Origin of the sequence: Stenotrophomonas maltophilia (assembly GCF_047497515.2) — a bacterium.
Lineage (GTDB): Bacteria > Pseudomonadota > Gammaproteobacteria > Xanthomonadales > Xanthomonadaceae > Stenotrophomonas.
Genome location: NZ_JAXAXL020000004.1, coordinates 62,830 through 119,406, shown reverse-complemented (window position 1 = coordinate 119,406; position 56,577 = coordinate 62,830). Strand labels below are relative to the sequence as shown.

Annotated in this window: 48 protein-coding genes and 1 riboswitch (1 of these 49 only partly in view); of the genes, 31 read left to right on the top strand and 17 right to left on the bottom strand. The window is 67.6% G+C overall.

What is annotated here, in order from left to right:
* From ACMZPQ_RS09060 to tsaB, 3 genes are all read left to right on the top strand, one after another.
* Positions 1–40 carry the end of a tetratricopeptide repeat protein gene (locus ACMZPQ_RS09060; protein ID WP_197583472.1) on the top strand. The gene continues 497 nt to the left of window position 1, outside the view, so the window shows 40 of its 537 coding nt (coding positions 498–537); its start codon lies off the left edge, out of view; the stop codon is at positions 38–40.
* 588 nt (positions 41–628) lie between these two features.
* Entirely contained in the window at positions 629–2,677 is a 2,049-nt protein-coding gene (gene yoaA / locus ACMZPQ_RS09055) for a DNA repair helicase YoaA (RefSeq protein ID WP_197583211.1), read from the top strand.
* 9 nt (positions 2,678–2,686) lie between these two features.
* Positions 2,687–3,400, top strand: a complete 714-nt coding sequence (gene tsaB / locus ACMZPQ_RS09050; protein WP_197583210.1) for a tRNA (adenosine(37)-N6)-threonylcarbamoyltransferase complex dimerization subunit type 1 TsaB — start codon at positions 2,687–2,689, stop codon at positions 3,398–3,400.
* Between the two features lie 648 nt (positions 3,401–4,048).
* Here tsaB and ACMZPQ_RS09045 read toward each other — a convergent pair.
* Positions 4,049–4,933, bottom strand: a complete 885-nt coding sequence (locus ACMZPQ_RS09045) for an energy transducer TonB family protein (protein WP_197583209.1) — start codon at positions 4,931–4,933, stop codon at positions 4,049–4,051.
* Entirely contained in the window at positions 4,933–5,880 is a 948-nt protein-coding gene (gene gshB / locus ACMZPQ_RS09040; RefSeq protein WP_197583208.1) for a glutathione synthase, read from the bottom strand. The genes ACMZPQ_RS09045 and gshB overlap by 1 nt, the downstream gene beginning before the upstream one ends.
* 240 nt (positions 5,881–6,120) lie before the next feature.
* Here gshB and pilG point away from each other — a divergent pair, with 240 nt between their 5' ends.
* From pilG to ACMZPQ_RS09005, 7 genes are all read left to right on the top strand, one after another.
* Positions 6,121–6,522, top strand: coding sequence for a twitching motility response regulator PilG (gene pilG / locus ACMZPQ_RS09035; protein WP_005418455.1), 402 nt, complete (start codon positions 6,121–6,123; stop codon positions 6,520–6,522).
* Between the two features lie 18 nt (positions 6,523–6,540).
* Positions 6,541–6,903, top strand: coding sequence for a response regulator (locus ACMZPQ_RS09030; protein WP_005410717.1), 363 nt, complete (start codon positions 6,541–6,543; stop codon positions 6,901–6,903).
* The gene (locus tag ACMZPQ_RS09025; RefSeq protein WP_197583207.1) at positions 6,903–7,433 is read left to right on the top strand and encodes a chemotaxis protein CheW; all 531 of its coding nucleotides are present in this window, start codon (positions 6,903–6,905) and stop codon (positions 7,431–7,433) included. The genes ACMZPQ_RS09030 and ACMZPQ_RS09025 overlap by 1 nt, the downstream gene beginning before the upstream one ends.
* Before the next feature lie 41 nt (positions 7,434–7,474).
* The gene (locus ACMZPQ_RS09020; protein WP_049431794.1) at positions 7,475–9,511 is read left to right on the top strand and encodes a methyl-accepting chemotaxis protein; all 2,037 of its coding nucleotides are present in this window, start codon (positions 7,475–7,477) and stop codon (positions 9,509–9,511) included.
* Between the two features lie 100 nt (positions 9,512–9,611).
* On the top strand, positions 9,612–16,289 hold the full coding sequence (locus ACMZPQ_RS09015; RefSeq protein WP_197583206.1) for an Hpt domain-containing protein: 6,678 nt from the start codon (positions 9,612–9,614) through the stop codon (positions 16,287–16,289).
* Positions 16,276–17,616 carry a chemotaxis protein CheB gene (locus tag ACMZPQ_RS09010; protein ID WP_197583205.1) on the top strand — a complete coding sequence of 447 codons (1,341 nt, stop codon included), beginning with the start codon at positions 16,276–16,278 and terminating at the stop codon, positions 17,614–17,616. Before ACMZPQ_RS09015 ends, ACMZPQ_RS09010 begins: the two co-directional genes overlap by 14 nt.
* Positions 17,613–18,077 carry a chemotaxis protein CheW gene (locus ACMZPQ_RS09005; RefSeq protein ID WP_197583204.1) on the top strand — a complete coding sequence of 155 codons (465 nt, stop codon included), beginning with the start codon at positions 17,613–17,615 and terminating at the stop codon, positions 18,075–18,077. Before ACMZPQ_RS09010 ends, ACMZPQ_RS09005 begins: the two co-directional genes overlap by 4 nt.
* 125 nt (positions 18,078–18,202) lie before the next feature.
* Here ACMZPQ_RS09005 and ACMZPQ_RS09000 read toward each other — a convergent pair whose 3' ends face one another.
* Positions 18,203–18,940 carry a 16S rRNA (uracil(1498)-N(3))-methyltransferase gene (locus ACMZPQ_RS09000; protein ID WP_197583507.1) on the bottom strand — a complete coding sequence of 246 codons (738 nt, stop codon included), beginning with the start codon at positions 18,938–18,940 and terminating at the stop codon, positions 18,203–18,205.
* On the bottom strand, positions 18,931–20,322 hold the full coding sequence (bioA, locus tag ACMZPQ_RS08995; RefSeq protein ID WP_312647608.1) for an adenosylmethionine--8-amino-7-oxononanoate transaminase: 1,392 nt from the start codon (positions 20,320–20,322) through the stop codon (positions 18,931–18,933). Before bioA ends, ACMZPQ_RS09000 begins: the two co-directional genes overlap by 10 nt.
* 77 nt (positions 20,323–20,399) lie before the next feature.
* Here bioA and nudE point away from each other — a divergent pair, with 77 nt between their 5' ends.
* The 9 genes from nudE (at position 20,400) to gcvH (ending at position 26,508) form a co-directional block, all read left to right on the top strand.
* A complete protein-coding gene (gene nudE, locus ACMZPQ_RS08990; RefSeq protein ID WP_197583509.1) occupies positions 20,400–20,963 on the top strand; it encodes an ADP compounds hydrolase NudE in 564 nt (187 codons plus the stop codon).
* Entirely contained in the window at positions 20,960–21,763 is an 804-nt protein-coding gene (cysQ, locus tag ACMZPQ_RS08985; RefSeq protein WP_197583511.1) for a 3'(2'),5'-bisphosphate nucleotidase CysQ, read from the top strand. Before nudE ends, cysQ begins: the two co-directional genes overlap by 4 nt.
* A gap of 13 nt (positions 21,764–21,776) precedes the next feature.
* Positions 21,777–22,616, top strand: a complete 840-nt coding sequence (gene mazG / locus ACMZPQ_RS08980; RefSeq protein ID WP_197583512.1) for a nucleoside triphosphate pyrophosphohydrolase — start codon at positions 21,777–21,779, stop codon at positions 22,614–22,616.
* On the top strand, positions 22,613–22,942 hold the full coding sequence (locus ACMZPQ_RS08975; protein WP_197583513.1) for a YnfA family protein: 330 nt from the start codon (positions 22,613–22,615) through the stop codon (positions 22,940–22,942). The genes mazG and ACMZPQ_RS08975 overlap by 4 nt, the downstream gene beginning before the upstream one ends.
* A gap of 108 nt (positions 22,943–23,050) precedes the next feature.
* Positions 23,051–23,353, top strand: a complete 303-nt coding sequence (locus ACMZPQ_RS08970) for an Mpo1-like protein (RefSeq protein ID WP_197583514.1) — start codon at positions 23,051–23,053, stop codon at positions 23,351–23,353.
* 67 nt (positions 23,354–23,420) lie between these two features.
* Positions 23,421–24,380, top strand: a complete 960-nt coding sequence (locus ACMZPQ_RS08965) for an SPFH domain-containing protein (RefSeq protein WP_197583515.1) — start codon at positions 23,421–23,423, stop codon at positions 24,378–24,380.
* A gap of 1 nt (position 24,381) precedes the next feature.
* Positions 24,382–24,825, top strand: a complete 444-nt coding sequence (locus ACMZPQ_RS08960; protein ID WP_197583518.1) for an NfeD family protein — start codon at positions 24,382–24,384, stop codon at positions 24,823–24,825.
* Positions 24,826–24,906: 81 nt separating this feature from the next.
* The gene (gene gcvT, locus ACMZPQ_RS08955; protein ID WP_197583519.1) at positions 24,907–26,019 is read left to right on the top strand and encodes a glycine cleavage system aminomethyltransferase GcvT; all 1,113 of its coding nucleotides are present in this window, start codon (positions 24,907–24,909) and stop codon (positions 26,017–26,019) included.
* 93 nt (positions 26,020–26,112) lie between these two features.
* Complete coding sequence (gene gcvH, locus ACMZPQ_RS08950; protein ID WP_197583520.1) at positions 26,113–26,508, top strand: glycine cleavage system protein GcvH; 396 nt, start codon at positions 26,113–26,115, stop codon at positions 26,506–26,508.
* Positions 26,509–26,614: 106 nt separating this feature from the next.
* On the opposite strand, the gene ACMZPQ_RS08945 is transcribed toward gcvH, so the two are convergent.
* Positions 26,615–27,172 carry a hypothetical protein gene (locus ACMZPQ_RS08945; protein WP_197583527.1) on the bottom strand — a complete coding sequence of 186 codons (558 nt, stop codon included), beginning with the start codon at positions 27,170–27,172 and terminating at the stop codon, positions 26,615–26,617.
* Between the two features lie 111 nt (positions 27,173–27,283).
* Here ACMZPQ_RS08945 and ACMZPQ_RS08940 point away from each other — a divergent pair, with 111 nt between their 5' ends.
* Positions 27,284–27,790: a hypothetical protein gene (locus ACMZPQ_RS08940; RefSeq protein WP_414486239.1), complete on the top strand. Its 507-nt coding sequence runs from the start codon at positions 27,284–27,286 to the stop codon at positions 27,788–27,790.
* Between the two features lie 269 nt (positions 27,791–28,059).
* Here ACMZPQ_RS08940 and ACMZPQ_RS08935 read toward each other — a convergent pair whose 3' ends face one another.
* Complete coding sequence (locus ACMZPQ_RS08935) at positions 28,060–29,460, bottom strand: serine hydrolase domain-containing protein (RefSeq protein ID WP_197583523.1); 1,401 nt, start codon at positions 29,458–29,460, stop codon at positions 28,060–28,062.
* Positions 29,461–29,746: 286 nt separating this feature from the next.
* Here ACMZPQ_RS08935 and ACMZPQ_RS08930 point away from each other — a divergent pair, with 286 nt between their 5' ends.
* Together ACMZPQ_RS08930 and ACMZPQ_RS08925 are read left to right on the top strand one after the other, a co-directional pair.
* On the top strand, positions 29,747–31,075 hold the full coding sequence (locus ACMZPQ_RS08930) for an NTP/NDP exchange transporter (protein ID WP_197583524.1): 1,329 nt from the start codon (positions 29,747–29,749) through the stop codon (positions 31,073–31,075).
* 31 nt (positions 31,076–31,106) lie between these two features.
* Positions 31,107–31,457, top strand: a complete 351-nt coding sequence (locus tag ACMZPQ_RS08925; protein ID WP_197583526.1) for a DUF1304 family protein — start codon at positions 31,107–31,109, stop codon at positions 31,455–31,457.
* Between the two features lie 375 nt (positions 31,458–31,832).
* On the opposite strand, the gene ACMZPQ_RS08920 is transcribed toward ACMZPQ_RS08925, so the two are convergent.
* The 3 genes from ACMZPQ_RS08920 to ACMZPQ_RS08910 form a co-directional block, all read right to left on the bottom strand.
* Entirely contained in the window at positions 31,833–32,300 is a 468-nt protein-coding gene (locus ACMZPQ_RS08920; RefSeq protein WP_197582670.1) for a DUF4442 domain-containing protein, read from the bottom strand.
* A 76-nt stretch (positions 32,301–32,376) separates the two neighbouring features.
* Entirely contained in the window at positions 32,377–34,854 is a 2,478-nt protein-coding gene (locus ACMZPQ_RS08915; protein ID WP_414486177.1) for an acyl-CoA dehydrogenase, read from the bottom strand.
* Positions 34,851–35,768, bottom strand: coding sequence for an alpha/beta fold hydrolase (locus ACMZPQ_RS08910; protein ID WP_197582669.1), 918 nt, complete (start codon positions 35,766–35,768; stop codon positions 34,851–34,853). Before ACMZPQ_RS08910 ends, ACMZPQ_RS08915 begins: the two co-directional genes overlap by 4 nt.
* A 140-nt stretch (positions 35,769–35,908) precedes the next feature.
* Here ACMZPQ_RS08910 and ACMZPQ_RS08905 point away from each other — a divergent pair, with 140 nt between their 5' ends.
* Together ACMZPQ_RS08905 and ACMZPQ_RS08900 are read left to right on the top strand one after the other, a co-directional pair.
* Positions 35,909–36,508, top strand: coding sequence for a TetR family transcriptional regulator (locus tag ACMZPQ_RS08905; RefSeq protein ID WP_197582668.1), 600 nt, complete (start codon positions 35,909–35,911; stop codon positions 36,506–36,508).
* A gap of 230 nt (positions 36,509–36,738) precedes the next feature.
* Positions 36,739–39,696: a TonB-dependent receptor domain-containing protein gene (locus tag ACMZPQ_RS08900; RefSeq protein ID WP_197582667.1), complete on the top strand. Its 2,958-nt coding sequence runs from the start codon at positions 36,739–36,741 to the stop codon at positions 39,694–39,696.
* Between the two features lie 217 nt (positions 39,697–39,913).
* Here the strand turns inward: ACMZPQ_RS08900 and ACMZPQ_RS08895 are convergent, their stop codons facing one another.
* Both ACMZPQ_RS08895 and hslO read right to left on the bottom strand, forming a co-directional pair.
* Positions 39,914–40,726 carry an XOO1806 family protein gene (locus ACMZPQ_RS08895; protein WP_295573480.1) on the bottom strand — a complete coding sequence of 271 codons (813 nt, stop codon included), beginning with the start codon at positions 40,724–40,726 and terminating at the stop codon, positions 39,914–39,916.
* A gap of 148 nt (positions 40,727–40,874) precedes the next feature.
* Complete coding sequence (gene hslO, locus ACMZPQ_RS08890) at positions 40,875–41,768, bottom strand: Hsp33 family molecular chaperone HslO (RefSeq protein WP_197582666.1); 894 nt, start codon at positions 41,766–41,768, stop codon at positions 40,875–40,877.
* A gap of 77 nt (positions 41,769–41,845) precedes the next feature.
* Between hslO and mtgA the strand changes: the two genes are divergently transcribed.
* Genes mtgA through ACMZPQ_RS08875 form a run of 3 tightly spaced genes read left to right on the top strand, consistent with a single transcriptional unit; the run spans position 41,846 to position 44,049 of the window.
* Complete coding sequence (gene mtgA / locus ACMZPQ_RS08885) at positions 41,846–42,595, top strand: monofunctional biosynthetic peptidoglycan transglycosylase (protein ID WP_197582665.1); 750 nt, start codon at positions 41,846–41,848, stop codon at positions 42,593–42,595.
* Between the two features lie 43 nt (positions 42,596–42,638).
* Positions 42,639–43,658 carry a glycosyltransferase gene (locus ACMZPQ_RS08880; RefSeq protein ID WP_197582664.1) on the top strand — a complete coding sequence of 340 codons (1,020 nt, stop codon included), beginning with the start codon at positions 42,639–42,641 and terminating at the stop codon, positions 43,656–43,658.
* Entirely contained in the window at positions 43,618–44,049 is a 432-nt protein-coding gene (locus tag ACMZPQ_RS08875) for a CBS domain-containing protein (protein ID WP_107231242.1), read from the top strand. Before ACMZPQ_RS08880 ends, ACMZPQ_RS08875 begins: the two co-directional genes overlap by 41 nt.
* A 481-nt stretch (positions 44,050–44,530) precedes the next feature.
* Here the strand turns inward: ACMZPQ_RS08875 and ACMZPQ_RS08870 are convergent, their stop codons facing one another.
* From ACMZPQ_RS08870 to ACMZPQ_RS08855, 4 genes are all read right to left on the bottom strand, one after another.
* Entirely contained in the window at positions 44,531–46,504 is a 1,974-nt protein-coding gene (locus ACMZPQ_RS08870; protein WP_197582663.1) for an AsmA family protein, read from the bottom strand.
* Positions 46,505–46,588: 84 nt separating this feature from the next.
* The gene (gene trhA / locus ACMZPQ_RS08865; RefSeq protein ID WP_197582662.1) at positions 46,589–47,227 is read right to left on the bottom strand and encodes a PAQR family membrane homeostasis protein TrhA; all 639 of its coding nucleotides are present in this window, start codon (positions 47,225–47,227) and stop codon (positions 46,589–46,591) included.
* 174 nt (positions 47,228–47,401) lie between these two features.
* Entirely contained in the window at positions 47,402–49,006 is a 1,605-nt protein-coding gene (locus ACMZPQ_RS08860; RefSeq protein WP_197582661.1) for a peptide chain release factor 3, read from the bottom strand.
* Positions 49,007–49,072: 66 nt separating this feature from the next.
* Positions 49,073–49,957, bottom strand: coding sequence for a M23 family metallopeptidase (locus ACMZPQ_RS08855; protein ID WP_197582660.1), 885 nt, complete (start codon positions 49,955–49,957; stop codon positions 49,073–49,075).
* Positions 49,958–50,106: 149 nt separating this feature from the next.
* Positions 50,107–50,225, top strand: a riboswitch (SAM riboswitch).
* Positions 50,226–50,301: 76 nt separating this feature from the next.
* Here ACMZPQ_RS08855 and metX point away from each other — a divergent pair.
* The 3 genes from metX to ACMZPQ_RS08840 are packed head-to-tail and all read left to right on the top strand — an operon-like array spanning position 50,302 to position 53,629.
* Positions 50,302–51,333 (top strand): homoserine O-succinyltransferase MetX, encoded by a 1,032-nt coding sequence (gene metX / locus ACMZPQ_RS08850; RefSeq protein ID WP_197582659.1) that lies wholly within the window; start codon positions 50,302–50,304, stop codon positions 51,331–51,333.
* Positions 51,330–52,565: an O-succinylhomoserine (thiol)-lyase gene (locus ACMZPQ_RS08845; RefSeq protein ID WP_197582658.1), complete on the top strand. Its 1,236-nt coding sequence runs from the start codon at positions 51,330–51,332 to the stop codon at positions 52,563–52,565. Before metX ends, ACMZPQ_RS08845 begins: the two co-directional genes overlap by 4 nt.
* Positions 52,562–53,629, top strand: a complete 1,068-nt coding sequence (locus tag ACMZPQ_RS08840; RefSeq protein WP_197582657.1) for a homoserine dehydrogenase family protein — start codon at positions 52,562–52,564, stop codon at positions 53,627–53,629. Before ACMZPQ_RS08845 ends, ACMZPQ_RS08840 begins: the two co-directional genes overlap by 4 nt.
* A 35-nt stretch (positions 53,630–53,664) precedes the next feature.
* Here ACMZPQ_RS08840 and ACMZPQ_RS08835 read toward each other — a convergent pair whose 3' ends face one another.
* A complete protein-coding gene (locus ACMZPQ_RS08835) occupies positions 53,665–54,660 on the bottom strand; it encodes an alpha/beta fold hydrolase (RefSeq protein ID WP_197582656.1) in 996 nt (331 codons plus the stop codon).
* Positions 54,661–54,820: 160 nt separating this feature from the next.
* Entirely contained in the window at positions 54,821–56,203 is a 1,383-nt protein-coding gene (locus ACMZPQ_RS08830) for an L-serine ammonia-lyase (protein WP_049456519.1), read from the bottom strand.
* 99 nt (positions 56,204–56,302) lie between these two features.
* Between ACMZPQ_RS08830 and ACMZPQ_RS08825 the strand changes: the two genes are divergently transcribed.
* Positions 56,303–56,533: a glutaredoxin family protein gene (locus ACMZPQ_RS08825; RefSeq protein ID WP_197582671.1), complete on the top strand. Its 231-nt coding sequence runs from the start codon at positions 56,303–56,305 to the stop codon at positions 56,531–56,533.
* Positions 56,534–56,577 lie beyond the last annotated feature (44 nt).

The following is a 56,577-nucleotide window of genomic DNA, read 5'->3' as shown; positions in this document are numbered from 1 at the left end:
GATCGAAGGTTGCACCGTGCCGGGGATCAAGCGGTACTGAGTTTCCTGCCAACGGCGCAGCCCCTCGTGGCTGGCTGCTTGGCCGTGTAAGGCAAAAGCCGCGCTTGGCCGGGCGGGGTGGGTTCGCGGGGGACGCCGTGAACCCGTCCTTGGGGGCTTGGCCGCGGCATCCATGCCGCGGACACCCCCGCGAACCCACCCCGCCCGACCTCTGACAGTTTCCGTGCGCTGCCAGCCACGGAAAACAAAATCAAAATCAAAATCAAAATCAAAATCAAAAGCGGGTCGCGCGCTGCGCGCGCTCGCTGTAATTTCTTTTCTTTTCCCTCCGCTTCCTCCATCGCTTCTGAACCACCAGTCGAGCAAGCTCGACGCTACGAAGCATGTCCCTCCGTCACCGGGAAACTGTCGAGGGTGGGGCGGGAGGGGCAGGCAGGACCGTTGGCGCCATGGATGGCGCCATCGAGCCCCCAGGGATGGGTTTACGGCGTGTCCTGCCTGCCCCTCCCGGTCCGCCCAGCGCGTAGAAACCCAGAGCCATGAACAAGCGACGTTGCCTTTGCTTTTGCTTGTGCCCTGGCTTGAAACGGGTGCCGGGCAGAGCCCGGCCGGGTATCCTTTCCCTCTGATGTCCGACCTTGTCCATGCCAGCCGCGAAGCCCTCAGCGACGGCGGCGCGCTCGCCTCGCACCTGGATGCCTTCGTCCCGCGTCCGGCCCAGCTGCGCCTGACCGAGGCCATCGCCGATGCGTTGCAGCAGCGCGATCTGCTGCTGGCCGAGGCCGGTACCGGCACCGGCAAGACCTTCGCCTACCTGGTGCCGGTGCTGCTGTCCGGGCTGCGTACCATCATCTCCACCGGTACCCGCGCGCTGCAGGACCAGCTCTACCACCGCGATCTGCCACGCGTGCGCCAGGCGCTCGGCGTCGGCCTGCGCAGCGCGCTGCTGAAGGGGCGTGCGAACTACCTTTGCCGCTACCGCCTGCAGCAGGCGCGCGGCGAACCGCGCTTTTCCAGCCCCGAACAGGCGGCGCAGTTCCAGCGCATCCTGGCCTGGTCCGGTCGCTCGCAGTTCGGCGACATTGCCGAGCTCGATGGCCTGGCCGACGATTCGCCGCTGCTGCCGATGGTGACCTCCACCGTCGACAACTGCCTCGGCACCGATTGCCCGTTCTGGGACGACTGCTTCGTGGTGCGTGCGCGGCAACGCGCGCAGGCCGCGGATGTGGTGGTGGTCAACCATCATCTGCTGCTGGCCGACCTGGCACTGAAGCAGGATGGCTTCGGCGAACTGCTGCCAGGGGCGCAGGCGTTCGTCATCGACGAGGCCCACCAGCTGCCGGAGCTGGCCGCGCAGTTCTTCGGCGAGGGCTTCGGCATGCGCCCGTGGCAGGAGCTGGGCCGTGACTGCCTGGCCGAAGCGCGTGGCGTGGGCGGTGCACAGTCGGCGCTGCAGGCGCCGGTCGACCAGTTGCAGCAGGCGCTGCTGGCGTTGCGATCGGCGATGGAGGGATTGCCATCGCGTGGCACGCAATGGCGCGCACTGGCAATGCCGCAGGTGCGCGACGGCTTCGATACCGTGATGGCCGGCCTGGTGACACTGGAACAGGCGCTGCAGCCACTTCGCGAAGCGGCGGCGGGCCTGGATGCCTGCCATGCGCGGGCGCGCGAAGCGGTCTCGCGGCTCGGCCGCTGGCTGGGCGATGACGAGCCCAGCCTGGATTTCGATACCGATCCTGCGGACGTGGCGGGTACGGCCGATGTGCTCTGGTACGAGCTGACGCCGCGTGGCTTCCGCTGCCAGCGCACGCCCATGGATGTGTCCGGGCCGCTGCGCGAGCATCGCGAGCGAAGTCGGGCAGCATGGATCTTCACCTCCGCTACGCTGACCGTAGGCGGTGGCTTCGATCACATCGCCACGCGACTGGGTCTGGACGATCCGCATACCCTGGTCCAGCCGAGTCCGTTCAATTGGCCGGAGCAGGCGTTGTGCTACCTGCCCGAGGGCTTGCCCGATCCCGCTGCACGCGGCTTCGGCACCGCGTTGATCCAGACCCTGCGGCCGGTGCTGCAGGCGTCGCAGGGCAGGGCATTCCTGCTGTTCGCGTCGCATCGCGCCCTGCGCGAGGCCGCCGAAGCGCTGCGCGACGGGCCGTGGCCGTTGTTCGTGCAGGGCGAGGCACCGCGCGCGACGTTGCTGCAGCGCTTCCGTGAATCGGGCAATGGCGTGCTGCTCGGCTCGGCGAGTTTCCGTGAAGGCGTCGACGTGGTGGGGGAGGCGCTGAGCGTGGTGATGATCGACAAGCTGCCCTTCGCCGCTCCGGACGACCCGGTGTACGAGGCGCGGCTGGAGGCGATCCGCAGCCAGGGCGGCAACCCGTTCCGCGACGAGCAGCTGCCACAGGCGGTGATTGCGTTGAAGCAGGGGGTTGGCCGGCTGATTCGCAGCGAGAGCGACCGCGGGGTGCTGGTGCTGTGCGACCCCCGCCTGCTCAACCGCGGTTATGGCCGGGTCTTCCTCGATTCGCTGCCGCCGTTCCGCCGCACCCGCAGCCTGGCCGATGTGCAGGCCTTCTTTACGCCACAATGGGCACCTGTGGCCGATGATGCCGTGCCGACCGCCGCCCCTGCGGCAGGCCCGGAGCCGGCGCCCGGCGCCACGTTCCCTTTGTTCTGACCTGATCCGATGAAACTGCTCGCCTTTGAAACCGCCACCGAAGCCTGTTCCGTTGCCCTGCATGTCGATGGGCAGGTGCTGGAACGCTTCGAGATCGCCCCGCGCCGGCATGCCGAGCTGAGCCTGCCGTGGGCGGAGGCGCTGCTGGCCGAAGCCGGTATCAGCCGTCGCCAGCTGGATGGCATCGCGCTCAGCCGCGGTCCGGGCGCCTTCACTGGCGTACGCCTGGCGATTGCCATCGCCCAGGGCATCGCACTGGCGCTGGACCGTCCGCTGCTGCCGGTGTCGACGCTGCAGGTGCTGGCGCTGCGTGCGCCGGCGGAAGAAACACAGATCCTGTCGGCAATCGATGCGCGAATGGGCGAACTGTACGTCGCGCGCTTCGAACGCGTGGATGGCCTGCCGGTCGCGCGCGATGCCGAGCGCGTGTGCGCACCGGCTGCGGTGGCGCTGCCGGAAGGGCTGTCGGCCTACGGCGTCGGTACCGGGTTCGGCGCGGCCGAGGGCGCGCTGGTGGCACAACTGGGGGCGGGTCTGCGCGGTTTCGATGCCACTGCACTGCCGCGTGCGTCGGATGTACTGGCACTGGCGGTGCCGGCGTTCGCACGCGGCGAGGCCATCGCACCGGAGAAGGTTGAACCGGCGTACCTGCGCGACAACGTGGCGTTGACCCTGGTCGAGCAGCAGGCCGCGCGCGAGGCGAAGGCGAAGGCCAACGGCTGAGCCCCTCGTGGCGGGCGCGAAGGCACATGCCGTGGTTTGGCCGGGCGGGTGGGCTGCGCAGGGGGCGCTGCAAGTACATCCATGTAAGCTCGGTCGCCGCATCCATGCGGCTCACGCCCCTGCGCAGCCCACCCGCCCGGCCACGGACAGTTTCCGTGTGCGTCCGCCACGGAAAATCAGAAAAAAATCAAAGTCAAAAGCGGGTCGCTTCGCTCGCATCCACGCGTGGCGTGGATGTGTGTCGACCAAGGTTGACACCTACCAATAGCAAAAATGCGCCGCGATCTGTAAGAGGTGGGGCGGTGTGGGCTTGCAGGACCGTTGGCGCCATGGGCCCGAGGCACGCCTCGGGCGGGTTGGGCAGGACGCCCAACCCCGGTCTTGCCGTGTGCGCAGGACAGCGCACACGAGCAAGGCGCCATCGAGCCCCCATGGGTGAGGGCGCTTTGCTTGCGAAGCACTGCTTCGCAAGCGCCCGAACGCACAGCCGCCAGCGGCTGGGCCGGACCCCGGAGGGGGGTTTACGGCGTGTCCTGCAAGCCCACACCGCCCCGCCAAACCCAAAGCCCAACCGCAGCTCTTGATCTTGCTGTTGCAGTTGCTTGGGCTTGCAGCGGGTCCCGGGCCGCAGGCCCGGGCAACAAAACCCTACCGGTCGTCGCGTAGTTCGCCACCGGGCAGGAACACCCACGTGCGGGTCACCTGCAGGATGTCGATCGCATCGTCGGTCTTCGGCAACGGCGGGAACGGTTGTGCCAGCTTCACTACCCGCAGCGCCGCCTCATCCAGCAACGGCGTCCCGCTTGAACGCAGGATCCGGCTGCTCTCCACGCTGCCATCGCGGCGCACGCCGACGCTGATCACCACCTGGCCGCCGAGACGACGCTGCCGCGCCTCGTCCGGATAATTCAGGTTGCCGACCTGCTCGGCGCGGTCGACCCAGGCACGCAGGTAGTTGGCGTAGGCATATTCACGCGTGCTGGCCGACACGAACTTGCGGTTCGGGCGCTTGGCGTACTGCGCCGAGCGCAGGTGCACTTCGGCCGCCAGCCGCGCCATCTCCACATCGCGCTGCTCGCGTGCGGTCAGCGGTGCGTCCGGCTCGGGGCGTTCCGGGGTGGGCCGGGCCTGCGCCTGTGCCACCGTGTCCTGGCCATTGCGGCTGCTGACCACGCGTGCCTGCGGCGGCGGCACCGGGGCGGCCGCTTGTTGCTGCTGCGGCACCGGGCTCAACCCGGCCTGGGCCTGCGGCACGATGCCGGCCTGGTTGTCGCGCGGGCGCTGTGCACGGTCATGCTCGCCGCCGCCTTCCTGGCTGGCCGCAGCCAGAAAGTCGGCCTGCTTCGGGGTCAGCGCGGTGCGGGTCTGGCTGAAGATCACCTCCAGCGTCGGCACCAGCGGTGCATCGCCCTTCACCGCAAAGCCCACGCCCAGCAGCAGCAGGGCATGGACCAGGACCGACAACGCGATGGTCGCCCCCAGCCGTTGCGCTTCACGCGGCGGCGGGGGCAGCACGGCGGGCGCGGCAGCCATCAGCGCAGTCCGGCCTCGAGCGCGTCGAACAGGGTGCCGGCGATGTTCAGGCCGTACTGTGCGTCCAGCTCACGCACGCAGGTCGGGCTGGTCACGTTGACCTCGGTCAGGTAATCGCCGATCACGTCCAGGCCGACGAACCGCATGCCGCGGCGCTTCATCTCCGGGCCTACCTGGGCGGCGATCCAGCGGTCGCGCTCGCTCAGCGGGCGGCCTTCGCCGCGGCCGCCGGCGGCCAGGTTGCCGCGGAATTCGTCACCCTGCGGGATGCGTGCCAGGCAGTAGTCGACCGGCTCGCCATCGACCAGCAGGATGCGCTTGTCGCCGGCCGTGATGTCGGGAATGAACTTCTGGGCCAGCGCCAGCTTGCGGCCGCCGTCGGTCAGCGTTTCCAGGATCACGTTCAGGTTCGGGTCGCCCTGGCCGCTGCGGAAGATCGAGCGGCCGCCCATGCCGTCCAGCGGCTTCAGCACGGCCTGGCCGTGTTCCAGCGCGAAGGCCTTCAGGGCCTTCGCGTCGCGGCTGACCAGGGTCGGCGGGCAGCACTGCGGGAACAGCAGGGCGGCCAGCTTCTCGTTGTAGTCGCGCAGGCCCTGCGGGTTGTTGACCACGCAAGCGCCAGCGGCAGCGGCCACGTCCAGCACCTGGGTGTCGTAGACGTACTCGGCGTCGACCGGCGGGTCCTTGCGCATCAGCACGATCTGGCCAGGACCGAACGCTGTGCGGCTGAACGCGCCCAGCTCATACCAGCCGGCCGGGTCGTCGCGCACCTGCAGCGGCGCGGTCTGGGCCACCGCCACGCCGCCTTCCAGGGCCAGTCCGCCCGGCCGCACGTAGTGCAGGGCGTGGCCGCGGCGCTGGGCCTCCAGCAGCATGGCGAAGGTGGTGTCCTTGGCGATCTTGATGTGGGCGATGGGGTCCATCACCACGATGACGTTCAACGGCATGGGCGCACCTGTCAGGCAAGGCGTTGATGGTAGCGGCAACGCCGCCCGCGCGCCTCCCCGTCGTACTGCAACGCAGCGTCCGCCCGGCGCCCGCGCACTCATTGCGAAACCCGTCACGTTCAGCAGGGCGCCGCGCCCTGCGCGGTGGGGCGGCCTTGAAGCGGGCGCGGAAAGTGCGATATAGATACGCTTTCGTAGCGGCCCCCGCCACAGATCGGGCCGTTCGCTTGGGGATAGGCAATGACTGAAAACACGACTGCGGGCGGGGAACTCGCAGGACTCCGGGTGATGGTCATCGATGATTCGAAGACCATCCGCAGGACTGCGGAAACACTGCTCAAGCGCGAAGGCTGCGAGGTGGTCACCGCCACCGACGGCTTTGAAGCGCTGGCGAAGATCGCAGACCAGCAACCGCAGATCATCTTCGTCGACATCATGATGCCGCGCCTGGACGGGTACCAGACCTGTGCGCTGATCAAGGGCAACCAGCTGTTCAAGGCGACCCCGGTCATCATGCTCTCGTCCAAGGATGGCCTGTTCGACAAGGCGCGGGGACGCATCGTCGGCTCGGAGCAGTACCTGACGAAGCCTTTCACGCGTGAAGAACTGCTGGGTGCCATCCGCACATACGTCAACGCCTGACCAGGGGGGAAAGGCACAATGGCTCGTATCGTTCTGATCGAGGATTCACCGACCGACCGCGCGGTGTTCACCCAGTGGCTGCGCCGTGCCGGCCACGAGGTGCTGGAAGCGGACAACGCCGAGGATGGACTGCAGCTGGTCCGCGACCAGGTGCCGCAGCTGGTGCTGATGGACGTGGTCCTGCCCGGCATGAGCGGCTTCCAGGCGACCCGGGCGATGGCCCGTGACGCGGCGATCAAGCACATCCCGGTGATCATCGTCAGCACCAAGGCGATGGAAACCGACAAGGCATGGGGCCTGCGCCAGGGCGCAGCCGATTACATCGTCAAGCCGCCGCGCGAGGATGAACTGATCGCGCGGATCAACGAACTGGTGGCCTGATGCGCTCGCCCTTCGACATTCTCGAAGCCTACGAACGGCGCAGCCTGGCCCATGCGGTGCAGCTGCCCGAGCGGCAGTTCGCCCAGGACCTCTGGCGTGGCGTGGGGTACCGCGTCGGCCAGCGCCGGTTGGTGTCCGATTTCCGCGAAGTGGTGGAAATCGTGCCGATGCCGCCGGTCACCCCGGTGCCGTGCGCGCAGCCGTGGCTGCTGGGCGTGGGCAACCTGCGCGGCAACCTGTTCCCGGTGGTCGACCTGAAGTACTTCATGGAAGGCGCGCGTACCGTGCAGCAGGAAGGCCAGCGCGTGCTGATCATGCGCCAGGCCGGCGGCGACGTCGCGCTGACCATCGATGAACTGTTCGGCCAGCGCAGCTTCGAACTGAGCCAGCAGATCGCGGCCGGCACGCTGGCCGAAGGGCGCTACGGCCATTTCGTCGACCGCGCCTTCCATGCCGACGGCCATGACTGGGGCGTGTTCTCGCTCTCGCTGCTGTCGCGCACCCCTGAATTCCGGCAAGCCGCGGCCTGAGGCCGGGCATCGCCCCCTGCATTGAAGATCGAGGTTGAACGATGAGTACTGCTTCGGACGCCACCAAATCCGGCAAGCTGCGGCTGGGCGGCAGCAACCTCTGGCTGTTCCTGCTGCTGGCATCGATGATCCTGTTCGGCGTCAACACCGGCGTCGCCACCTGGCAGGGCAGCCGCCTGGCGGACGCCGGCTCCAAGGCCGCCGACCTGCAGGTGCTGTCGCAGCAGCTGGCCAACCAGGGCCGTGACGCAGTCGGCGGCAACGCGCAGGCGTTCACCGCCTTCAAGGCAACCCGCAACGCGATCGAGCAGAACGTGTCGACCCTGCAGGGGCGCTACGGCAAGGAGCCGGGTGTGTCCGGCGCGATCACCACGCTGGGTGAAACCTGGGCGCCGCTGGGCAAGCAGGCCGGGCAGCTGGTCGCCAGTGAGCCGGCGGTGCTGGCGCTGGCCGGCAACGCCAACAACTTCACCGGCGCGGTGCCGGGCCTGCAGGCCCAGCTGAACGAGCTGGTGCGCGCGATGTCTGCCTCCGGCGCACCGTCGGCGCAGGTGTACAGCGCACTGCAGCAGGTGGTGGTGGCCGGTTCGATGGCCCGCCGCGTGACCGAAATGCGGGCCGGCGGCAGCGCCGCGGCCACCGCCGGTGACGCGCTGGCCCGCGACATCACCGTGTTCTCGCAGGTGCTCGACGGCCTGCGCAACGGCAACGAAGAACTGGGCATCACCGCCGTGCGCGGTGCCGCCGCCGTGGCCGCGCTGGAACAGTCCCAGCAGAAGTGGCAGGCGATGAAGCAGGACGCCGACGCGATCCTGGCCAGCTCGCGCCAGTTGTTCGCCGCGCAGTCGGCCGCCACCGCACTGGGCCAGGGCTCGGCGCACATGCTGGACGACAGCCGCAAGCTGTTCGAAGCGTTCTCCTCGTTCGGCTCGGTGTCCGATACCCGCCTGTTCCCGAACTTCTGGATCGGCGTGGTGTCCGGCGCGCTGTCGCTGATCGCGATCATCGGCTTCGTCTCCACCAACGTGCGCAGCCGCTCGCGCGAGCAGGAGCTGCGCTACCAGACCCAGGTGGAGTTCAACAGCCGCAACCAGCAGGCGATCATGCGGCTGCTGGACGAAATCTCCTCGCTCGGTGAGGGTGACCTGACCGTCAAGGCCTCGGTGACCGAGGACATGACCGGCGCCATCGCCGACGCAATCAATTACGCGGTCGACGAGCTGCGCCACCTGGTGACCACCATCAACGACACCTCGGCCAAGGTCGCGCTGTCCACCCAGGAAACGCAGGCCACCGCCATGCAGCTGGCAGAGGCCGCCGGCCACCAGGCCAACCAGATCACCTCGGCCTCGGACCGCATCGGCGAAATCGCGGCGAGCATCGAGCAGGTGTCGCGCAACTCGGCCGAGTCGGCCGACGTGGCACAGCGCTCGGTGGTGATCGCCGCCGAGGGTGCCGGCGTGGTGCGCGAGACCATCCAGGGCATGGACCAGATCCGCGACCAGATCCAGGAAACCTCCAAGCGCATCAAGCGCCTGGGCGAGTCGTCGCAGGAAATCGGCTCGATCGTGGAACTGATCAACGACATTTCCGAGCAGACCAACATCCTGGCGTTGAACGCCGCCGTGCAGGCGGCGTCGGCGGGTGAAGCGGGCCGCGGTTTCGCGGTCGTGGCCGACGAAGTGCAGCGCCTGGCAGAACGTACCTCGGGCGCGACCCGGCGCATCGAGAACCTGGTGCAGGCGATTCAGGCCGATACCAACGAAGCGGTCACCTCGATGGAACAGACCACCGCCGAAGTGGTGTCCGGTGCGCGCCTGGCCGAGGATGCGGGCACCGCGCTGACCGAGATCGAGCGCGTGTCCAATGCACTGAACACCCTCATCAAGAACATATCCATCGCCGCCCAGCAGCAGTCCGCGGCGGCTTCGGACATCACCCGCACCATGGGCGTGATCCGGCAGATCACCGGGCAGACCTCGCAGGGTGCCGGGCAGACGGCCGAGTCGATCGGCCACCTCGCGCAGCTGGCGGCGGACCTGCGTCGTTCGGTCGCCGACTTCAAGCTGCCGGCGTGACGCGGGCAGGGCGGCGAGCAAGGAATCCCTCGATGAAGCATTTCCATTCCCCACGCCAGAACTCGCGCGGCCTCCGCGCGGCGGCGAACGGAGCGCGTCCATGAGCAGTCTGCGCGATGCGATGAGCCACGCAGCACTGGGCTGGGTCAAGCCCGAGCTGGACGAGACCCTGCGCCAGGTGCGCAACGAGGTCGAGTACTACGCCGAAGATCCGACCGATGCCAGCCGCATGCGCATCTGCGCGGGCTACCTGCACCAGGTGCAGGGCACCTTGCGCATGGTCGAGCTGTACGCTCCGGCGATGGTGGCCGAGGAGCTGGAACAGCTGTCCAATGCCATCGGTGCCGGCCAGGTGGCCGACCGCGACGAGGCCTGCGCGACGCTGATGCGCGGCAGCGTGCTGTTGCCCGATTACCTGGAGCGCCTGCAGAACGGCCACCGCGACATTCCGATCGTGCTGATGCCGCTGCTCAACGAGATCCGTGCCGCGCGCGGCGAAGAGGGCGTGCATGACAGCGTGCTGCTGGCCTTCGCACCGGACAGCGTCACCGCCACCGAGGCCGAACTGGACCACGCCCGTGGCAGCCTGAGCGGGCGCAACCGCGAGCTGCTGGATACCGTCGGCAGCGCGGTGAAGGAAGAACTGCTGCGCATCAAGGATGCGCTGGACCTGCACCTGCGCACCGGTGGTGCGCCGGAACAGCTGCAGACCCAGGCCAACGAGCTCGGCGCGGTGGCCGATACGCTGGGCATGATGGGCCTGGGCGTGGCCCGCGGCGTGGTCGTGCAGCAGCGCGACGCGCTGCGTGGCGTGGTCGAGGGCCGCCAGCAGATCGACGAGAACCTGCTGCTGGATATTGCCGGTGCGCTGCTCTACGTCGATGCCTCGCTGGACGACCAGGTCGCCCATCTGGGCGCCGGCGGCAGTGGCGAGGACGACCCGAGCGCGGTCGAGAACCGGCGCACGGTGGAGGTGCTGGCACATGAAGCCATCGCCAACTTCGCCGCGGCGCGCGAACACTTCGTCGCCTTCATCGAAACCAGCTGGAACCATGCCGAGCTGCAGGACGTGCCGCGCCTGCTGGGCGACGTGGCCGGTGCACTGCGCATGCTTGATCTGGGCACCGCTGCCGATTACCTGCGCGGTGTACAGCAGTACATCGAAGCCGAGCTGATCGGGCGCCAGCGCGTGCCCAGCGGCCGCCAGCTGGACACCCTGGCCGATGCCATGGCCAGCCTGGAGTATTACCTGGAAGCCCTGCGCGACCGCCGTCCAGGCCGCGAGGACATCCTCGACATCACCCGCAGCAGCCTGGAGGCACTGCGCTACTGGCCGCTGCCGGACCGCAACGCGGTCGAGCCCGCGCCGTTCGCCCCCCAGCCGGTTGAACGCGAGGCGGTCGCACTGCAGGCCGATGCAATGCAGCCGGAGCGCATCGAAATACCGGTGCAGCCGGCCGCACCTGCGGCGGGCAGCGTGCCGGTGCCACTGCCGGACTTCACCTTCGATCCGCCACCGGCCGCACCCGCAGCAGAGGTTGTCGACAACAGCCTGATGTTCGGCGCGCTGGGCACCGCTGCGATCAGCGCGGCTGCCGCGCCGCTGTCGCTGCAGGACGACGCGGATGCGCCGCTGGTCTTTGCAGCGTCCAGTGCACCCGCACCGGAAGTCCCGCAATGGGATCTTGCGCCGTTCCATCCGGAGGGCGACCCGCTCGCGCCGACCGCCGATGCGCGCAGCCCGACCTTCGCCAGCTTCGACCCGGTCAGTTTTGAACAGGCCGATGCGGAGCAGGTCGCTGCAACGCAGTGGAACCTGTCGGAGGCACTGCCGTCGGCCCTGACCGATGCGACTGCGTTGGAAGTCGAAGACCAGGCCGACGCCGTGGTCTCCATCGACACCGGGGCGTCTGCCGCGCCGGCGTTCGATCCGGTGGCCGCCGAGCACGATGCGGTTGCCGAAGGCGACGACGTGGTGTTCCGTTTCGACGCCGATGCGCTGGACAACGCCGACGACGTGCTGTCGCTGCACGCCATGGAAACGCTGTCGCTGGACGACGATGCCGCGCCGCTGCCCTCGCGGGAGAGCGAGGGCGCTGGGTTCGTGCCATGGGCCGATGCGCCTTCCGGCCGTGTTGACGAGGTGACTGAAGGTACCGACGAGGCGACCGCGCCATCGATCGAAGCGGCGCCGGCCGAAGAGGCCGCGCCGGTCACCGCGAGCTCGGCGACGGCGGTGTCGGTGATCGACATCGACACCATCGCACCCATCGATTTCAGCGAAGCCGACGCACAGTTCTTCGCCGAGTTGAGTGCCGCCGCTGCGGACTTCAATCCGCAGGCGCAGGCCGCGCCAGCCGGCGCTGAATCGCCGGCCGCGGACGATGCTGGCGCCGGCTTCGAGGCGGGCTTCGACGACGACGCCGAGAACATCGACGAGGACATCCGCGAGGTGTTCCTGGAAGAGTTCGATGACGAACTGGGCAACCTCGGCACCCTGCTGCCGGCGTGGCGCATGCAGCCGGACAACATGGACCGGCTGCGGCCGATCCGGCGCATTTTCCATACCCTCAAGGGCAGTGGTCGCCTGGTCGGTGCGCGCACCCTGGGCGAATTCGCCTGGAAGATCGAGGGCATGCTCAATCGCGTGCTCGAAGGCAGCCGTCCGGCATCGCCGGCAGTGCTGGCGATGGTCGACAACGCGCACGCCGCGCTGCCGCAGCTGAACGCCGCGCTGCGCCATGGCCAGCGCATCAACGTCGACCTGCAGGCGATGCAGGCCATCGCCGACCGTGTCGGTGCGGGTGAGGAAACCTTCTACGTGCCGCTGCCGGTTGCCGCTGCACCGGCGGCTCCTGTAGCCGATGCCGAGGGTGAAGAAGAGGACGCGATCACCCGCATCCTCGAGGCCGAGGCCATGGCATCGGTGCAGGCCGAAACCGAAGCCGAAGCCGAAGCCGCACCGGTGGCCGAAGCGCCGGGCACACCCGCCAACATCGACAGCGTGCTGCGCGAGATCCTCGAAGCCGAAGTGGAGGTCCACCAGGCGACCCTGCTGGACTGGCTGCGTTCGGCGCAGCAGGCACCGCAGCCGGTCAGCGATGCGCTGCTGCGCGCAGTGCACACCATGAACGGCGCGTTCGCGATGACCGAAGTGCCGGAGATCACCGCGGTCACCGGCGGTGCCGAGTCCTACATCAAGCGCGCGCTGGCCGCCGAAGTGGTGCCGGGCGAGGAAGGCGTGGCCGCGCTGGACGCGACTGCGCAGGCGATCACCGCGACCATGCAGGCGCTGCAGGCCGAACAGCCGCGCGTCGTGCCGCAGGAGGCGCTGGTGCAGCGCCTGCAGGCACTGGCTGGCGAGCTGCCGGAAGCGCGCTGGCCGATGGTCGGCCTGGACGACCACGACGATGATCTGGCGTTCGATGCCGAGGCCGGCACCGATGCCGATGCCGATGCGCTGGCCGAGGTTGAAATCGAGGATGCGCCGCAGCTGCGTGCCGAACAGGAACCGTCGCCTGCGCCCGCGCTGGAAGCGATTGCAGACGTCCCCCCGCTGACCGACCGCGACGGCCCGATCGACGCTGACCTGCAGGTCGCCGAGCTGACCGGAAGCGACGATCTCTCGCGCTACTTCGACGCCGGATGGCCCTCGGTTCCGGGCGAAGGCGAGACCACTGCCGATGCCACCGGATCGATTGAATCGATCCAGATCGATGCGGTGGACGTCGCAACGTCCGCAACCGACGAACAGCAGGCATTGACCGTACTGTCGCCCGACGACGAAGCCGGCCTGACCGGTATCGACGACCTGTCGCCGTATCTGGATGCCAGCACGCTGCCGGTCGATGACCGTGATGCGGACGACAGCGTTGCCGCCGTCGAGCTCGACGCCAGCGACCTGAATGCGCAGCTGTCGACGCACATCGACGTTGCGGACGAAGACGTCCTCGAAGACGCTGCTGCATTGCCACTCGACAGCGAGCTGTCGAGCCTGCAGGATGAAATGGCTGCGCCGGGTTTTGCAGAACCGGTCACGCTGGCAGCCGCGCTCGAGGCCGGCCTGCACGTGATCGAGGAAGAGCAGACCCTGGCCGACGACGGGCAATGGCCCGTGCTCGGTCTGCAGGCCAGCGAACTCGCGCCGGGCGAGGCGGAAGCCTTTGCCGAGGATGCGGACGTCGGCGGGGAGGCGGCGGTCGGTGAAGGAGAGAGCGCCGACCAGCCGTCCCCGGCGACGGTGAATGCCCCCGCTGCGGCAGTCGCAGCGCAGGGCGGTATCGTGCCGGTGCGTTTGTTCGAACTGGAAGATGCGCCAGGCCAGAACCCCACGCCGGCCGATCCGATCGAAGACGAAAGCGAGCACCCGGACGTCGGGGAACTGCCGGCTGACGCCGCTATTGAAGCGGAGGCTGATGAAGGCGCCGACGCCCTCGATTTCAGCGTGTACGATCGTGAGCTGGTCGACATCTTCGTCGAGGAAGGCAAGGATCTGCTCGACCACTGCGATGGCCTGATCAGCGAGCTGCGCGATGCGCCGCAGGACCGCGAGGCGCTGGCTGGCCTGCAGCGTGATCTGCACACCCTGAAGGGCGGCGCACGCATGGCCGGCATCAATGCCATCGGCGACCTGGGCCACAGCATCGAATCGCTGCTGGAGGCGGTAGCCGCCGGCCGCACTGAGATCGAACGCCGCGACGTGCAGTTGCTGGAGCGCGGTTTCGATCGCCTGCACCAGCTGCTTACCCGTACCGGTGCCCACCGCGTGGTCGAGCCGGCACAGGACCTGGTCGATGCCTTCGAGGTCCGCACCACCACCGATATCGCAGCGGCCGCGCGTGCGGCCAGCCAGATCGAAGCCGCGCCGGAACCGATCGCCAGCCCGTCGCTCGGCATCGTTGATGCGCCGCTGTCGGCGCCGCTGCCGGCTGAGGGCACGGCTGAGGAAGACCCGCTGGCGCGTCCGCAGCAGGAACAGGTGCGCGTGCGCGCCGATCTGCTCGACCGCCTGGTCAACCATGCCGGTGAAGTGGCGATCTACCGTTCGCGCCTGGAACAGCAGCTCGGCGCCTTCCGTGGCGCGATGGGCGAACTGGAGCGCACCAATGCGCGACTGCGCGACCAGCTGCGCCGCCTCGATCTGGAAACCGAAGCGCAGATCGTCGCGCGCTACCAGCGCGAGCAGGACCAGGCCGACCAGAAGTTCGATCCGCTGGAACTGGACCGCTTCTCCACCCTGCAGCAGCTCAGCCGTGCGCTGAACGAATCGGCGGCCGACCTTGGTGGCCTGCAGGGCGTGCTGGACGATCTGTCGCGCCAGTACGACTCGCTGCTGCAACAGCAGTCGCGCGTCAGCTCGGAACTGCAGGATGGCCTGATGCGCGCGCGCATGGTGCCGTTCGATGGCCTGGTGCCGCGCCTGCGCCGCGTGGTCCGCCAGTCCGGCATGGATACCGGCAAGCAGGTGCACCTGACCCTGGAAGGTACCCATGGCGAACTGGATCGCAACGTGCTCGACCGCATGGTCGCGCCGCTGGAGCACATGCTGCGCAATTCCGTGGCCCACGGCCTGGAAGCGCCGGAACAGCGCCGCGCCGCGGGCAAGCCGGAGGAAGGCGAGATCGCCATCCGCCTGCACCGTGAAGGTTCGGAAATCGTGCTGGAAGTGGCCGACGATGGTGCCGGCCTGGACCGCGAGGCGATCCGCCGCCGTGCCATCGACCGTGGCCTGCTGGCCGCCGATGCACAACCGGGCGAGCAGGAGCTGGACAACCTGATCTTTGCCTCCGGGTTCTCCACGGCCGACCAGGTCAGCCAGCTGGCCGGCCGTGGCGTCGGCATGGACGTGGTGCGCAACGAAGTGCGCCAGCTGGGTGGCACGGTCGACATCCAGTCGGTGCGTGGCCAGGGCGTGCGCTTCACCCTGCGCCTGCCGCAGACGCTCGCGGTTACCCAGGCGGTGTTCGTGCAGATCGGCGAAACCACCTTTGCAGTACCGGTAGCGTCGGTGAGCGGTATCGGCCGCCTGTCGCGTGAACGTTTCGAAGCTGCCGACAGCAACTATCGCTACAGCGGCGAAGACTATCCGCTGTATGACCTCGGCAGCCTGGTCGGGCAGGCCCCGGCGCGTGCCGATGGCCAGGACCAGGTGCCGTTGCTGCTGGTACGCGCGGGCGATCTGCGGGCCGCGGTGGCGATCGACCAGGTGCTCGGCAACCGCGAAATCGTGGTCAAGCCGGTCGGCCTGCAGATCGCCTCGGTGCCTGGCATCTACGGTGCCACCATCACCGGCGATGGCCGGGTGGTGGTGATCCTGGACGTGGCCCCGCTGGTGCGCCGCTTCCTCGCCAACCCGACGCTGCCGGTGCTGGCCAATGTGCCGCGCCAGGAGCGCCAGGTGCCGCTGGTGATGGTGGTCGACGACTCGCTGACCATGCGCAAGGTGACCGGCCGCATCCTAGAGCGCCACAACTTCGAGGTCGGTGTTGCCCGTGACGGCGTGGAAGCGCTGGAGCGGCTGGAGGAGCGCGTGCCCGACCTGATGCTGCTCGATATCGAGATGCCGCGCATGGATGGCTACGAGTTGGCCACCGCGATGCGCGCCGATCCGCGCTACAGGGATGTGCCGATCGTGATGATCACCTCGCGCAGCGGCGACAAGCACCGCCAGCGCGCCTTCGAGATCGGTGTCCAGCGCTACCTGGGCAAGCCGTACCAGGAGCTGGACCTGATGCGTAACGTGTACGACCTGCTGGGGATCGCCCGTGTCCGTGAGTGAAACCCATGCGGCCCCGGCCGTTGCCCTGCTGGCCCGCCCCGGTGCGGCGCGCGAGCGCCTGCGCGAGGCGCTGTCGCACGCCGACGTGCAGCTGGTGCTGGAAGACGACCCCAACAGCCTGGAGCCGCAGCTGCTGCAGGACGCCCGCCCGCAGATCGTGGTGATCGCGCTGGAAGCGGCCATCGAAGATGCGCTGGAGCGCCTGGAAACCGTGTTGTCCGCGCCCGGCCTGACCCTGGTGTTCGACGAAGCCGAGCTGGCCGCGCGCCGCGATGGCTGGGAAGCGCAGCGCTGGGGCCGTCACCTGGCCGCCAAGCTGCACGGCCACCAGCAGGTACTGCCGCCCGGTGCGGAAGAGGAACCGAGCCTGCAGCTGGAACCGGGCCACCCGGCACCCGCGCCGGCACCCCAGGAAGAGGCATTGCAGCCCCACCTGGAGCAGGCGCTGAGCTGGGCCGACGACGTGCCGGCCGACGGCCTCTACGCGCCGCCTGCACAGCTGCAGGAGCCGATCGCATTGGAACAGGCGCTGGCGGCGCTGCAGCCGGTCGTGCCCGAACCGCTGGAGGCGCCGGCACTGCCATCGCCACCGGAGGTCGTGCCCGCAACGCCGAAGGCCCCCCCGGTGTCCTTCGACCACACCGCGTGGTCGCTGGTCGATGACGCCGCCGCAGAGCCCAAATCCGCGGCCGAGGTCGCCGCGGTCGAAGCGCCGCGGCCGTCGTTCGATACCGACCATCTGAGCCTGGTGGATCTGGATGCCGCGGCGCCCTCGGCTGCGCGCGCCGGATCGCTGCTGGTGCTGGCCGGCATCGGTGGTCCCGATGCCCTGCGTCGCCTGCTTGGCGCGCTGCCGTCAGCGCTGGGCGTGCCAGTGCTGGTGCACATGCGCCTGGATGGGGGCCGCTACGGCAACCTGGTCAAGCAGATGGCGCGCGTATCGCCGTTGCCGGTGCAGCTGGCTGAAGCGGGCCAGCGCGCAGTACCCGGTGAAGTGCATGTGCTTGCCGACGACATCGGCGTGCGCGTGGCCAGCGATGGCCTGCATTTCCTCAGTGACGCCGGCGGCATTTCGCTTGCCGCGCTGCCGGCCGAACACACCGCGCTGGTGCTGCTCAGTGGTGCCGACCTGGCCCATGTCGGTCCCGCGCTGGACCTCGCCGCGGCCGGTGCCTGGGTGGCAGGGCAGGTGGGTGAGGGCTGTTATGACCCGGCCGCGGCCACCGCGGTCGTCGCCGCCGGCATGGTGGCCGGTGAGCCGCAGGAACTGGCGCAGGCCATTGCCGCGCGCTGGGGCGAGCAGGATGACAACGGAGAGGCACCATGAGCTACGCCAGCAATGACGAAATCCGCGGCGTCCTGATCCAGGCCGGCAACGAGCGCGTGCTGCTGCCCAACGCCACCGTGGCCGAAATGATGTCACGCGTGCCGGTGCAGCCGGTCGCCGATGCGCCGCGCTGGCTGGTCGGCGAGATCGGCTGGCATGGCTGGCAGGTGCCACTGGTGTCGTTCGCGCGCCTGTCCGGGCTGGGCGAGGAAACCGTAGGCGGGCACAACAAGGTGGTGGTGCTGAAAGCACTGAGCGGCAATGCACAGCGCCCGTACTACGCACTGCTGACGCAGAATTTCCCGCAGCTGATCTCGGTGCCGCGCGACGGCCTGCTGGCCGACGCGTCCGAGGAAACCCTGCCGCAGACCGTGCACATGCGCGTCCTGCTGGGTGAGCAGAGCGCGCTGCTGCCGAACCTGGACGCGCTGGAAACAGCGCTGGATTCGCTGGCCGCCTGATCCACCAGACGGTAGTGCCGGCCGCTGGCCGGCAAACTCATGACCTCGTGGATGCCGGCCGCTGGCCGGCAACCGCATGATCCCGTGGATGCCGGCCAGCGGTCGGCACTACCGGGCATCGAGCCTTACCCGAGATCGCCCAACCGTGCCTGCAGCGCCGCGATCGCGGCCAGTCCGGCCGTTTCCGTGCGCAGGATGCGCGGGCCCAGCTGCAATCCCTGGAACCCGGCCGCTGCCAACCGGTCGCGGTCGCGCGGCGACCAACCGCCTTCCGGACCGATGGCAATCACGATGCCGCCGGTGGGCGCTGCATCCAGCGTCGACAGCCGATGCGCCCCCTGCGGGTCCAGTGTCAGCCGCAACGTATCGGCAGGCAGTGCCGCCGTAGCCTGCGCCAACGACAGGGGCGGACCGACCTGCGGAATGCGCGCACGCCCGGACTGGCCGCAGGCCGAAGTCACCACGTTGTTCCAGTGCGCCACGCGCTTCTCGGCGCGGGCCGCATCGAGTTTCACCTCGGTGCGCTCGGCGTTGACCGGAATGATCGCCGCCACGCCCAGTTCGGTTGCCTTCTGCAGAATCAGGTCCATCTTCTCGCCGCGGGCGATACCCTGCAGCAGGGTGATCGCCAGCAGCGACTCATTGCCGATGGCCTGCACCGCATCGATGCGTGCCTGCACCTCGCGTTTTCCAACCACGGTCAGGGTCGCGCTGTAGTCGTGGCCATCGCCGTTGAACAGCACGCAGGCATCGCCTTCGCGCAGGCGCATCACGCGCACCAGGTGGTTGGCGGTCTCTTCCGGCAGGGTCACGGTCTGGCCGCTGTGCAGCGCCAGGTCGATGGGACAGCGGGTCACGCGCATGCAATCGCCTCGTCAATCGCTGCCAGCGTGGTATGTGCCAGCAGCTCCAGTTGTTCGTCGTCCACGCAGTAGGGTGGCATCCAGTACAGCACGTCGCCCAGCGGGCGCAACACCACGCCACGCTTCAATGCAGCCTTGTAGGCGTGCAGCCCCAGCCGCAGGCCCGGGTCGAACGGCGTGCGCTTGTTGCCGTCACGCGACAGCTCGAACGCCACCACCATGCCGGCCTGGCGCACATCAGCCACGTGCGGGTGGTCGTTGAAGGGGGCGGCCAGCGTGCCCATCACCGAGGCGATGCCGCGGTTGCGGGCGATCACATCAGCGTCGCGGAAGATGTCCAGCGTTGCCAGCGCGGCCGCGCAGGCCAGCGGATTGCCGGTGTAGCTGTGCGAATGCAGGAATGCGCGCTCGCGCGAATCATCCAGGAAGGCGTCGTACAGCGCCTGCGTGGCCAGCACCGCGGCCAGCGGCAGGAAGCCGCCGGTCAGGCCCTTGGACAGGCACATCAGGTCCGGCATCACGCCGGCCTGCTCGCAGGCGAACAGCGTGCCGGTGCGGCCGAAACCGGTCGCGATCTCGTCGGCGATCATGAACGCGCCGTGCGCGTCGCACAGTTCGCGCACCCGCTGCAGGTAGACCGGATCGTGCATGCGCATGCCCCCGGCGCACTGCAGGCGCGGTTCCAGGATCACCGCGCAGATCTCCCCCGGATGCTGGTCGAACAGCGTGGCCAGCCCATCGGCGGCCTGGCGTGCACGGTCGGCGGCACTCTGCCCGGGTTCGGCCAGGTAAGCGTCGGGCGACGGCGCGAACAGGCCCTCGGCCAGCAGTGGCGCATAGACGCGGCGGTACAGCGGGATGTCCGCCATCGCCAGCGCGCCCAGGGTCTCGCCGTGGTAGCCGTTTTCCAGCGCGATGAAGCGCGTGCGCCGGGGCTCTCCGCGGTTCTGGAAATACTGGAACGCCATCTTCAGCGCCACTTCCACGCCGGCCGAACCGTTGTCGGCGTAGAACACCTTGGCCAGCGGTTCGCGTCCGGCCTGGCGGGGCGCCAGCGCCAGCAGGCGCTCGGCCAGGGCAATCGCCGGCTCGTGGCCGAAGCCGGCCAGCATCACCTGTTCCAGTTGCCCGGCCTGGGCCGCGATGGCGCCGCCGATGCGCGGTTCGGCATGGCCGAACAGGTTGGTCCACCAGCTGCTGACCGCGTCCAGGTAGCGGTTGCCATCGTGGTCGATCAGCCATGCGCCTTCGCCGCGGGCGATCGGCACCAGTGGCAGGGTGTGCGGATGCTCGCGCATCTGCGTGCACGGGTGCCACAGCACCTGCAGGTCGCGTTGCCGCCAGTGCTGGGCCAGCGGGGAGGGGGTTGGGTCTGCTAGCATTTCGGGCTCATGAACATGTTGCTGCCTGCACATTCTATCGGCCCCGGCGCAAACGCCGGCCGCCGCGGAGATTCCGCATGAACGATGACCGTGCCGGCCGTCGCTTGCCGATCATCCATCGGATCACCGATGAGGAAAACGGCCCCTTCCAGCGCCAGCACCTGGACCTGGAGTTTTCCAACGGCGAGCGCCGCCGCTTCGAGCGCCTGGTCAGCCGTGGCCACGGCGCCGTGGTGGTGGTGCCGATGCTGGATGAGGAGACCGTGCTGCTGGTACGTGAATACGCGGCCGGCATGCACCGTTACGAGCTGGGCCTGGTCAAGGGCCGCATCGATGCCGGCGAGACGCCGGCGCAGGCTGCCGACCGGGAGTTGAAGGAAGAAGCCGGTTACGGCGCACGCCGGGTCGACGTGCTGCGCGCGATGACCCTGGCCCCGACCTACATGAGCCACCAGTCGTGGTTGGTGGTGGCGCGCGATCTGTACCCGGAAAAACTGGCCGGCGACGAGCCGGAAGAACTGGAAGTGGTGCCGTGGAAGCTGGCCGACCTGGACCAGCTGATGCTGCGCGAAGATTTCTCCGAGGGGCGTTCGCTGGCGGCGTTGTTCATCGCCCGCCAGTGGCTGCAGGGAACGCGATGATCAAGCTGACCACGGACCTGCGTGAGACCGTCATCGCCATCGCCCAGGACGCCGGGCGGGCCATCATGCAGGTGTATGCCGATGGCTTCGAGGTGCAGATCAAGGGTGACAACAGCCCGCTCACCGCAGCCGACCTGGCCGCCAACCAGGTCATTGAACAGGGCCTGCAGCAACTGACGCCGGACCTGCCGATCCTGTCCGAGGAATCGGTGCAGGTGCCGTGGGAGCAACGTCGCCACTGGGGCGCTTACTGGCTGGTGGACCCGCTCGATGGTACCCGCGAGTTCATCAAGCGCAATGGCGAGTTCAGCGTCAACATCGCGCTGATCTACCAGGGGGCGCCCGCATTCGGTGTGGTACTGGCGCCGGTCACCGGCATCCTCTGGCATGCCATGCGCGGCGAACTGGCGTACCGCCGGCAGGGGCTGCACGACACCGTGCTGCGCACCCGCACGCCGGCCACCGCGCCGCTGCGAGTGGCGGCCAGCCGCTCGCACCGCTCGCCGGAAACCGAAGCCCTGCTCGCACGCATGGGCCGCATCGAGACCGTCGCGCAAGGCTCGTCGCTCAAATTCTGCCGGATCGCCGAAGGCGGCCTGGATGTCTATCCGCGACTCGGCCCGACCTCCGAATGGGATACCGCTGCCGGCCAGTGCGTGCTGCACGCCGCCGGTGGCGCAGTGCTGTCGGCGGCGACCGGCAAGCCGTTCCGCTACAACCGCCGCGAAACCTTGTTGAACGGCGATTTCATTGCCCTTGGTGACACCAGCCTGCCGTGGCGGGACTGGCTGTCCGACTGATCCTGGAGGCCGCATGAGCGCGCACGACACCCCCGCCAGCGGCAGCGCCGCCACCCACGAACTGGAGCGCCTGCTGGCGATCATGGCGCGCCTGCGCGACCCGCAGGGCGGCTGCCCCTGGGACCTGGAACAGAACTTCGCGACCATCGCCCCGTACACCATCGAGGAAGCCTACGAGGTCGCCGATGCGATCGACCGTGGCGACCTCGACGATCTCTGCGACGAACTGGGCGACCTGCTGCTGCAGGTGGTGTTCCATGCGCGCATGGCCGAGGAGCAGGGCGCCTTCGCCTTCGCCGAGGTGGCGCGCGCGATCAGCGACAAGATGCAGCGCCGCCACCCGCACGTGTTCGCCGACACCAGCGTCGACGATGCCGATGGGGTGATGCGCAACTGGGAAGCGATCAAGCGCGCCGAACGCGCCGCCAAGGGCGAGCAGGACACCTCCGCGCTGGCCGGCATCTCGCGTGGCCTGCCGGAATGGCAGCGCGCGGTGAAGCTGCAATCGCGCGCGGCCAAGGTCGGCTTCGACTGGCCAGGCCCACTGCCGGTGCTGGACAAGGCGGCCGAGGAACTGCAGGAGCTGCGCGAGGAATTCGAGCGCGGCGACGTCGCGGGCAACAAGGCACGCCTGCAGGAGGAACTGGGTGATCTGCTGTTTGTCTGCGCCAACCTGGCCCGGCACGCCGACATCGACCTGGGCGCCGCGCTGCGTGGGGCCAACCATAAGTTCGAGCGTCGCTTCCGCTCGATGGAAGCGCAGGCCGAAGCGCAGGGCAGCACGTTGGCGGCGATGGACCTGGATGCGCAGGAAGCCTTGTGGCAGCGCGCCAAGACGGCGGAAAAGGCGTGAAGACGCTGGCCCTGTTCCTGCTGACCGCGCTGGCCGAGATCGTGGGCTGCTATCTGCCCTGGCTGTGGCTGCGCAAGGGCGGCAGCATCTGGCTGCTGCTGCCGGCGGCGGCCAGCCTAGCCCTGTTCGCCTGGTTGCTGACCCTGCATCCAACTGCCAGTGGCCGCGTCTATGCGGCCTACGGCGGCGTCTACATCGGCACGGCGCTGTTCTGGCTGTGGCTGGTCGATGGCATCCGCCCCAGCCGCTGGGACCTGTTCGGCGCCGTGCTGTGCCTGGCCGGCATGGCGGTGATCATGTTCGGGCCGCGCGCCTCCGCACCGTAGCGTCGAGCCTGCTCGGCTCTACAAACGCAGCGCCACCGGACCATGCACTGCCGCTTTCCCTCCTGGGAAGGCGCATGATGGGGCTGACCATGGCCCCGGGGCACCTGCATGTCGCGATTTGCCAGCTTCCGCGAGTTCTATCCGTTCTACCTCAGTGAACACCGCCATCCGGTGTCGCGCCGGTTGCACTTCATCGGCAGCTGCATGGTCCTGCTGCTGGTCGCCAGCGCCCTCCTGCGCGGGCAGCCGATGCTGCTGCTGGCGGCGCTGCTGTGCGGCTACGCTTTCGCCTGGATCGGCCATTTCTTCTTCGAGAAGAACCGCCCGGCCACCTTCCGGCACCCCGTGTACTCGTTCATGGGTGACTGGGTGATGTTCGTCGACATCCTGCGCCGGCGGGTGCCTTGGTAGCGGCCGCTGTGCATGCCGCCTTCACGCGCTATGCTGGGGCCTGGACGTCATAGATAAGGAAAGCGCGATGTTCCCCACCATGTTCTTTACCGTGGTACTGGCCTTCGTGGCCGTGGTGATCCTGTTCAAGGCAGTACGGATGGTGCCGCAGGGATACGAATGGACCGTCGAGCGCTTCGGGCGCTACACGCACACCATGACCCCGGGCCTGCACTTCCTGATTCCGATCGTCTACGGCGTCGGGCGCAAGGTGAACATGATGGAGCAGGTGCTGGACGTGCCCAGCCAGGAAGTGATCACCAAGGACAACGCGGCCGTGCGCGTGGATGGCGTGGTGTTCTTCCAGGTCCTGGACGCGGCCAAGGCCGCCTATGAGGTGGCCAACCTGGAAGTGGCGATGATCGCCCTGGTGCAGACCAACATCCGTACCGTGATCGGTTCGATGGACCTGGACGAATCGCTCAGCCAGCGCGAGGTGATCAACGCCCAGCTGCTGAGCGTGGTCGACCATGCCACCAACCCGTGGGGCGTGAAGGTCAACCGCATCGAGATCCGCGACATCCAGCCGCCGCGCGACCTGCTGGATGCGATGGCGCGGCAGATGAAGGCCGAGCGCGAGAAGCGCGCGCAGATCCTCGAGGCAGAGGGCTCGCGGCAGTCGGAGATCCTGCGCGCCGATGGCGAGAAGCAGGCCACTGTGCTGGAAGCCGAAGGACGTCGCGAGGCTGCGTTCCGCGATGCCGAGGCGCGAGAGCGCCTGGCGGAGGCCGAGGCCATGGCGACCAAGGTGGTGTCGGCGGCCATCGCCGAGGGCGACGTGCAGGCGATCAACTACTTCGTTGCCCAGAAATACGTCGAAGCGTTCAAGGAACTGGCCAGCTCGCCGAACCAGAAGCTGGTGCTGATGCCGATGGAGGCCAGCGGTGTGATCGGTTCGATCGCCGGCGTGGCCGAACTGGCCAAGCAGGCACTGGGCGAACAGAACAACAAGGCCGCGGGCAAGCGACCGCCGCCGATCGGAGGCTGACATGCGCTGGGAAGTCGTGGGTTGGGGCGCACTGGCATTGCTGCTGTTCGCCGCCGAGGCACTGGCGCCGGGCGCGTTCATGCTGTGGATCGGCATCGGCGCGGCTGCCGTGTTCGTGCTGGTGGCCGTGTTCAGCGGCATTCCGCTGCTGTGGCAGGTGGTGGCCTTCGTGCTGCTGAGCATTGTGTCGATCCAGTGCTACCGGCGCTGGGGCAGGGCGAGGGCGCGGCCCAGCGATGCGCCGTTGCTCAACCGCCGCGCCGAACAGCTGGTCGGACGGGTGGTGCCGTTGCAGCAGGGCATCGTCGGCGGGCAAGGCCGGGTCAGCATCGACGATGCGTACTGGCAGGTCAGCGGCCCGGAACTGCAGGCCGGCACCCTGGTGCGGGTGGTGGCGGTGCAGGGCAGCACGTTGCAGGTCGAGGTGGCAGACCGCCCCCTGTAGAGCCGCTGCGCTGCGGCACGCCTGCGGGCGACCGATCTGGGATAATGGGGATTCTTGTTTCCTCTGCTGCCGGACCCGGTCATGACCCAGAAGACGCTGCTCAACGATACCCACCGCGCCCTCGGCGCCAAGATGGTCGATTTCGGGGGTTGGGACATGCCCATCCACTACGGCTCGCAGCTGGACGAGCACCACCTGGTGCGTCGCGAGTCGGGTGTGTTCGATGTCAGCCACATGACCGTGGTCGACCTGCGCGGTGACCAGGTCAAGCCGTTCCTGCGCCGCCTGCTGGCCAACTCGGTCGACAAGCTGAAGGTGCCGGGCAAGGCACTGTACTCGTGCATGCTGAATCCGCGCGGCGGCGTCATCGACGACCTGATCGTCTATTACCTCGGCGACGACTTCTTCCGCATGGTGGTCAACGCCTCCACCCGCGAGAAGGATCTGGCCTGGCTGCGCGAGCATGCCGCGCCGTTCGGCGTTTCCGTCGAGCAGCGTCCCGACCTGGCGATCCTCGCCGTGCAGGGGCCGCAGGCACGCGAGATCGTGATCGGCCTGGCCGGCGAAGGCGACCGTGAAGCACTGGCCAAGCTGGGCCGCTTTGCCGCCCTGCAGGTGCAGTCCGGCAAGGGCGTCGAGCTGTTCGTTGCCCGCACCGGCTACACCGGCGAGGACGGTTTCGAAATCCTGCTGCCGCAGGACGCCGTGGTCGCGTTCTGGAACCAGCTGCTGGCCGCGGGCGTGAAGCCGGCAGGCCTCGGTGCGCGTGACACGCTGCGCCTGGAAGCCGGCATGAACCTGTATGGCCAGGACATGGACGAAGAGATCAGTCCGTATGAAGCGGCACTGGCCTGGACCGTGTCGCTGGACGAAGGCCGCGACTTCATCGGCCGCGACGTGCTGGAAGCGCAGAAGGCGGCCGGCACCGCGCGCCAGATGATCGGCCTGGTGATGGACGAGAAGGGCGTGCTGCGGCACGGCCAGGCGGTGACCACCGCCAGCGGCCAGGGCGAGATCCTGTCCGGCACCTTCTCGCCAAGCCTGGCCAAGGGCATCGCGTTTGCCCGCGTGCCGGCCGGCGAACTCGGCGAGGTCACCGTCGATATCCGTGGCCGGCAGGTGCCGGTGCGCGTGGTCAAGTTCCCGTTCGTGCGCGAAGGCCAGGCGCAGCCCGGCGTGCTCGCCGACGCCTGATCCAAACATGCCGGCCGTCACTGACAGCAGTGGCGGCCGGTTGGTTACACTAGCCCCGTTTTTTCCACCCCTGCATATCTCTGGAGCAGTCCCATGAGCGAGATCCCCGGCGACCTCAAGTTCCTCAAGTCCCATGAGTGGGCCCGTGTCGAAGGCAATGGCCGCGTCACCGTCGGTATTTCCGACCACGCACAGGGCCTGCTCGGTGACCTGGTCTACGTCGAGCTGCCGGAAGTCGGCGCGACCGCCAAGGCCGGCGAGCAGATCGCCGTCGTCGAATCGGTGAAGGCCGCTTCGGACGTCTACAGCCCGATCAGCGGCAAGATCGTCGAGGTCAACTCGGACCTGTCCGACAAGCCGGAAACCATCAACGAAGATGCCTACGGCGAAGGCTGGATGTTCGTGGTCGAACTGTCCAACGCCGAAGAGCTCAACGAGCTGCTGGACCCGGACGCATACGCCGAAGCCCTGGAAAACGAAGACCACTGAGTCGTCGTTTCCCGGGTTCGGACACGGCCACCTTCGGGTGGCCGTTTTTGTTTTGGCGTCCGCAAGGACTCATGACGACCCGTTCGCTGCCGACCTCGATGCGGCATCAGCCGTCAGCCGAGCGGTACCGATGGACGTGCGCAGTTTTGCGCAAATCCGCGTTTCCACCCCCGCTTCGACGCATCGGGATGTGAAAACTTTTTCCCCCTTGTTGCGGTGCCGTTGTGGTGGCGTTGGCAAGGGGGACGACGGTCGCCGCCGGTATGCACATGCAGCGCTGGCCAACCTGCATGCAACTGCGCGGAGTGCTTATTTCAAGTGCTTTTTGTTCAACGCTTGCGTTGGCGTTGTTGCGCGCGACGCGCATGCGCGGTGTCCTGGCGGCCGCTGTGGGCGGAGTGTGGCGGCCGCGCCGGTGCCAACGCCGACGGCGCGGATGTGAAAATTTTTCGCGGGGGTTGTTGACAGTAAAAAAAACCGTGATTAGGTTTCGCCTCAGCAGACCTTGCCTGCCCAACCGAGTGCGCAGAATCAATCGTCCGATGCGAAGCAGCCCCTTCAAGACCACCGCGACCCTGATGACGGTGGACATGGCCCCGCTTCCCCCGGAGAAATGCAAGGCACCTCCCGTTCCGATGCCCGCTCCGCCGATCGAGGCAGGCATCGCCGCATCCGTAACGGCGCGCCTGACGCGCCGGCGGTCCCCGCGCGCAGCATCTGCGGGTTTGATCCACCTGGGCGTTTCAACTCCCTATCACTGACGAGGAGCCATCCCATGGCAACCAAGAAAGCTGCGAAGAAGAAGCCCGCCGCCAAGAAAGCGGTGAAGAAGGTCGCGAAGAAGGCCGCTGCCAAGAAGGCAGTGAAGAAGGTAGCGAAGAAGGCGACCGCCAAGAAGGCAGTGAAGAAGGCTGCGAAGAAGGTCGCCAAGAAGACCACTGCGAAGAAGGCAGTGAAGAAGGCGGCGAAGAAGGTCGCCAAGAAGCCCGCCGTCAAGAAGACCGCGAAGAAGGCCGTCAAGAAGGTAGCCAAGAAGGCCACCAAGAAGACTGCCAAGAAGGCAACGGCCCGCAAGCCTGCCAAGAAGGTCGCGAAGAAGGCCACTGCCAAGAAGGCCGTCAAGAAGACCGCCAAGAAGGCAGTGAAGAAGACCGCGAAGAAGGCCACCAAGAAGGCTGCCCCGAAGAAGGCGGCAAAGAAGGTTGCCAAGCGCAAGCCGGCCGCCCGCAAGAAGAAGGCCGCTCCGGTCGCTCTGCCGGCAACACCGGCGCCGCTGATCTAAGTACTTCCCGATAGCCGTACCCTGAAACCCCCTTCCCTGACTGCCCAGCGGGGAGGGGGTTTTTTTATGCATGGGCGTGCGCAGCGCCGCGTAATGCTCGAGGCCGCCAGCGCCTTGGCGTCGAGCTTGCTCGGCCGCATACCGCATTTGCAGCGTCGAGCTTGCTCGACTGCGTTGGCTCGATCAGTCGAGCAAGCTCGACGCTACGAGCTCAGACAAAAAGGGCGACCCAACGGTCGCCCCTCATGCTTACGGTGCAGCTCGCCAGATCAGCGCGGCGATGCCACCGCGCGGTTGCTCGATGCACCTTTGCCCTTGCGCTTGTCCTGCTGCGCCGGGCTCGCACCTTCAGCCATCAGGTTGTCGCTGCCGAAGTCGGTGTCCACGTCCAGCCAGCGCTGCGCCGGCAGGCCGAGCGCGGAATCGAGCACGGTCGGCAGCAGGCCACTGGGCAGGCCACTTTCGCCGTTCCAGAGGATGGCGATGCCGAGATCGCGTTCCGGCACCAGCGCGACCAGGCCGCGATAGCCCTGCACCGCGCCGGCATGGAAGACCACGTCGTGGCCGGCGTAGTCGAAGGTGCGCCAGCCCAGCGCGTAGCCGGCCGAGTGCAGGCGCTCGCGGCGCCAGCCCGAACGCATCTCGCCCGGGGTGTTGATCAGGCTGGAATGCAAAGTCGCCAGCAGCGGCGCCGGCAGTACGTCGGGGCGGTGACCGGTATGGGCCAGCAGCCACTGCGCCATGTCACTGGCGCTGGCGTTGACGCCAGCGGCCGGGGCGACGCGGTAGTAGGTCGGCTTCGGCGTCAGTGACACCCAGCCGTTGCGGCTGCGCACGTGCGGACGCGCCCAGCGCGAGCTGGCCTGGATGCCGGCCAGGCCGAGGCTGGCATCGTTCATGCCCAGCGGCTTGAAGATGCGGCGTTCGACCGACTGCTCGTAGAAGCTGCCCGAGGCCGCGTAGACGACATCGCCGATCAGGCTGAAGGCCACGTTCTGGTAGGCGTAGCAGTCGCCCGGCAGGCACTTCAGGCTGGTGTTGGCCAGTTTCTGGGTGAGCGCGTAGTACTCGGCGTTGCCTTCGATATCGCGGTCGTAGGCGTTGTACGGCAGGCCGACGCGATGGCTGAGCACGTCGGCCACGGTCAGCCGGTCGGTGGCTTCGGGCGAATTGAGGCGGAAGCCCGGCACGTAATCGGTCACCTTGCTGTCCCAGCGCAGGGTGCCGTCGTTGACCAGCAGGCCGGCCATGGTGCCGGCGAAGGCCTTGGACAGCGAGGCCAGGCGGAACACGGTGTGCGCATCGACCGGCAGCGGATTGTTGACGTCGGTGACGCCATAGCCGCGTGCGCTGAGGATGCGGCCGCCCTGCACGATCGCTACGGCCATGCCCGGCACGCGCTCGCCATAGGTGAGCTGCTGTGCCATCGACTCGATGTTGGCGACGTTGAAGCCGGCGGCCGGTGCCTGCACCTGCGGCACCAGGCCGGTGCGGTAGGCCGCCGGTTGGGTATGGGCGACGGCGACGGCAGCAGGAGATTCGATGTTGGCCGGCATCGGGGGCAACGCCGGCGGGGTCTGCGCGGTGGTGGACAAGGCAACAGGCATCAACATGCCCAGCAAACCGGTGGCCGCCGAACGGATCGGACGACGCAGGCTGTTCTTTTTCATCGTTTGGACCCGTGCGCGACTGCTGATGGCGATTCTAGCGCCGCTTTTCCCCTGTGCACAAACAAAGCGAAGATGAATGCGCATCTCGTTGAAAAAGTTGGAATTTTGACGCTCCAAATGCGTGTGTCGGAACGTGTCATGCGGACCCTCCGTAGACCTGGCCCCAACGTCCATCGGCGGTCGCCTGCTGGCGATGTTGCAGTGCATTGGCTAACGTACGCGCTTCACCGCGCCCGGAGCCTGCGATGCCACTGTCCAACCGCCGTCTGTGGGCGAGGGACGTCGCGTGAGCGCGGCATCGGGCAAGGGGCCGCTGCAGGGCCTGATTGCGGCGCTGCGCGAATCCCCCGCGCTGTGGTGGTCGTTCCTGTATTTCTTCTGCCTGCTCAGCGGTTACTACGTGCTGCGCCCAGTGCGGGAGGCGATGGCCGCCTCGGCCGACCTGGAGACGGTGTTCCCACCGCTGCTGATCGCCTGGTTCGACAGCCATGGCATCGCACTGAAGGACTTCGTCCTGCAGTTCCTGTTCACCTGCGTGTTCGTGATCATGCTGGTACTGCAGCCGGTGTATGGCTGGCTGGTCAGCCGCTTCCCACGCCGCGTGTTCCTTCCCGTGGTGTATGGCTTCTTCATCATCACCCTGCTGGGGTTCTACGCGCTGTTCGACAGCGGGGTGCCAGGCCGGGGCATGGCGTTCTTCTTCTGGATCACCGTCTTCAACCTGTTCGCGGTCGCGGTGTTCTGGAGCTTCATGGCCGACGTGTTCTCCAACGCGCAGGCGCGCGCCTGGTACGGCTATATCGGTGCCGCGGGCACCATCGGGGCCTTCCTCGGCCCGATCATCACCAGTGCGCTGGTGCAGCGCGTGGGCATCGCCAACCTGATGCTGGTTTCGGCCGGCTTCCTGGCGATCTGCCTGCTCAGCATCTGGCGGCTGCGGCACTGGGCGGTACTGCGTGAGCGCGAGCAGCAGCTGGTATCCGGTGAGCAGCCGATGGGCGGCAGTGTGCTGGATGGCCTGAAGCTGATCGTGCGCGAACCGCTGCTGCGCTGGCTGGCGATCATGGTGGTGTTCGGCGTCGGTGTAGGCACCCTGCTGTACAACCAGCAGGCGGCGATCGTGCGCGCATCCTTCACCGACCCGGCCGCCAGCACCGCGTTCTTCTCGCGTATCGACCTGGCGGTGAACGCGCTGGCGCTGCTGATGCAGCTGGGCCTGACCCGTTGGCTGCTGTCGCGCCACGGCATCGCTCCGGCGCTGCTGATTCCAGGCTTTGCGATCCTGATCGGCTTCTCGGTGCTGGCTGCCTCGCCGATGCCGCTGATGGTGGCGGTGGTGCAGGTGATGACCCGCGCCAGCGAGTTCGCGCTGGCCAAGCCGGCACGCGAGACGATCTACACCCGCGTGGACCGCCAGTGGCGCTACAAGGCCGGTGCGGCGATCGATACCGTGGTCTACCGCGGTGCCGACCTGAGCTTTGCGTGGGTGCACAAGGGGCTGTCCCTGTTCGGCTCGCATGTGGTGTTCATCGGCGGCGTGTTGGTGGCCGCGTTGATGACCCTGGCCGCGTTCGGTGTGCTGCGCGAAGAAAAGAAGCTGCCGCGCGACCGCTGAGCCGGTCCGGTTTTTTTCGAGGAGAGGAACGATGTTGATGATCGCGCTGTTGCTGACCGTGCTGGTCGCTGTGCTGCACCTGTATTTCCTGGTGCTGGAGATGTTCCTGTGGACCCGCCCGCTGGGCCTGAAGACCTTCCGCAATACGCCGGAGAAGGCCGAGACCACGCGGGTGCTGGCGGCCAACCAGGGGCTCTACAACGGCTTCCTGGCGGCGGGGATCGTGGTGGGGCTGGTGATCGCGCAGCCGGTGCTGGTGACGTTCTCGCTGGCCTGCGTGGTGGTGGCGGGGTGCTATGGCGCGTACAGCGTGAGCCGGCGCATTTTCATGATCCAGGCGCTGCCGGCGATTCTGGCGTTGGTGCTTCGCGCGGTGGCGTAGTTTCCAGCCAACGGCGCAGCCCCTCGTGAGTGGGTCGCGTAGAGCTTGTCATGGGGTTGGTCGGGCGGGTGGACTGGGCAGGGGACGCCGTGAACCCGTCCCTGGGGGCTTGGCCGCCGCATCCTTGCGGCGGACACCCCTGCCCAGCCCACCCGCCCGACCCCTGACAGTTTCCGTGCGCGGCCAGCCCACGGAGAAGAAAAAGAAGATCAACAGCAACAGCAACAGCAACAAGCGGCCGGTGGGCCGCTTTTGCTTCTGCTCTTCTTTTTTCTCTTCCGTGGCTGGATGCCCCGCCCGGCTTCACCCCTCCGGCCCAACCGATAAACCGCTTTCAGCGTCCTACCACGAGGGGCTGCGCCGTTCGCGGGAACCTCACTTCGCCGGCGACATCCACATGTCGATCACCGCGCTGAACACCTCCGTCCCCGCACGATCGCGCACGCTCACCGTCACCGGCAGTGCGTAGCCTTCAGCGGCCGCCACGATCGGCTGTGCCGGCAACGCGACCGCATGCAGCGTGCCGCGCGCCTTGGCCAGGTACTGCACCTGCATGCCCTTCGGAATCCAGCGCATGCCCTTGGGCAGCGAGGCATCCACCATCAGCCCGGCGGTCAGCTCGGCCAGGTTGCACATCGCGATCGCGTGCACCGTGCCGATGTGGTTGCGCACCCTGCGACGGTCGGACAGCGTGCCTTCGCAGCGGCCCGGTTCCAGGCGGGTGATGCGCGGCGCGATGCTGGCGAAGTAGGGCGCCTTGAAGCACACCGCGCGCGCGAACAGCCAGTCGCCGGCAGGCCAGCGCTGCAGGCGGTGGTAGAGCGAGAGCAGGGGCGTGGACATGGTGGGAATTCCGGTCGGCGGATAAAGCGACGGCGGGCCGAGGCCCGCCGTCGAAGGCAACGCGTGTCGCGGGCGATCAGGCCGCCTGCGAATGCGGGTCCTTGTGCTGGCGGTCGTAGTAGCTGGCCGCGCGCAGCTCGTGGGTGTCGAAGTCGTCCACGGTGATGGTGTCCAGGGTCAGCGTGCGCAGCTCTTCCAGCAGGCTGCGTTCGTCCTGGGTGATCACGCCTTCGGCCACGGCCTCGTCCAGCTGCGCCTTGAAGTCCAGCGCCTCGATGCCCTTGCTCTTCAGCGCCTTCAGGAACTTGCGCTCCACCGGTTCGGCCATGATCGCCTTGCTCAGGTAGCTGTTGATGCGGCCACCCGGGTTGTTCTCGCACGGGGTCAGGAACACGCCATTGGCCAGGCGGTCGCGGGCTTCGTTCGGCGCCATCAGCAGTGCGGCGACGCGGCGGCTCAGGCGGTCGCCCGGAGCCTCGGCACGACGGCCGAGCGGGAAGATCAGCGCCCACATCAGCCAGCCGATCGGACGGATCGGGAAGTTGCGCAGCGCGGCCGACAGCGATTCCTCGATCTTGTGCACGCTGTCATGGAAGGCCCAGGCCAGCAGCGGCTGGTCGGCCTGCGGTGCGCCTTCGTCGTGGTAGCGCTTGAGCATGGCGCTGGTCATGTAGACATGGCTCAGCACGTCGCCCAGGCGGCCGGACAGCGACTCCTTGAACTTCAGCTTGCCGCCGAGGGTCATCATCGAGATGTCGGCCATCAGCGCCAGGTTGGCCGAGTAACGGTCCAGCTTGCGGAAGTAGCGGCGGGTGTAGGCGTCGCCCGGCGCGGCACCGAAGCGCGCGGCGGTCAGGCCGAACCAGAACGAACGCACGGCATTGGAGATGCCGAAGCGGATGTGGCCGAACAGGCTGCGGTCGAACTCCTGCAGGCCGGCACGGGTGTCCGGATCCTGCGCCGCCTTCATTTCCTTCAGCACCCACGGGTGGCAGAGGATCGCACCCTGGCCGAAGATCAGCAGGCTGCGGGTCATGATGTTGGCGCCTTCCACGGTGATCGCGATCGGTGCGGCCTGCCAGCTGCGGCCGGCGAAGTTGCGCGGCCCCAGGATGATGCCCTTGCCGCCGATCACGTCCATCATGTCCGAGATCACTTCGCGGCTCATGGTGGTGCAGTGGTACTTGGCGATCGCCGACGGCACCGACGGCACGTCGCCACGATCGACCGCCGCAGCGGTAGCCTGCGACAGCGCACTGATCTTGTAGGCCTTGCCGCCGATGCGGGCCAGTGCTTCTTCAACGCCCTCGAAGCGGCCGACCGACAGGCCGAACTGCTTGCGGATGCGCGCATAGGCGCCGGTGACGGCGGCACCGGCCTTGGCACCACCGCTGGCGGTGGACGGCAGGGTGATCGAACGGCCCACGGCCAGGCACTCGTTGAGCATGTTCCAGCCCTTGCCGGCCATCGCGGCGCCGCCGATCAGCTGGGTCAGCGGGATGAACACATCCTTGCCCTTGATCGGACCGTTCTGGAAGGTCGAGTTGAGCGGGAAGTGGCGACGGCCGATTTCCACGCCGGCGGTGTCGCGCGGCAGCAGGCCGAGGGTGATGCCGATGTCGCGGGTGTCGCCGATCAGGCCATCCGGGTCGTACATGCGGAAGGCCATGCCGATCAGGCTCGCGACCGGGGCCAGGGTGATGTAGCGCTTGTCGAAGGTCAGGCGCACGCCGAGCACCTGCTCGCCGTTCCATTCGCCCTTGCAGACGATGCCGTAGTCGGGAATCGAGGTGGCGTCGGAGCCGGCGAACGGACCGGTCAGGCCGAAGCACGGCACCTCGCGGCCATCGGCCAGGCGCGGCAGGTACTGGTCCTTCTGCTCCTGGGTACCGTAATGCACCAGCAGTTCACCCGGGCCCAGCGAGTTCGGCACGCCAACGGTGGAACTGACCACCGAGGACACCGAGGCCAGCTTCTGGATCACCTTGTGGTGGGCCAGCGCGGAGAAGCCCAGGCCGCCGTATTCCTTCGGGATGATCATGCCGAAGAACTTGTTCTTCTTGATGAAGGCCCACAGCTCCGGCGGCAGGTCGGCATGGACGTGGGTGATTTCCCAGTCGTTGACCATGGTGCACAGCTCTTCGACCGGGCCATCGAGGAAGGCCTGCTCTTCAGCAGTCAGCTGCGGCTTGGGGTAGTTCAGCAGGATGTTCCAGTCCGGGTCGCCGGTGAACAGCTCGCCCTCGAAACCGACCGAGCCGGTTTCCAGCGCGATGCGCTCGGTCTGCGACAGCGGCGGCAGCACCTTGCGGAACACCTTCATCATCGGGCCGGTCAGCAGCGGCTTGCGGATGAACGGCAGCAGCAGCGGCACGGCGATCACCGCCAGCACAGCGGCAGCCACGATCGTGGCGGTCTGGTTGACGTAGGGAATGAACCAGCAGGCGACCAGCAGGGCCACGCTGATCAGCGTCCAGGTAACCAGCCGCATGCGGTGGTAGGCGACGAACGCGCCTGCCAGCAGCAGGGCGAGGAAGGGAAGAACGATGCTCATGAGCGTGCTCCGGTGACGTGCTCGTTTGTGGCGGACGAAGCTGCAGCATCCGCTGCGGGCAACACGTCCAGATAGTCCAACACAGTAGCGGTAAAGGCGTCGTTGTCATCGCCGGCGACCATATGCGTGGCCTGCGGCAGCTGTACATGGCGCGCGTGCGGTGCCAACGCCAGGAATTCGGCCACGGTCTGCGGCGTGACCAGGTCGCTGCGGCCGCCGCTGACCAGCAGCAACGGGCACTTCACCTGGCGTGCGGCCTCGGCCAGCGCGTCCTGGTGCTGCTCGCTGTCGCGGGCCAGTTCGGCCACCAGACGGGGGTCCCAGTGCCAGCGCCAGCGGCCGTGGCCGTCTTCGCGCAGCAGCGCCCGCAACGACTGCTCGGATTTGCGCGGGCGGTGCGGCATGTAGGCCGAGATCACGTCGGCGGCCTGGGTCAGCGAGGCGAAGCCGTCGGGATGGGCGGTCATGAAGGCCAGGATGCGTTCGACGCCGGCGGTATCCCAGCGCGGGGTGATGTCGACCAGCACCATCGCCGAGAACAGGCCTGGCCAGCGCGATTCGGCAAGCAGTCCGAACAGGCCGCCCATCGAAGCCGCCACCAGCACCGGCGGCCGCGGTTGCTCACCGGCCAGTACGATCAGGTCATCGGCGAACTGTTCGCCGTGGTAGGGCAGGTCGGCGGCATTCCAGTCCGAGTCACCGTGGCCGCGCGCATCGTAGGCCAGCGTCTGCAGGCCCGCCGCGGACAGGGCCCGTGCGGTGGCATTCCAGGCATGGCGGGTCTGGCCGAAGCCATGGGCGAACAACACGCGACCGTGGCGACCATGGTCGCTGGCGGTGGCCGCCAGGCGTGCGCCATGGGCTGCGTCCAGTCGCAGGTCATGGAATGCAGCGGGAGTCGGGGGCGTAACCATACTTGCTAGTATGGATCGCTTGTGAGGGAAGTCAATACTGCACGGTATGGTGCGTTGCGGCAGGTGCCCGCCGGGCGGCGCGACGGCTTCGGCAGCAATCGCGTACTGCAACGAACCCCGGCGTATGGTTAAATCAGCCCATGAATCAACCTTACGCTTCCGCCGGCGAACCGCGCGCCGGCCGCAACAGCCGCCTGAGTGCCGAAGACTGGGCCCAGGCGGCTCTCGACCTGATTGCTGAACAAGGCGTGGGTGCCGTCGCGGTGGAACCGTTGGCGCGGCGCCTGGGCGTGACCAAGGGCAGTTTCTACTGGCACTTCCCTTCGCGTGATGCCCTGCTGCAGGCGGCGCTGGAACGCTGGGAACTGTTCGAACAGGAGCAGGTGTTCGGCAGCCTGGAAGATGTGCCGGATCCGCGTGTGCGCCTGCGCCAGCTGTTCCAGATGGTGGCCCACGAAGTGCAGCCGCACATCATCTACAGCGAACTGTTGAAGGCGCTGGATCATCCGATGGTGCGCCCGGTGATCGATCGCGTGTCGCAGCGCCGCCTCGACTACCTGGTTGCTTCGTTCCGCCAGGCCGGTCTCAGTTCGACCGACGCGCGGCACCGTGCGCGGCTGGCGTACGCGGCCTATGTCGGCTTCCTGCAGCTTTCGCTGCAGTTGCAGCAACCGAAGCAGGCCCGCGAGGATTTCGAGGCCTATGTCGAGCATCTGATCGAGACGCTCATTCCCAGCTGAATGGGAGCCGGGGCGCCTGCAAGTGCTGATTGGGCCTTGCAGGCCGGCCTCAATGCGCCGACGTATGCAGTAATGAGAGCGTTTTCACACGATTTCGGCGTTTTCTTAACGACTCTTTAATTCCAGATCAAGTGTGGCTACTATCGGGTCACCAGTCGTTTTTGTGCCTCCCTTTTGGGGCACGTCGGCTGGACTCAGCACACAACCCAAGATCCATGGAGAGAGAGCCCATGAAGTTGAACAGCAACAAGCTGCGCGATGCTGTGTGCGTTGCGCTTGCGGCCAGTGCCGCGTCCGTCGGTGGTACCGGCGCGGCGTTCGCCCAGCAGGCCACCAATCTGGACCGCATCGAAGTCACCGGCTCGCGCATCCGCACCGTCGACGTCGAAACCGCCCAGCCGGTCCTGACCCTCAACCGCGCTGACATCGAGAAGCAGGGCTTCTCGTCGGTCGCTGACATCCTGCAGAACATCAGCGCCGTGGGTACGCCGCCGATCAGCCGTGCCCAGCCGCTGTCCTCGGGCGAAGCCGTCGGTGGTACCTACATCAGCCTGCGTGACCTGGGCGCGACCCGTACCCTGGTCCTGCTCAACGGCAAGCGCCTGGGCATCACCACCGGTGGCCTGCAGGACATCTCGACCGTGCCGGTCTCGGCGATCGAGCGCATTGAGGTGCTGAAGGACGGCGCTTCGTCGATCTACGGTTCCGATGCCATCGCCGGCGTCATCAACATCATCACCCGTACCAACTTCGAAGGCGCCACCGGCAGCGTCTACTACGGCCAGTACAGTGAAGGCGACGGTGCCACCCGCACCATGGACTTCACCATGGGCGTGAAGGGTGAGCGCGGTTCGCTGACCATCGGTGCCGAGTACGCCAAGGAAGACAAGGTGCGGGCGGCGGATCGTCCGTACGGTGCCTTCCCGCGCAGTGCCAACCACCCGGACTTCGGCTGGACCACCGTCGGTGAGTTCGGTGGCTTCGTCAGCCGTCCGGCCGACGGCCTGCCCGGCGTCACCTATCCGGCGGCCAGCGCGGGCAACCCGAACCGCGAAGTGCGCGTGATCCTGCGTGAGGGTGGCAACCCGAACAACAAGGCCGACTACATCGCGCAGAACGTCAACAGCTTCTCCACCCAGGACAAGACCAACACCAACCTGCAGACCGACCTGCGTACCCCGCAGGAACGCCGTGCAGTGTTCGTCGATGGCATCTACGACCTGACCGACAACGTGCGCCTGCGCACCAACATGCTGTACAGCTACCGCGATTCGAACCGCCAGATCGCCGGCTATCCGTACGGCGCGCTGGCCTTCGGTTCGCCGATTTCGGCCAGCAGTGCGTTCAATCCGCTGGGCACCGACATCGCCAACTGGTGGCGTCGTACCTCCGAAGTGCCGCGCAATACCCGCGCCGAGCTGACCACCTTCCGCTTCAGTGGCGGCCTGGAAGGCAGCTTCGAGTTCTCCGATCGCCTGTTCGATTGGGATGTCGGCTACCTGTACAACAACAACAAGCTGGTGCAGACCAGCACCGGTGACCTCAACCTGACCGCGCTGCGTGCGGCGGTGGGTCCGTCGTTCATCAACAGCAGCGGCGTGGCGCAGTGCGGTACCGTGGCCAACCCGATCGGGCTGAACCAGTGCGTGCCGTACAACCCGTTCCTGCGTGCCGGCATCCAGAGCAACGGTGCCAATGGCGCATTGACCGGCAATACCGCCCTGCAGAACCTGCTGTTCCCGTCTGCGCACTCCACTGCCGAAACCACCACCAAGGTCATCACCGCCAACCTGGCCGGCAGCCTGTTCACCCTGCCGGCTGGCGACCTGGGCTTCGCCGTGGGTATCGAGCACCGCAAGGAATCGGGCAGCTTCAGCCCGGACGCACTGGTGCAGTCGGGTAACACCTCGGGCCTGGCCAACTTCCCGACCGGTGGTGGCTACAAGGTCGACGAAGTCTACGCCGAGTTCAACGTGCCGATCCTGGCCGACCTGCCGGGCGCCCGCGAGCTGAGCCTCAACGCGGCCACCCGTCATTCGGACTACGACACCTTCGGCACCACGCTGAACAGCAAGTTCGGCTTCAAGTGGAAGCCGATCGACTCGCTGCTGGTCCGTGGTACCTGGGCGGAGGGCTTCCGTGCCCCGACCATCGCCGACCTGTACAGCGGCGGTTCGCAGTCGTTCGACTTCTTCACCGATCCGTGCGACGTGGTCTACGGTGCTTCGCGCACCAACCCCGCGGTGCGTGCCCGTTGCGCCGCCGCACTGCCGGCCGGCGTAAGCGCTGCCAACTTCCGCCAGCAGCAGCAGGGCTTCACCCCGACCACCGCTGCATCGTCGCAGACCCCGCTGGCCTTCGTTTCCGGTTCCAACGACCAGCTGACGCCGGAAACCTCCACGTCCAAGACCTTGGGCCTGGTGTGGAGCCCGGGCTTCGTGCAGAACCTCAACATGTCGCTGGACTGGTGGGAAATCCGCGTCGAGAACACCATCATCTCGGACACGGCCAACCTGATCCTCAACGACTGCTACATCAACGACATCGCAGCGCGCTGCTCGGCGTTCACGCGTGATCCGGTGACCGGCATCGTCAACAACCTCAAGCGCACCGGCATCAACGCCGGCTACCGCGAGGTGGAAGGCTTCGACCTGGATGTCAGCTACCGCGTGCCGACCGATCGCTTCGGCAACTTCAGCGCGCAGTGGACCAGCACCTACACCACGCGTGATGACCTGGTCAGCACCAAGAACCCGGTGACCCATCCGAACCCGCGCACTGGCGTGGGCTGGGCGGGCTACGCGTTCCGCGTGCGTTCGAACCTGAACCTGGGTTGGGAAATGGGTGACTTCGGCGCCAGCTGGACCGTGCGTTACTTCTCCGGCATGAAGGAAGCCTGCCTGAGCGCGACCACGTTCCCGGAAGAGTGCAACCTGCCGAACTACGCCTCGCCGAACAACCAGGGCGTGGCCGTGGGTAGCCCGACCAACCAGCGTGGCGCAACCGTGTTCAACGACGTCCAGCTGCGCTGGACCGCGCCGTGGAATGCGACGGTGGCCGTGGGTGCCAACAACGTGTTCGGCCGCGTGGGCCCGACCATGTACAGCCAGCCGAACGCGAACGTCTCCTACTACGGTGGCTTCGATATCGGTCGCTTCCTGTACATGAAGTACACCCAGCGCTTCTGATCGCGACGTAGTCCGTACGTGTGACATGGCCACGCCCCGCAAGGGGCGTGGCTTTTTTCATGGAGCAGGCACGGGGGATGATCCGCGCATGCGGCGCGGCCTGCACCGGATCAATGCGCGCGCAGTCGCAGTCGCATCGCCAGGCGAGGGCGGGTCGTCATCGGAGTGAAGGGTGGAGCACCGCGCGCAGCGGCGTCGCAGTAAGGCGGCAGGGAGCTTACAGATCCTGCTCGTAGCGGACGTAGGGCACGGTGCCGTCGTCGTTGCTTTCGTTGCGCGGCGAGAACGGGTTCTTGCCACGGCTGATCACGTTCTCGGCGCCCACGGTGAGCTGGCCGGACCAGGGCGTACGCCAGGTCAGGCCGATACCCAGGCCTTCCCACTTGCCGGGCTTGCCGGGCACGTCGATGACGCGGCCGATGATGCTGCCGGTGAAATTGCCGTAACCGGCGCCGATGCTCAGGCTCTTGCTGTCCCAGCGGTCGGCGATCGCCGGTGAGGCGTCGGCCAGCGGCACCAGGCGGGCCTTGGCGTAGGTGCCGGCGATGGACACGAAGCCCTCGCGGCCGATGTTCTTCTGCGCGAACACGGTCAGATCGTTCTGCTCGGCGCGCAGCGAAGGGGACTTGTTCGGACCGGCCAGCCAGGCCGGCAGGGTTTCACGGCTGTTGCCGGCAGTGATGCCCAGGCGGCTGTTGCCGCGGTTCAGCGCGGCGGTGCCGGTGAAACGCCGGCTGTTCAGATCATCGTCGTCGCCGAGGCTGGCCAGCATGCAATGGCTGGCCAAGCCGCTCATGCTGGTTCCGCTGCTGCTGCAGAGCAGGCCCAGCGAATCGCCGGAGGACAGGCCGAAGGCCGCATCCAGCGAATTGCGGCCGAAGTGCCAGCGGGCACCGGCCGCCTGTTCACCGGTGGGCTCCAGGTACAGCAGGGCCTCGACCTTACCGCTGCCCTTGTTCCACACCGGCAGTACGGTCCGGGTGTCCTTGCTCTGCGCATGCACGCCCGTGATCGCGCCCAGGGCGATCATCAAGGCCAGCGGTAGACGCAGGTAGGTACGCATCAGACCAGTTCAGACAGGGACGGACAACGGAAGTTCCCGGTGTACGGGAACTTGATCCTAGGGTGTTTATGAATTCTTAACAAGCCTTGATCCCCCCAGATGCAAGACAAGCCGCTTACTGAAGCCGTTCAGGTGCCGGCACGGTCCCCTCGGCACCGTGGAACAGTATGCCGAACTCCGTCAACGGAAAGTGATACTCGCGCCCGCAGAATTCGCAACGTACTTCGACTGCGCCGGTGTCTTCAGCGGCCGCACGGGCCTCGTCCTCACCCAGCGACTGCAGCATCGAGGCCACCCGTTCGCGCGAGCATGAACAGGCGAAGGACAGCGGCTTGCTGCCCATCAGCTCCGGCTTCTCCTCGTGGAACAGGCGGTGCAGCAGTTGATCGGCCGGGGTGGCCAGCAGCTCGGCCTTGCCCAGGGTCTCGAACAGGGCGCTGGCGCGTGCCCAGCCGTCCTCGTCGCCCTCATCGCCCGGCAGCTTCTGCAGCAGCAGGCCGGCGGCGCCGTCGCGGTCGGCCGCCAGCAGCAGGCGGGTCGGCAGCTGCTCGGACTGGCGGAAATAGTCCTCGAAGGCCTCGTCCAGTTCCGGCGCGGTCAGCGCGACCAGGCTCTGGTAGCGCTGCGGTTCGCGCGGGTCCAGGCCCGGGTTCTCGATGGTGATGGCGAGGATGGCGTCGTCGCCCAGGCGCGACAGGTCGCGCGGCGCGTCGGCGCCTTCACTGAGCTGGGCGATGCCGCGCAGGGTGCCGGCGGCGGTGCACTCGGCAAACAGGGTGCGCAGGGCGGTGCTGCTGCGCAGCTGGATCGACAGGCGGCCATCGATCTTGGTATGGCCGGTGAACAGTGCCGAGGCCACGCAGGCCTCACCGAGCAGTTCGGCGGCGCTGTCCGGGTACGCGGCATGGGACAGGATTTCCGCCCAGGTGGCCTGCAGGCGCACGTGGACGCCGCGCACACCGGCGCCGGGAAGCAGGAAGCGGATCAGGGAATCAGGGTTGGCGGTCATCGGCTCACATCGCGCGTAAACGAGGGCGGTTGCCGGATAATGCGCCGACAACCAGACAGAAGAAGGATGCACCAGTAATGGGGGCAGGGGGAGAACAGCACAAGGTAGAGGCAGTGGCAGCACCGCCGCGCCGTCGTCGCTGGCACTGGAAGCGGCTGCTTTGGCTGCCGGTGCTGCTGGCGGCCTTCAGCTGCCTGCAGGTGCTGGTGCTGCGGTTCATCGACCCTCCGGTGTCCACGGTGATGCTGTGGCGCTACGGCGAGGCGCTGGGCGAGGCGGATTGGTCCTACCGCCTGCATTACCAGTGGCGCGATCTCGACCAGATGGCGCCAAGCCTGCCGATCTCGCTGGTGGCGGCCGAGGACCAGCGCTTCCCTGACCACAACGGCTTCGACCTGCAGGCGATCGAGAAGGCCCGCGACCACAACGCCAAGGGCGGGCGCTTGCGCGGAGCAAGCACGATCAGCCAGCAGGTGGCCAAGAACCTGTTCCTGTGGCAAGGCCGCAGCTGGGTCCGCAAGGGCCTGGAGGTCTGGTACACGGTGCTGATCGAAGCGTTGTGGCCGAAGGAGCGGATCCTGGAGATGTACGCCAACATCGCCGAGTTCGGCGACGGCGTGTATGGCGCGCAGGCGGCGGCGCAAAGGTTCTGGGGCAAGGATGCCTCCCGGCTGAGCCCGTCCGAGAGTGCGCGCCTGGCCGCGGTGCTGCCCGCGCCCCGGCGCTACAACGCGGCCGCGCCAGGGCCGTATGTGCAGCGGCGTGCCGGCTGGATCCAGCGCCAGGCACGGCAGCTGGGCGGAGCGGCGTACCTGTCGGAGGAGTGAGCGCGCGGCGCCTGATCTACCGGCGGCAACGTACAATCCGGGCATGACCCGCGAACGGCTTACTTTCGTCATCGCCGCCTACAACGAGGCCCTGGCACTGCCGTTGCTGCATCCACGGGTGTGCGCGGTGCTGGATGGCCTGCCCGACATCGACGGCCACATCCTGTATGTGGACGACGGCAGCCATGACGGCACCTGGGAGGTGATTGCCGGCCTGGCGCAGGCCGATGCGCGGGTCTCCGCGTTAAGGCTGTCGCGCAACTTCGGCAAGGAAGCGGCGCTGACCGCCGGCCTGGACCTGGTGCGCGAAGGGGCGGCGATGATCCTCGATGCCGATGGCCAGGACCCCCCGGAGCTGGTGCCCCAGTTCGTCGCGCGTTGGCGCCAGGGCTACGACAATGTCTATGGCACGCGCATGGCCCGCGATGGCGAGGCCTGGGTCAAGCGTGCCACGGCGGCGGTGTTCTACCGCTTGATGGGGCGTCTGTCGCGCACGCCGATCCCGGCTGACACCGGGGATTTCCGTCTGCTGTCGCCGCGCGCGCTGAGTGCGCTGCGCGAGATGCGCGAGCGCCACCGCTTCATGAAGGGGCTTTTCAGCTGGGTGGGATTCAAGCGGGTGGCCGTGCCCTATCACCGCCACGCACGCGTGGCCGGCACCAGCAAGTTCAGCCTGTGGCGGCTGTGGAACTTCGCCCTGGAGGGCATCACCGGCTTTTCCACGGTGCCGTTGCGTGCGGCGACCTACCTCGGACTGGCGACCGCAACGGTGGCCTTCGTGTTCGGCCTGTGGGTGATCATCAAGGCCGCCCTCTATGGTGACCGGGTGGCGGGCTGGCCGACGATGATGGCGGTGATCCTGTTCCTGGGCGGGGTGCAGCTGATCGCGCTGGGCCTGATCGGCGAGTACCTGGGGCGGCTGTACGAGGAGTCCAAGCAGCGGCCGCTGTACCTGGTTGACGCGTGGCTAGCATCGGCCGTGGCAGACTCGGCCCTGCAACCCACCCTCGGAGAGCAGGCAGATGACCACGGTACGGCAACTGTTGGACGGCAAATCTCCTGAAGTACATGCGGTCGCGCCGGATGCGGCGGTCATCGATGCGATCCGGTTGATGGCGGAAAAAGGCATCGGTGCGGTGCTGGTGATGGACGGGCCGCGGCTGGTCGGCATCCTGTCCGAGCGCGATTACGCGCGCAAGATCGTGCTGCGCGATCGTTCGTCGCGGGATACGGCGGTGGCCGAGATCATGACGGCGCAGGTGGTGACGGTGTCGCCGGGCGAGCAGGTGGAGCACTGCCTGCAGCTGGTGACCGATTACCGCATCCGCCATCTGCCGGTGGTGGAGGGCGCACAGGTGCTGGGGGTGATTTCCATCGGCGATCTGGTGAAGTCGGTGATCGATGCCCAGCGGCGGGAGCTGGATCATCTGCAGCAGTACATCGTGGCGGGATGAGTTTGTCGCTGGCGGGCCTGCGGCCCGCCGGCCCGCTTTTTGAAGCCAAAGCCAAAGCCAAAGCAGCGCCTTCCTGATACGTTGGGAGGCGGAGGGTACGGCTGGTCAGGACACGCCGTAAACCCATCCATGGGGGCTCGATGGCGCCATCCATGGCGCCAACGGTCCTGCCCAGCCGCACCCTCCGCCTCTGGACATGTTCCCGCGAGCGCGGTGGGTTTCAGTGCCGATCCCCCGCTCCTGGTAGATGCCAACCTTGGTTGGCAATGGCTTTTGATTCTGCTCTTTCTTTTGACTTTGAACTTCGCTCTCGTTCCGCGCGCGCGGGAAACTGTCCGGAGCCGGAGCAAGGTGGCAGGCAGGACCGTGAGGCGCATGGATGCGCCGACCGAGCCTACAGGGACGTATTTACGGCGTGTCCTGCCTGTCGCCTTGCTCCGGCTCTACGCGCGGAAAAACGAGGCGCCGCGAAACAAACGCTCTACTTCGCATACTGCCCGCCACAATTGGCATCCTTGCCCGGCCCCAGTTCAATGGTCGCCAGCAGCGCCGCCGGCGGGGCGATGCTGCCCAGCGCCAGGGCCACGGCACCCCGGATGCCCAAGGCCTTGAAGTCCGGGCGGAACGACGGGTCCTTGAACGTGCCACTGATGTGCAGCGGCGAGCGCAGCACCAGGATGCTCTTGTCCTTTGGGCGCGGCTTCAGCAGCAGGTCGAGGGTTTCGTCGCGCAGGCTGACCGTGCCTTCGCCGATGATGATCGTATCGGTCGTATCCACCGCCAGCGCCTGGCTGGTCATCAGGCCGTCGCGCACGCCGAAGTCGGCGAAGGCGCAGCGCAGCGGAATCTGCTTGTCCCCGGTGACCAGGAATTTCAGCGACTCGGTGATGTCCAGGCCGGCCAGTTCCATCACCAGATTGCCGACATGGCCGCGGCCCATCGCCAGGCCGACCTTGCCGCTGCTGCTGCCCAGCATGGCGGCGATCGAATTGCCGCGGCCGCTCAGGTCGACTTCGCCGCCGATGCCGCCCTTGGCCTGCTCGGCCAGCTTTGCATCCGGGAACAGCTGGCCCAGCTGCACGCCACGCACGCTGGCTTTCAGCGCGGTACGGATCTGCGCCTGGCGCGCGTCCATGCGGATCGTGCTGCGGATATCGCCACCGGCCACGCCGAAGTTCAGCGGGTCCAGGCGCAGCACGCCGTCATCCAGCAGCAGATGCGCATCCATGTCGTCCAACGGCAGCGAGGGCGCGTTGATGCGGTGGGCCTTCCAGCGCACATCGGCATCCATCGCGCGCAGCTTGCCGAGGTTGTACGGGGTGTCGGGCAGTACCCGCGCACGCGCGGCGATACGCGCGGCTTCGGCCTTCTGCTCGGCGTTCGCGGTCTCGCCGCTGCCGGTCTTCGGCGGCGCACCGACGAAGCCGGCCAGGTCATCGAAGTCCAGTCGCCGGGATTCCAGCGTGGCAGTCAAACGCGGGCGTGCGCCGCCGACGTCGAACTGCAGGTTGCCACCGAGATCGCTGTCGCCGACCTTGCCGGTGAACTGCTCGTAGCGCCAGGTGTCGTGGTCGCGCTTGAGGCGGCCATTCAACGCGTACGGCGGCGAGGACGGAATGGCGATGCCGAGCAGCGGGTACAGGTCGGCCAGATCCTGGCCACTCAGTGCGAACTGCAGATCGAACACGCGCAGCTGGAACGGGTTGGTGAGCGTACCGCTGGCCACCGCGTGGGTTGCCCCGGCGTGGCCGTCGAGGTGGATGCGGAACGGGTGGTCGCTGTCGGTCAGCTGCAGCGGTGATTCGGTGCCGCCGCGCAGGGTGAACGGATTGCCCTGCCAGCGGCCCTGGCCCTGCACCAGCAGCGGCGGCGCGGCGTCGGCCTGTTTCGGCTGGCCGCTGCGCACATCCAGTCGGATGTCGGTGCGGCCGAGTGCATCGAGGAACTGCAGGCGGCCGTCGTCGATGCGCAGGCGCTTGAGCTGGGGGCCTGGCCCGCCAGCGCTGTCACCGAGGAAATCCCAGTTGCCCGGCTCGCCCTTGCGCGGGGCCGTTTCCAGCAGGACGTCCGGCCGGGTCAGGCGCACCTCGGGTAGCTGCACGCTGCCACGCAGCAGCGGCCACACCCGCACGTCGATCTCGACGCGGTCCGCGCTGGCCATGTCCGGCTGCTTCGCCCAGCTGGCATTGGCGAAGGTGATCGCGTCGGCGCGGATCGTGCTGGTGCGGCCGAGATCCACATCCAGGTGGCCGATGTGCAGTACCCGGCCGGTACGCGCCTGCACGGCGCGCTCGACCGGCCCCTTGAACCAGTTCCAGTCCCACAGCGCGATCAGCAGCAGCACCGCGGCCAGCAGGAAGATCAGGACCGTCAGCCAGCGCCGGCCACGCGGGCCGGGTCGGCGGAGGCGCCAGCGGGAGGTGCGCGATGTAGCGGGGGAGGCGGCAGCATTCACGCTGCCATGGTTGCCCCCTCATCGTGGACGGGGCGCGAAGCACCCATGTGCGCGGTGTGCACAACCCGCGCGTGGGCTCCTGTCTTACAGCACCTGCATGGTGACCGCGACGAAGTGGCAGACGCTGCCGCCGATCACGAACAGGTGCCAGATCGCGTGCGAATAGGGGATCGATTCGCGGTGGTAGAAGTAGGTGCCCAGCGTGTATGACAGGCCGCCGGCGAACAGCCAGGCCAAGGTGCCACCGTCGATCGAGGTCCACATCGGCTTGATCGCTACGACCACCAACCAGCCCATGGCGATGTAGATCACCGTGGAAAGTACCTTGAAGCGGCCGGTGTAGAACAGCTTGAAGACCACCCCGCCCAGCGCCAGCGCCCAGATCGCGATGAACAGGCCCCAGCCCCAGGGACCGCGCAGGCCGATCAGGGTGAACGGGGTATAGGTGCCAGCGATCAGCACGTAGATCGCGCAGTGGTCGAACACCTTCAACCGGCCCTTGGCGACCGGGTGCTGGATGGCGTGGTACAGGGTGGAGGCGGTGTACAACAGCAACAGCGCGATACCGAATACGATCGCGCTGGCCAGCTGCCAACCGTCGCCGTAGATCGCGGCCAGGGTGATCAACACCGCACTGGCGGCCAGGGCGAACACCGCGCCCAACCCATGGGTCAGGGCGCTGGCGATTTCTTCACGGATCGAAGCAATGGACGTCGTGGACATGGCGTAGGCATTGTTCGCGGGGAGGGGGACCCGCACCCCCCTATCATCGCCGCGATGGGCGATGCGTGCACGCCCGTCACCGTATGGTCGATGAATCCCCGCGTTGCGCGGCTGCGCCTGCGATCCGTAGATCCACGCCATGCGTGGATGAACCGCCGCGGGCCTTCCTGCGGTTCAGCCCACCGACACCGTATGCGCCGCTTCGCGGGTGGCCGAGAAGCGCACATCCGGCGAACGTTCCTGCGCCAGCTGCAGGTTGACCCGGGTCGGCGCCAGGTAGACCAGGTGGCCGGCCGCATCCAGGGCCAGGTTCAGCGCGTTCTTCTCGCGGAACTCTTCCAGCTTCTTCTCGTTGCTGCAGTGGACCCAGCGCGCGGTGGTCACGCTGACCTGCTCGAACGTGGCTTCCACGCCGTACTCGTCCTTCAGGCGGTAAGCGGCCACGTCGAACTGCAGCACGCCGACCGCACCCAGGATCAGGTCGTTGCTGGTGAGCGGGCGGAAGAACTGGGTCGCGCCTTCTTCGGACAGCTGGGCCAGGCCCTTCTGCAGCTGCTTGAGCTTGAGCGGATCGCGCAGGCGGGCACGGCGGAACAGTTCCGGGGCGAAGTTGGGAATGCCGGTGAAGGTGACCGCTTCGCCCTCGGTGAACGTATCACCGATGGAGATGGTGCCGTGGTTGTGGATGCCGATCACATCGCCCGGCCACGCTTCGGCGGCGATCTCGCGGTCGCTGGCCATGAAGGTCAGCGCATTGGCCAGCTTCATTTCCTTGCCGGTGCGCACGTGGAAGGTCTTCATGCCGGCGCTGAAACGGCCCGAGCAGACCCGCATGAACGCCACGCGGTCGCGGTGCTGCGGGTCCATGTTGGCCTGGATCTTGAACACGAAGCCGGTCAGCTTGTTCTCTTCCGGGGCGATCACACGGCCGGTGGTGGTACGCGCCTGCGGCGGCGGGGCATGCTCGACGAAGAAGTCCAGCAGCGGCTGCACGCCGAAGTTGTTCACGCCCGAGCCGAAGAACACCGGGGTCTGCTTGCCGGCGCGGTAGGCGTCCAGGTCGAACGGGTGGCTGGCGCCCTGCACCAGTTCCAGTTCGTCGCGCAGGTCGGCCAGCATCTGTGCACCGATCTTCTCGGCCAGGCCGGGGGCATCGATGGACGGGAAGATGGTCGAGTCCTGCCGGGTGAAGTTGCGGCCCGGTTCGTACAGGTGCACTTCACCGGTCAGCAGGTGCACCACGCCCTTCAGGCGCTGGCCCATGCCGATCGGCCAGGTGACCGGTGCGCACTGGATGCCGAGTACGGTTTCCACTTCATCCAGCAGTTCGATCGGGTCCTTGCCCTCGCGGTCGAGCTTGTTGATGAAGGTCATGATCGGGGTGTCGCGCAGGCGGCACACTTCCATCAGCTTGATGGTGCGCTCTTCCACGCCCTTGGCCACGTCGATCACCATCAGCGCCGAGTCCACCGCGGTCAGCACGCGGTAGGTGTCCTCGCCGAAGTCGGCGTGGCCCGGGGTGTCGAGCAGATTGACGATCTTGCCTTCGTACGGGAACTGCATCACCGAGGAGGTGACGGAGATGCCGCGCTCCTTTTCCAGTGCCATCCAGTCGGAGGTGGCGTGGCGGGCGGCCTTGCGGCCCTTGACCGAACCGGCCATCTGGATCGCGCCTCCGAACAGCAGCAGCTTTTCGGTCAGCGTGGTCTTGCCGGCGTCAGGATGGGAAATGATGGCGAAGGTGCGGCGACGCGACGCTTCGGTGGCGACTTCGGACATGGCAGTGGCGCCCGCCCGGGGCGCTTTTCAAAGAGATAAGCGCTCGATTATACCGGCCGGGGCCGGTCAGCGCCCGGTGCCGCCGTCGGCGTCGCCCTGGCGGGCGAAGTGCAGCTGGCCCTGCGCGGTGAAGATGCGTGCCGGTACCGAGCGCAGGCCCATGCCACGGTTGACCTGCACCACGAAGTGCAGGTGCGGGGCGCTGCTGTAGCCGCTGTTGCCGGACAGGCCGATCGGCTGCCCGGCCTGCACCGCCTGGCCGCGGCGCACGCGCATGCCACCGGCCTGCAGGTGGCCGTACACGGCCATGCTGCCGTCGCTGTGCAGCACGCGGATGAAATTGGCACGGGCACCATCGCGTTCCCGGTCCAGGCCGTTGCCCTGGAAGCCGTCCTGGATCTGCATCACCGTGCCTTCGCGCGCGGCCAGCACCAGGGTGCCCTCCGGAAGTGCGAAGTCGACCGCCTCGCGATTCTCTTCGTCACTGTGGCTGAACCGACCCTGCGGCGACTGGTCCACGCGCAGCTGCGCGGCCTCGAAGGGCAACCGGTAGGCGACGTCCTCGGCCTGCGCGGCCGGGTTGCCGGGCACCGACTGCAGGCGCAGGTCCAGCGCGCGGCCGTTGGCTGGGGCAGGCAGGTGGCCGACCACGAGGCTGCTGTCGCCCTGGACCAGGGACTGCACCGGCAGGCCTTCGACGGCGCGTCCAGGTGCGGCGCGCAGTTCGATCTGCAGCGGCCCCGCCAGCGTGTTGTCGATGCGGGCCTGCCATTGTTCGCCCACTGGCTGCAGGCGCAGTCGAGCCATCGGCGGGGCATCCCGGGTCGATTTCCCCGCGGTGGCAGGGGCGGCCTGGGGCACCAGCCCCCAGCCCTGGCGCCAGTCGCCTGCATGGGCCGTCGCGCTCGCCAGCAGGCACAGCAGCAGGCAGGTCGGGGGCAGGCGTGGCATCCGTGGTTCCGGTGGAGAGGGGCCGCCGGGACTGTACCCGATCCTGAACGGGACGACCGGGACAGCCTTCGCAGAGTTCAACCGAGGATATCCATCGCTTTATCCGCATGAAGGGATTGACAGTGCCGGAAAGGGCTGGCATCGTGGCCCCACCATCGAGACCGGCAGAGGGACAGGCCCTTTGAAGCCGGGGCAGCCCGCAGGCGCGCAAGCGACTGCGTAGGTGCCAAATCCTGCGGGGACCGTGGCGTCCACCGAAAGATGGTTCGAACATGCACCCCACGTGCATCTCGAACGCGGGCCCCGCGAAGGCTCGATGGCCGATTCCCCAACCGGATCCCGCCATGAGCTTCGCCGCCAGTACCGCGCTTCGCCCCGAACCCTTTGTCCCCGTCAGCGTGCCGGTCGATGACCGCGTGCATGCCGAGCGCGGTGAGTTCGCCGCGGTGCTGTCGATGCGCCACGCCGGCCCCAGCCCGGTGCGCCTGCGCTATGAGTGGGTCGGCCCGGCGAATGCGCCGGTGGTGGTGCTGGCCGGCGGTATCTCCGCGCATCGCCACGTGGCCTCCAATCCGCAGTTCAGCGAGAAGGGCTGGGCCGAAGATCTGGTCGGCAATGGCCGCGCGCTGGACCCGCAGCAGCTGCGCGTGCTGGCCTTCGACTTCATCGGCGCAGACGGCGCGCTGGACGTTCCGATCGATACCGCCGACCAGGCCGATGCGCTGGCGCTGCTGTTGGATCATCTCGGCATCCGCGCGCTGAAGGCGTTCGTCGGCTATTCGTATGGCGCGCTGGTCGGCCAGCAGTTCGCGATCCGCCATCGTGCCCGCGTGCGTCAGCTGGTGCTGGCCAGCGGCGCACATCGCCCGCACCCGTATGCCGCGGCCTGGCGCGCACTGCAGCGCCGCGCGGTCGCGCTCGGCCAGCTGCAGTGCGGCGAAGATCACGGGCTGGCGCTGGCCCGCCAGTTCGCCATGCTCAGCTACCGCACCCCGGAAGAATTCGGCGAGCGCTTCGATGCCGCGCCGGAAGTGATCAATGGCCGCGTGCGCGTGGCCGCCGAAGACTATCTCGACGCCGCCGGGGCGCAGTACGTCGCGCGTACACCGGTGACCGCCTACCTGCGCCTGTCCGAATCGATCGACCTGCACCGCGTGGACCCTGCCGCGATCCTGCCGCCGACCGTGGTGGTGGCCGTGGAGGGCGATCGCCTGGTGCCGCTGGCTGACCTGGTCGGCCTGGTCGAAGGACTGGGTCCGCGCGGCAGCCTGCGCGTGCTGCGCTCGCCTTATGGCCACGACGCCTTCCTCAAAGAAACCGATCGCATCGACGCGATCCTCGCCACCGCCTTCCGTACCTCTGGAGAGTCCGCATGAGCCTGCACGCCAACGAGCCGTCCTGTAGCCGTACCACTGCCGCTGTCCGTGCCGGCATCGATCGTGATACCGCGCATGGTGCGGTCACTCCGCCGATCGTGCTGTCGTCGAACTTCAGCTTTGAAGGCTTCGGCAACAAGCGCCAGTACGACTACACGCGCAGTGGCAACCCGACCCGCGACCTGCTGGGTGAAGCGTTGGCCGAGCTGGAAGGCGGCGCCGGCGGCGTGATCACCGCCACCGGCATGGGCGCGATCAATCTGGTGCTGAACGCGCTGCTGCAGCCGGGCGACACGCTGGTGGTGCCGCACGATGCCTACGGCGGCAGCTGGCGGCTGTTCAACGCGCTGGCGAAGAAGGGCCACTTCGAACTGGTCACCGCCGACCTGACCGATCCGCGTGCGCTGGCCCAGGCGCTGGCCACCCAGCCGAAGCTGGTGCTGGTGGAAACGCCGTCCAACCCGCTGCTGCGCATCACCGACCTGCGCTTCGTCATCGACGCCGCGCACAAGGCGGGCGCGCTGGTCGTGGTCGACAACACCTTCCTGTCGCCGGCCCTGCAGCAACCGCTGTCGTTCGGTGCGGACCTGGTGCTGCATTCCACCACCAAGTACATCAATGGGCACAGCGATGTGGTGGGTGGTGCGGTGGTCGCGCGCGATCCGGCACTGCACGAGCAGCTGGTGTGGTGGGGCAATGCGCTGGGCCTGACCGGCTCACCGTTCGATGCGTTCCTGACCCTGCGCGGCCTGCGCACGCTGGATGCGCGCCTGCGCGTGCACCAGGAAAACACCGCCTCGATCGTTGCCCTGCTGGACCCGCATCCGGCGGTCGGCAGGGTGTACTACCCGGGCCTGGCCGATCATCCCGGTCATGCCATCGCCGCACGCCAGCAGGACGGCTTCGGCGCGATGCTGTCGTTCGAGCTGGCCCACTGTGCCGGCGACGATCCGCACGCGGCGGTGCGCGCGTTCGTCGATGGCCTGCGTTGTTTCACCCTGGCCGAATCGCTGGGCGGCGTGGAGAGCCTGATTGCGCATCCGGCGACCATGACCCACGCGGCGATGACCGCCGAAGCGCGAGCCGCTGCCGGCATCAGCGAGGGCCTGCTGCGCCTGTCGATCGGCATCGAGGCCGAGCGTGACCTGCTGGCCGATCTGGGCGCCGCCTTGCAGCGCGCCGAAGCGGTGATCGATGCAGCCGCGCGCCGCAAACAGGTGGTGGATGCATGAGCGCGCTCGCCGCTGAAATTCCCGTGCTGGGCGCAGGACGCCTGGCGTTGCTCGGCACCGGCACGGTAGGTTCGGCGTTCGTGCAGCGCTACCAGGCGCTGCAGGCACGCGGGCTGGAACTGCCCAGCGTGCAATGGCTGGCCAATTCGCGCACTGCGCTGGAGATCGATCGCGACCTGGCGTTGCCGCTGGAACTTGCCCGGCGAGCACCACGCGATGGCCAGAGTTCGCCGCCGTGGGCGAGTGCGGAAGGACTGGAGCGTGGCGACGTGGTGGTTGATGCGACCGCCAGCGAAGACGTGGCCGCACGCCATGTGCAGTGGTTGGCGCGCGGCGTGCACGTGGTCACCGCCAACAAGCTGGGACGGGGCGCGCAGCTGGCGCGCGCGCAGGCGATTGCCGAAAGCTGCGCCGACAGTGGCGCGCGCTACGGCGACAGCGCCACTGTGGGGGCGGGCCTGCCATTGTTGAGCAGCCTGCGCGCGCTGGTGGCCGGTGGTGACCATATCCACGCCATCGAGGGCGTGCTGTCCGGTTCGCTGGCGTGGCTGTTCCATCGCTATGACGGCCAGTCGCCGTTCTCGGCGGCAGTGCGCGAAGCGCTGGCGGCTGGCTACACCGAGCCGGATCCGCGCCTGGACCTGTCCGGCGAGGATGTGCGCCGCAAGCTGCTGATCCTGGCCCGCAGCAGCGGGCTGGCGCTGGATGCGTCGCAGGTGCAGGTGGATTCACTGGTGCCCGCAGCGCTGGCGGGCTTGCCGCTGGATGAAGCAGTTGACGCGCTGGAACAGCTGGATGCGCCGCTGCAGGCACGCTGGCAACAGGCGCGCGACAACGGACGCGTGCTGCGTTTCGTCGGCCGCGTCGATGGCCAGGGTGCGCAGGTGGGCCTGCGCGAGCTGCCTGCTGATCATCCGTTGGCACAGGGCGCGGGCACCGACAACCGCGTGGCCATCCACAGCGATCGCTATCAGCGCCAGCCGTTGTTGATCCAGGGACCGGGTGCCGGCGCGGAAGTCACCGCCGCCGCGTTGCTGGACGACGTGCTGCGCATCGTGCGGTAAGGGATCGCCGGGCATCGCCCGGCGTGACCCCCACCTCAGCGCGACTTCAACGCCTTCAACAACGCGGCGTTGAACTGTTTCGGATCCTGTACCTGCGGCGAATGGCCCAGCTCGGCGAATTCGACCAGTGTTGCGCCGGGGATCGCCGCCGCGGCGGCCTTGCCCAGCACCGGGTAGTTGCCCAGCGTGGCCTTCAGCGCCGGTGATGCGCGATCGCGGCCGATCGCCGTGCGGTCCTTCTGGCCGATGAACAGGGTGGTCGGTACCTGCAGGTGCTTCAGTTCGTAGACCACCGGCTGGTTGAACACCATGTCCGAGGCCAACGCCTGGCTCCACGCGACGGCCTGCTTGCCCGGCCCTTCGTACATGCCCGACTGCATGCGTGCCCACGGCTCGTAATCGGGTTTCCACTGGCCGTCGTAGTACACGTCCAACTGGTAGCGCCGGATGCTGTCGTAGCTGGTTTTCAGTTCGCCGGCATACCACTCGTCGACGCTGCGCCACGGCACGCCCAGCGCCTTCCAGTCCTCCAGCCCGATCGGGTTGACCAGCGACAGGCTGCGCAGGTCCTGCGGGTACATCAGCGCATAGCGTACCGCGAGCATGCCGCCCATCGAGTGCCCGACCAGGTGCACCGGCACATCACCCAGCTGCAGCTGCTGCAGCAGGGCATGGGTGTTGGCGGCGAGCTGGGCGAACGTGTACTGGTAGCGCTCGGGCTTGCTGGATTTGCAGAAGCCCACCTGGTCCGGTGCGATCACCCGGTAGCCCGCGGCCAGCAGCGGGGCGATGGTCTGCTGCCAGGTGGCTGCGCAGAAGTTCTTGCCGTGCAGCAGCACCACCACGCCGATGGCACGCCGTTTGGGCAGGACATCCAGGTAGGCCATTTCCAACGGCTGCTGCTGCGATTCCAGCGCGAAGGTCTTCACCGGATAGCCGTAGTCGAAGCCTTCCAGCCGCGGGCCGTAAGTTGGCGCGGCGAGGGCGGACAGCGGCAGGCAGGCAAGCAGGGCGGCGGCGAGCAGGCGCATGGGAGAGTCCGGGGCAGGGAAGTCCCGAGCCTAACCGGAACACCGTGACGGTGTCGCCCCGCGCGGTAGAGTCGACCGTTGGTCGACTAGCCTTGAAAAACGCGCGGAATTCCCGCGCTGCGCGCGACAGTCGACCAACGGTCGACTCTACCTACGGTGTTCAACACTCGATGACGTTCACCGCCAGGCCGCCGCGGCTGGTTTCCTTGTACTTGTCCTGCATGTCGCGGCCGGTATCGCGCATGGTCTTGATCACCTTGTCCAGCGATACCTTGTGCTTGCCGTCGCCGCGCATCGCCATGCGCGAGGCGTTGATGGCCTTCACCGCGCCCATCGCATTGCGTTCGATGCACGGAATCTGCACCAGGCCGCCGATCGGATCGCAGGTCAGGCCCAGATTGTGTTCCATGCCGATTTCCGCGGCGTTCTCGATCTGGCTGGGGTTGCCCCCCAGCGCCGCGACCAGGCCACCGGCCGCCATCGAACAGGCCACGCCCACTTCGCCCTGGCAGCCCACTTCGGCGCCGGAAATCGAAGCATTTTCCTTGTACAGGATGCCGATCGCCGCCGAGGTCAGCAGGAAGTCGAACACGCGCTGCTCGTTGGCGCCGGGGCAGAAGCGGTCGAAGTAATGCAGCACCGCCGGCAGCACGCCGGCGGCGCCGTTGGTCGGTGCGGTCACCACGCGACCACCGGCCGCGTTTTCCTCGTTCACCGCCAGTGCGTACAGGTTGACCCAGTCCAGCGTGGTCAGCGGATCGCGCATCGCCGCTTCCGGCTTCGACGACAGCTCACGGTACAGCGCCGGTGCGCGACGGCCCACTTTCAGTCCGCCCGGCAGCACGCCTTCCTCGCGGATGCCGCGCGCCACGCAGGACTGCATCGCGCTCCAGATCTCGCGCAGGTTGGCGCGGATCTCGTCCTCGCTGCGCCAGCACTTCTCGTTCTCGAACATCAGCTGGGCGATGCTCAGGCCGCTGCGCGCGGTCTGCGCCAGCAGCTCGTCGCCGCTCTTGAACGGGTAGGGCAGCGGCGTCTCGTCGGGCACGATGCGGTCATCGGCCGCGTCGTCCTGGTTGACCACGAAGCCACCGCCAACGGAGTAGTAATCGCGGGTGGCGATCACTTCGTCGTCGGCGTTGTAGGCGGTGAAGCGCATGCCGTTGGTGTGGTACGGCAGCTTCTGGCGCTTGTTCATGCCGAGGTCGCGCTTCTCGTCGAAGGCGATCTCGTGCTGGCCCATCAGCTGGATGCGCTTGCTGCTGCGGATGCGCTCCAGGGTGGCCGGAATGATGTCCGGATCGATCAGGTTCGGCCGCTGGCCTTCCAGGCCGAGCAGGATCGCCTTGTCGGTGCCATGGCCGCGACCGGTCAACGCCAGTGAGCCATAGACATCGGCGCGGATGCGCGCGACCTCGTGCAGGCGGCCCGGATCGAGCAACCAGCGATGGATGAATCGCTCGGCGGCCTTCATCGGCCCGACGGTGTGCGAGGAACTCGGGCCAATGCCGATCTTGAAAACGTCGAACGTGCTGACAGCCATGGATGCCAAACTGCGGGTACCGGACAAGCCGCTATTCTAGCGGCTTGCCGGGCCATCCGATGGCTGCGGCGCAGCATTTGCGTCATGGGAGCCGAACCGGTGTTGACCTTGATCCAGCGTGACGATTGCCACCTGTGCGACCTGGCCCTGGCCGAACTGGCCAAGGCGCGGGCGCCGGAGTTCGAATCGGTGTTCCTCGACGACCAGCCGGCGCTGGAGGCGCGCTACGGGGCGCGGGTGCCGGTGCTGCGCGACGAGGCGGGCGGCCGCGAGCTGGACTGGCCGTTTGATGCAGCCACCGTGCAGGCCTGGCTGGCCGCAGCAGGGTAGGTTAGGTAGTGGGGGGGGGGGGGGGGGGCGCCCCCCCCCCCCCC

Coding starts and splice junctions, on each gene's coding strand:
- yoaA (WP_197583211.1), top strand. CDS start 629: ATGTCCGACCTTGTCCATGCCAGCCGCGAAGCCCTCAGCGACGGCGGC.
- tsaB (WP_197583210.1), top strand. CDS start 2,687: ATGAAACTGCTCGCCTTTGAAACCGCCACCGAAGCCTGTTCCGTTGCC.
- ACMZPQ_RS09045 (WP_197583209.1), bottom strand. CDS start 4,933: ATGGCTGCCGCGCCCGCCGTGCTGCCCCCGCCGCCGCGTGAAGCGCAA.
- gshB (WP_197583208.1), bottom strand. CDS start 5,880: ATGCCGTTGAACGTCATCGTGGTGATGGACCCCATCGCCCACATCAAG.
- pilG (WP_005418455.1), top strand. CDS start 6,121: ATGACTGAAAACACGACTGCGGGCGGGGAACTCGCAGGACTCCGGGTG.
- ACMZPQ_RS09030 (WP_005410717.1), top strand. CDS start 6,541: ATGGCTCGTATCGTTCTGATCGAGGATTCACCGACCGACCGCGCGGTG.
- ACMZPQ_RS09025 (WP_197583207.1), top strand. CDS start 6,903: ATGCGCTCGCCCTTCGACATTCTCGAAGCCTACGAACGGCGCAGCCTG.
- ACMZPQ_RS09020 (WP_049431794.1), top strand. CDS start 7,475: ATGAGTACTGCTTCGGACGCCACCAAATCCGGCAAGCTGCGGCTGGGC.
- ACMZPQ_RS09015 (WP_197583206.1), top strand. CDS start 9,612: ATGAGCAGTCTGCGCGATGCGATGAGCCACGCAGCACTGGGCTGGGTC.
- ACMZPQ_RS09005 (WP_197583204.1), top strand. CDS start 17,613: ATGAGCTACGCCAGCAATGACGAAATCCGCGGCGTCCTGATCCAGGCC.
- ACMZPQ_RS09000 (WP_197583507.1), bottom strand. CDS start 18,940: ATGCGCGTGACCCGCTGTCCCATCGACCTGGCGCTGCACAGCGGCCAG.
- bioA (WP_312647608.1), bottom strand. CDS start 20,322: ATGCTAGCAGACCCAACCCCCTCCCCGCTGGCCCAGCACTGGCGGCAA.
- nudE (WP_197583509.1), top strand. CDS start 20,400: ATGAACGATGACCGTGCCGGCCGTCGCTTGCCGATCATCCATCGGATC.
- cysQ (WP_197583511.1), top strand. CDS start 20,960: ATGATCAAGCTGACCACGGACCTGCGTGAGACCGTCATCGCCATCGCC.
- mazG (WP_197583512.1), top strand. CDS start 21,777: ATGAGCGCGCACGACACCCCCGCCAGCGGCAGCGCCGCCACCCACGAA.
- ACMZPQ_RS08970 (WP_197583514.1), top strand. CDS start 23,051: ATGTCGCGATTTGCCAGCTTCCGCGAGTTCTATCCGTTCTACCTCAGT.
- ACMZPQ_RS08965 (WP_197583515.1), top strand. CDS start 23,421: ATGTTCCCCACCATGTTCTTTACCGTGGTACTGGCCTTCGTGGCCGTG.
- ACMZPQ_RS08960 (WP_197583518.1), top strand. CDS start 24,382: ATGCGCTGGGAAGTCGTGGGTTGGGGCGCACTGGCATTGCTGCTGTTC.
- gcvT (WP_197583519.1), top strand. CDS start 24,907: ATGACCCAGAAGACGCTGCTCAACGATACCCACCGCGCCCTCGGCGCC.
- gcvH (WP_197583520.1), top strand. CDS start 26,113: ATGAGCGAGATCCCCGGCGACCTCAAGTTCCTCAAGTCCCATGAGTGG.
- ACMZPQ_RS08945 (WP_197583527.1), bottom strand. CDS start 27,172: ATGCCTGCCTCGATCGGCGGAGCGGGCATCGGAACGGGAGGTGCCTTG.
- ACMZPQ_RS08940 (WP_414486239.1), top strand. CDS start 27,284: ATGGCAACCAAGAAAGCTGCGAAGAAGAAGCCCGCCGCCAAGAAAGCG.
- ACMZPQ_RS08935 (WP_197583523.1), bottom strand. CDS start 29,460: ATGAAAAAGAACAGCCTGCGTCGTCCGATCCGTTCGGCGGCCACCGGT.
- ACMZPQ_RS08925 (WP_197583526.1), top strand. CDS start 31,107: ATGTTGATGATCGCGCTGTTGCTGACCGTGCTGGTCGCTGTGCTGCAC.
- ACMZPQ_RS08920 (WP_197582670.1), bottom strand. CDS start 32,300: ATGTCCACGCCCCTGCTCTCGCTCTACCACCGCCTGCAGCGCTGGCCT.
- ACMZPQ_RS08915 (WP_414486177.1), bottom strand. CDS start 34,854: ATGAGCATCGTTCTTCCCTTCCTCGCCCTGCTGCTGGCAGGCGCGTTC.
- ACMZPQ_RS08910 (WP_197582669.1), bottom strand. CDS start 35,768: ATGGTTACGCCCCCGACTCCCGCTGCATTCCATGACCTGCGACTGGAC.
- ACMZPQ_RS08905 (WP_197582668.1), top strand. CDS start 35,909: ATGAATCAACCTTACGCTTCCGCCGGCGAACCGCGCGCCGGCCGCAAC.
- ACMZPQ_RS08900 (WP_197582667.1), top strand. CDS start 36,739: ATGAAGTTGAACAGCAACAAGCTGCGCGATGCTGTGTGCGTTGCGCTT.
- ACMZPQ_RS08895 (WP_295573480.1), bottom strand. CDS start 40,726: ATGATCGCCCTGGGCGCGATCACGGGCGTGCATGCGCAGAGCAAGGAC.
- hslO (WP_197582666.1), bottom strand. CDS start 41,768: ATGACCGCCAACCCTGATTCCCTGATCCGCTTCCTGCTTCCCGGCGCC.
- mtgA (WP_197582665.1), top strand. CDS start 41,846: ATGGGGGCAGGGGGAGAACAGCACAAGGTAGAGGCAGTGGCAGCACCG.
- ACMZPQ_RS08880 (WP_197582664.1), top strand. CDS start 42,639: ATGACCCGCGAACGGCTTACTTTCGTCATCGCCGCCTACAACGAGGCC.
- ACMZPQ_RS08875 (WP_107231242.1), top strand. CDS start 43,618: ATGACCACGGTACGGCAACTGTTGGACGGCAAATCTCCTGAAGTACAT.
- trhA (WP_197582662.1), bottom strand. CDS start 47,227: ATGTCCACGACGTCCATTGCTTCGATCCGTGAAGAAATCGCCAGCGCC.
- ACMZPQ_RS08860 (WP_197582661.1), bottom strand. CDS start 49,006: ATGTCCGAAGTCGCCACCGAAGCGTCGCGTCGCCGCACCTTCGCCATC.
- ACMZPQ_RS08855 (WP_197582660.1), bottom strand. CDS start 49,957: ATGCCACGCCTGCCCCCGACCTGCCTGCTGCTGTGCCTGCTGGCGAGC.
- metX (WP_197582659.1), top strand. CDS start 50,302: ATGAGCTTCGCCGCCAGTACCGCGCTTCGCCCCGAACCCTTTGTCCCC.
- ACMZPQ_RS08845 (WP_197582658.1), top strand. CDS start 51,330: ATGAGCCTGCACGCCAACGAGCCGTCCTGTAGCCGTACCACTGCCGCT.
- ACMZPQ_RS08840 (WP_197582657.1), top strand. CDS start 52,562: ATGAGCGCGCTCGCCGCTGAAATTCCCGTGCTGGGCGCAGGACGCCTG.
- ACMZPQ_RS08835 (WP_197582656.1), bottom strand. CDS start 54,660: ATGCGCCTGCTCGCCGCCGCCCTGCTTGCCTGCCTGCCGCTGTCCGCC.
- ACMZPQ_RS08830 (WP_049456519.1), bottom strand. CDS start 56,203: ATGGCTGTCAGCACGTTCGACGTTTTCAAGATCGGCATTGGCCCGAGT.